Origin of the sequence: Celerinatantimonas marina (assembly GCF_046054165.1) — a bacterium.
Lineage (GTDB): Bacteria > Pseudomonadota > Gammaproteobacteria > Enterobacterales > Celerinatantimonadaceae > Celerinatantimonas.
The window spans coordinates 114647-171837 of record NZ_JBFNXK010000006.1 but is presented as its reverse complement, the minus strand read 5'-3'; the positions used below and the strand labels follow the sequence as shown (position 1 = coordinate 171837).

Sequence of the window (57191 nt, the reverse complement as noted above, 5' to 3'; positions counted from 1 at the left end):
AATGTCAGTACTGCGACACAGTGCCATCAATGTGAAGATGCCCCATGTGCCAACGTTTGTCCTAACGGTGCCATCCGTCGTGAAAACGGCATTATTCACGTTCTTCAGGAACGTTGCATCGGTTGTAAAACATGCGTGGTTGCCTGCCCTTACGGTGCGATGGAAGTTGTGACCTTCCCCGTGGTTCGGGATACCGGTGCTGCTGTGAATGTGATTGTGGAAAAAGCACAGGCGAACAAATGTGATCTTTGTTATGACCGTAGTGAAGGTCCTGCTTGTGTGAGTGTTTGTCCGACTAAAGCACTCAAATGTATCGATCGCAACGATTTAGCCGCGATGAATGCTGAAAAACGCCGCCGTGCAGCGCTCGATGCCAGTGCGTCGCTTCTTTAAAGAATTACAGGGTAGAGAACAATGAAAAAAGTAACGACTGTTTGTCCTTATTGTGGGGCTGGCTGTAAATTAAAACTGGTAGTTGAGAACGGTAAAATTGTTCGGGCCGAAGGTGCTGACGGGGCGACTAACCAGGGTGAATTATGCCTGAAAGGCTATTATGGCTGGGATTTTTTGAACGATACTAAATTGCTGACGCCTCGTCTGACTCAGCCGATGATCCGCCGTGAAAAAGGCGGGCGTTTGGAAGGGGTTTCTTGGGATGAAGCGATTAAATTCGTTGCTAAACGCCTAAACGAAATCAAAGCGGAGTTTGGTCCTCGCTCTATCATGTGTACTGGTTCATCACGGGGTACCGGTAACGAAACCAACTTTGTGATGCAGAAATTTGCCCGTGCGGTGATCGGTTCTAACAACGTCGATTGTTGTGCCCGTGTGTGTCATGGTCCATCGGTAGCAGGTCTACAGGCCACCTTGGGTAATGGCGCGATGAGTAACTCCATTGAAGATTTGGAAAACTCAAAATGTTTGTTGGTGTTCGGTTATAACTGTGCCGATTCCCACCCTATCGTGGCGCGCCGCGTGATTAAAGCTCGTGAAAACGGCGCGAAAATCATTGTGTGTGATCCTCGTAAAATTGAAACAGCTCGGATTGCCGATCAACATCTGGCACTGCGGAACGGTTCGAATATGGCATTGGTGAATGCCTTCATCCACACATTGATCGAAGAAAATCTCTACGATAAAGACTTCGTGGCTAAATATACAGAAGGCTTCGATAAACTGTGGGATATCGTTAAAGATTACGCGCCTGAAAAAGTTGAAGAGATCACCGGTCTACGAGCTGAACAGATCCGTAAAGCGATGCGTACTTATGCCGCTGCACCAACAGCCACTATCATGTGGGGGATGGGTGTGACTCAGTTCGGTCAGGGGACCGACGTTGTGAAAGGCTTGGCTACACTGGCTCAGTTAACAGGTAACTTGGGTCGTGAAGGTGTAGGTGTGGCTCCTGTGCGTGGCCAGAATAACGTACAGGGTGGCTGTGATATGGGCGTATTGCCTAACCAGTTCCCAGGCTATCAGAAAGTGACCGATGCTGCGGTTCGTGAAAAATTTGCGAAAGCTTGGGGAATCGATCCTGAACAGATGGATAAAGAAGTCGGCGTTCATATTACTCAGGTGCCTCATCTGGCTCTGGAAGGTAAAGTGAAAGCTTACTACATCATGGGTGAAGATCCGCTGCAAACTGAAGCTGATTTGAGCTTGGTTCGTAAAGGGATTGAAGCGCTCGACTTGTTGATTGTGCAGGATATCTTCATGACGAAAACCGCTGAACAGGCGGATGTGATCCTGCCCGCAACTTCATGGGGCGAACATGGTGGTGTCTTTACCTGTGCCGACCGTGGTTTCCAACGCTTCGAAAAAGCTGTTGAACCGATGTACAACGTTAAACGTGACTGGGAAATCATTTCATTGATCGCCACTGAAATGGGTTACCCCATGCACTATGAAAACAACCAGGAAATCTGGGACGAACTGCGTGAATTGTGCCCACTGTTCTACGGCGCCACTTATGAAAAAATGGGCGAATTGGGACATGTTCAGTGGCCTTGTTTGACTTTAGAAGACCCGGGTACACCTTATCTGTACAAAGATTTTAAATTTGCAACGCCTACTGGTAAAGGCCAGTTGTTTGCAACGCCTTGGCGGGCACCTGCTGAAAAACCGGATGCAGAATATCCTTTGGTTTTATGTACAGTGCGTGAAGTCGGCCACTACTCTTGCCGGTCAATGACCGGGAACTGCGCCGCACTGACAACATTGGCAGATGAACCTGGATTTGTTCAAATGAATCCTGCGGATGCGAAAAAACTGGGGATTGGCGATCAGGACTTAGTTTGGGTTGCTTCTCGCCGTGGTAAAGTGATTACCCGAGCCAACTACAACGAACGTATCAACCAGGGTGCAGTTTATATGACCTATCAGTGGTGGATCGGAGCTTGTAACGAACTGACTCAGGATAACCTAGACCCGATTTCTAAAACACCAGAAACCAAATACTGTGTGGTTAATGTCTCAGCGATTGAAGATCAAAACTGGGCTGAAAATCATGCGGAAACCATCTACAGCGAAATGAAAGCGCGGCTGCGGGATGCGGTTGAAGGTGCAGAAGCTCACGCATAAGGTTTGACCTTATGGATCAGGCCGTTGCGATCCGGATCTGCGGAACGATTCAAGGGGTGGGCTTCCGCCCCTTTGTCTGGCGGCTAGCCCAGCGTTTTGCATGCGTCGGAGATGTTTGTAATGATGGCGAAGGGGTGCTGGTTCGCATTATCGGCCCTGATCTCCCGCTGCCATCATTTATTGAGGCTTTGCGCTCAGAAGCACCACCGTTGGCCCGGATCCAGCAGATTGATGTTCAATCGTTTGACTGGCCTGATCCTCCTTCTCAGTTTACTATTCGGGATAATGTTAACAGTAGCATGCAGACTCAGATCAGCCCGGATGCGGCAACTTGTCCTGACTGCCTGAATGAACTGTTTACACCGCATAATTCCCGTTATCGTTATCCCTTCATTAATTGTACCCATTGTGGTCCCCGTTTTACCCTGATTGAGGCCATGCCTTATCGGCGAGCGCTGACGACAATGGGCTCTTTTGCGCTGTGTTCGGACTGTGATCATGAATATCATGATCCGGCGGATCGGCGTTTTCATGCTCAGCCCAATGCTTGTCCGGTGTGTGGCCCGCAGTTGCACTGGTTTTCCGCCGATGCCGAGTATTGGGGGGAAGCGGCATTGCAACAGACGGTCAAGCAGTTGTCACAGGGACAGATCATCGCGGTCAAAGGGCTGGGTGGTTTTCACTTAGTTTGCGATGCCTTGGATCAGAACGCAGTGACGCAACTGCGGCTGCGTAAACATCGCCCGGATAAGCCACTGGCGGTGATGTTGCCGAATCGGCACTGGTTGGAACAGATTGTTCTGCCTGAATATGTAGAATCCACCGAACAGCTATTGCGTGATGTCGCAACCCCGATTGTGCTGGCACCGCTGCGTGCTGATTCTCCGCTAGCGCCTTCTATTGCCCCCGGGCTCAACGAAATCGGTGTGCTATATCCCGGGCATCCATTACAACATTTGTTAGCGCATGATCTGGATCGGCCGCTGGTGATGACCTCCGCCAATGTATCGCATAGAGCGCCGCCATTGGACGATCAACAGATTATTAAGCAGCTCGCCAGTGTGGTGGACGGCGTGCTGGGGCACAATCGAAACATTGTCAGCCGCGCTGATGATTCGGTATGGCGGCTGGCCGAACCGCCATTTGTGATCCGCCGGAGTCGGGGATATGTGCCTCGGCCGGTGAATGTCTCGCTGCCGAAGTCGCATCGGCATACGCTGGCGCTGGGAGGCGATCTAAAAAATACGTTTGCCCTGCTTCGGCAAGGTGAAGTCGTGCTGAGTACGCATTATGGGGATTTAGCGCAACTTTCTATTCAAAAACAATGGCAACAGGCGTTGCAGCATTACCAGCGTCTTTATCAGTTTAAAGTTGAACAGATCGTTGTGGATGCCCATCCCGGTTATTTTTCTCATCAGTTCGGTCAGCAATTGGCCCGTCAACTGGATATGCCGGTTTGCGAAGTCTATCACCACCATGCCCATGTGGTGGCCGCGTTGTCTGAATCCGGCTGGCCTTTGGATCGCCCGGTGATCGGCCTGTGTCTGGATGGGCTGGGATGGGGAGAAGGCCAACAGTTGTGGGGCGGTGAATGTCTGGTTGCCGATAGTCGTACTTTTCAGCGGGTCGGCGGACTTCCCCCGGTGGCGTTGCCCGGTGGCGATCTGTGTGCTAAACAGCCGTGGCGCAATTTATTGGCGCAGTGGCATGCTTTTGTTCCGGGCTGGTCGGACTTTTGGTCGCAGCAAATCGCAGCGATGCCCGCGAAACCCCTGATTCGAGCCATGGAGCAGGGGATCCAATCACCATTGGCCTCGTCGACCGGACGCTTGTTCGATGCTGTCGCGACAGCGCTGAATATTGCGCCATTACAATTGGGGTTTGAAGGGCAGGCCGCGATGTTGCTGGAGCAATTAGCGATGCAGGCCGGACCTTGCTCTCAGCGGCTGCATATCCCTCTTCAGCAAAATAACGATCAGTGGCAGCTGGATTTAGCCTCATTTTGGCAGCAGTGGCTCAGCTGTGATGCTCGCCCGGCGCAAAAAGCCTGGCTATTTCATGATGCACTTGCTGCTGGTTTTGCATTATTGGCTCGCAAAGCCGCAGAAAAATTCAATATTAGCTCTATTGTGATAAATGGTGGGGTGATGAATAATGACCTGATGCGCCAGCGTTTTCGTGAGCATTTGGCGGGTTTTGAGTTATTTATTCCACATCAATTTCCGGCCGGTGATGGCGCATTGGCTTTAGGGCAAGCGGTGATTGCGGCCAGTCGTTCGGTTCTTTAGCTTTGATTTATCACAGGAGAAAGCTATGCAGTTTTGGGGATCACCGGTTCAGAAGCGGGCCATTTTAATGCTTGGGGGCTTGTTTATCGCCAATCTGGTGGCCTGGGGATGGGCGTTCCATGCTTTTTATGGCCATGCGGCACTCATTGGAACAGCGCTGCTCGCCTGGAGTTATGGGTTGCGGCATGCGGTGGATGCCGACCATATTGCGGCCATCGATAATGTGACGCGTAAACTGATGCAACAAGATAAAAAGCCAGTGGCCGTGGGCGCTTTTTTCTCGCTAGGTCATTCTACGATTGTGATCCTGGCGTCGCTGGCCATCGCACTGGCAACCAGTCATCTTTCTGAGCGTTTCAGTTGGTTTCACGAAGTCGGTGGGGTGATAGGAACCAGTGTTTCGGCTATTTTCTTACTGGTTCTCGCACTGATTAACTTTAATATTCTCTGTTCGGTGTGGCGGCGTTTCAATCAGGTGAAAGCGACCGGAACTGTTGAAGATCACGGGCTGGATGAGATGATAGCTGGTGGTCTGATGAGCCGGATTTATCATCGATTATTTAAACTGATTACTCATAGCTGGCAGATGTATTTGGTTGGCTTTTTATTCGGTTTAGGTTTTGATACCGCCACCGAAATCGGGGTGTTGGGTATTTCTGCCGCCGGAGCTTCTCAGGGGATGTCGATCTGGTCGATCATGGTGTTCCCGGCGCTGTTTACCAGTGGTATGGCCTTGATCGATTCGTTAGATAACCTTGTCATGATCAAAGCTTATGGTTGGGCGTTTGAAAAGCCGCTTCGTAAGCTCTATTACAACCTGACCATTACCGCCACTTCGGTGGTGGTCGCGGCATTTATTGGTGGCGCGGAAGCGCTCGGCTTGCTGGTTGATAAGTTGTCACTGCATGGCTTGCTGTGGCATTGGGTTGAGACTCTCAATGATAATTTAGGCAATGCCGGATTTGTGGTGATCGGTTTAATGGTGCTCTGCTGGTTTGTCTCGTTAGTGAATTATCGTATGCGAGGTTATGATCGCATTTTAGAAGACCGTAGCTGATTGAATTGATTGATTATTGATATACCTTTTCGTTGATTTCTATCAACTTCCCGCCTGACCCAAGCTGTTCTAATGAACCGGTGAAAAAGTTAGAACAGCTGATTCTATTATTCAAATTGATACTTTATTTAATTGTTTTATAAGAACAATTTATGGACCTTGATCGCCATTCATTGCGTCAGGGCTGGACGACGGGGGCTTGTGCGGCTGCGGCGACATGGGCTGCTGTGTATCGGCTACTGACCGGACTTTGCCCAACGCACAGCGAGATCGTGTTGCCAAATGGGAATTCGGCCTGTTTTGCACTGGCTCGCGTCGAGCTATCTTCGCAAGGGGTATTGGCGGGGGTCGTGAAAGATGGCGGTGACGATCCTGATTGCACTCATGGTCTGGAGATCCAGTGTCTGGCCACACGCATTTCGAGTGGTGAGTTTCACCATCCCGTCATCGATCTTCGGGGGGGTGAAGGGGTGGCAACGGTGACCTTGCCCGGTTTGGAACTCCCGATAGGCGAAGCCGCGATTAATCCGGTGCCGCGTGCTCATATTCTGCAAATTGCTCGTGAATTGCTGGCCGAATATGGGGATGGATGCGGATTGCGTTTAGAGATCCGGGTGCCCGGGGGTGAACAAGCCGCCAAAGAAACCATTAGTGAACGGTTAGGGTTGATCGGGGGCATCTCGATTTTGGGAACCCGCGGGACGGTGCGACCCTATTCAACGTGTGCTTTTGCCGCTTCGGTCAAGCAGAGTGTGCAAGTGGCCCGCGCTGTCGGTTGGCAGGAAGTTGTGCTGACGACCGGGAGTCGTACCGAACGAGCCGCCCGGCAGCTGTTTACCCATCTGACCGGTAGCAGTGTGATCCAGGCGGGGGATTTTGTCGGCATGGGGCTTAGAGCTGCTCGGCATTTTGGGTGTCAACGGGTTCGGGTGGTCGCGATGATCGGCAAATTATGTAAATTAGCGACGGGGCAAATGATGACCCATGTCAGTGGTAAAGCCATTGATTTTGCGGCATTAGCTCTGCTGGCGGAAGAGCTGGGATTGAATGATTTTTCCGCCAAGGTCCAAGCTGCACACACCGGTCGGCACCTGTTGGAATTGAGCCAGAGCGATTTGGCGGAAGATGTGAGTCAGCGCTATTTGGCGCAGATCTGCGATGCGGCGGCCGAGCATGGCCGCAGTTATGTCGGTCATGCCTGTCAGGTCGATATCTATTTAGTGGATTTTAGTGGTCGGTGTCTGGCGCAAAGTAAGGAAATTCAATGACTGAAAATAAAGCTGCGATGGCGCAACAAACTCAGGCCGGACGAGCCATCGAGAGCCAGTCGTTTACCCTGATCGATGCTTTGATCGCCGAGCGAGGCGGCCATCATTATAGTGCGCTGCAATGGCCGATTGTGCGCCGGGCCATTCATACCAGTGGCGATCTGGAATTTTCTGAGCTGTTTGAATTTAGCCCGCAGGCCGTTGAATCCGGCATTACCGCGCTGCGCCGTGGTGCCTCGATTATCTGCGATGTCAGCATGATTGTCTCAGGGGTCAATCGCAAACGGCTCGACATCTATCAAAACACCCTGCACTGTTTTATCCAATCGGATGCCACAATCACCCGTGCGGCGCATCAACATACAACTCGCGCCGTTGCGGCGATGGATTATGCTGCCGAGCAAGGCCTGTTGGATGGCGCCATTGTCGCTATTGGCAATGCGCCGACCGCATTGCTGCGACTGTTAGAGTGGGTGCAAAGAGGGGCTCAACCGGCGCTGGTGATTGGGCTGCCGGTCGGTTTCGTGCAGGCCGCTGAATCCAAACAAGCATTGTGCGCTCAGCATTTATGTGAATTTATCAGTTGCCGGGGCTACAAAGGTGGCAGTCCGTTGGTGGTGGCGACGTTACATGCACTGCTGGGGCAAAGTGTATGAGTTATCCGCTTCACGTGATTGGGGTTGGTGAGGATGGCTGTTTGAGCTTATCCAGCCGTGCGGTCGATGCGGTGATGAGCGCACAGGTACTTGCTGGTAGTGAGCGTTTGCTGAGCTGGTTCCCTCAGTTTAGTGGGCGGCGGATGGCGCTTCATGGACCGGTCGATGTATTTTTAGCGGCACTGATCGAGCAGGCCGAGTCGACTCCGGTCGCGCTATTGTGCTCGGGTGATCCGCTCTTTTTTGGCCTAGGGCGACGTTTAACGCAGATGCGAGCGGCGGAGCAATTGCGTTTTATTCCGGCGCTGAGCTCGGTGCAACTTGCTTGTGCCCGGTTAGCATTGCCGTGGGATCGCTGCCTGATGATGTCGGTGCATGGCCGCAGCTTTGAGGCGCTTACCAGCCGTTTACAACAGACGGATTTAGCGGCGGTGTTAACCGATCCTCAGTTGAACCCTCAGGCACTGGCGCAGCATCTGCTGGATTATTCCGAATCGCATTGGCAGATCCACGTCTGCGAAAACTTAGCAGCGACCAATGAATCGATTCGCCGCTTTAGCGTAGCGGAATTAGCCACCGTTCGTGAGCCGTTCGCATCGCTGAGTTTAGTGATTTTGCAGCGCCAACGTGCTCAATTGTGGGGCGGGCAAGGCCTCTTTGCCAGTGATGAACAGTTTAGCAAGCGACCCGGATTAAACGGCCTGATCACCCGGGCCCCGGTGCGCCACTTAGCCATAGCGGCGCTACGGTTGAACCCGGATAGCTGCTGCTGGGATATCGGCGGCGGGAGTGGTTCGGTAGCGATTGAAGCCGCCAAACAGAGTTATCGAGGTTCCGTTTTTTGTATTGAAAGTGTCGCCGAGCGCCAGCATGATATTCTCGCCAATGCACAGGCGCATAGCACCGATAATGTCCAGATCGTGAAGGCGTTAGCCCCTGCCGGGCTGGATGCATTGCCCGCACCCGATGCCATTTTTATCGGGGGCAGTCGCGGTCAGCTGCGGGCCATTTTAGAGGTGTGCCGACGGCGTTTAAAAGCGGGGGGGCGGCTAGTCGTTTCGGCGGTGACTCTGGAGACGCTCACCGAACTATACCAATACAGCCGCGAAATCTGGCCCGCCAGTGTGCAGCTGGTGCAATGTTCGCATAGTGTCCCGGTCGCGAGTTACCAACGTTATCAGAGCGAAAATCCAATTCATCTTTTCTGTTTTCAACAACCTATTGATCAAGGAGCGGGCCGTGACTGAAACCGCATGGGGGTCATTATATGCGCTGGGCGTTGGTCCGGGGGATCCGGAACTGCTCACGCTCAAGGCGCTGCGGATTTTAACGCAGGTGGATGTGATTGCCGTCCCTGAAAAAACGCAGGGCAGCCAGAGTTCCTTTGCCTGGTCTATTGCTGCCGCTGCGCTGGCCGAGCAGCCGATTTCTGGTCGAGTGGAATTTTTATACTTTCCGATGACGCATCATAGTGAAGCCAACCAGCGGGCCTGGGATGATGCGGCTGCAACGGTTGCGGGGTGGCTGCGACAGGGATTATCAGTGGCATTTTTAACGGAAGGCGATCCGAGTGTTTTCTCGACGTGGGGCTATTTGCATGCGGAGCTTCATCTTATCGAACCGGCGATTAACGCGACGATTGTGCCGGGCGTGAGTTCGATCAATGCGGTGGCGGCACAAACTCAAATTCCGCTAGGGGATGGGCAGGAGCGCTTTTGCGTGGTGCCCGCGCTGTACGGTCTGGAACATCTCGAAAGTTTGATGAAGGCCTTCGACACTATCGTATTGATGAAAGCAGGGCGTTCGGTGCCGGCGCTGCGAGAGCGCTTGCAGCGGTTAGGCTTGGAGCATGCGGCCACATTGGTGTGTCATGCCAGTTGTCAGGCGCAGCAAATTTATCATGATTTGGCGCAGGCACCGCAACAGCTGCCTTATTTCTCGACGATTCAACTCTCGTTACGCCACCGCGCCGGTATTCTGGCCGGGAAAGTCAGGGCGAGCGGATGAGAGTTGCCATCTACGCCATTACCCAGCATGGGGCCGAGCAGGCACAACGATTGGCGCGAGCGCTGCCCTATGCGCAGCTGTTTGTCTCAGCGCGAGGACGAGATTGTTGCCTGCAGGCGCAGATTTTTGAAGGTTCGATTGGCGATCTGATCACGAGCCAGTTTCATCAGTTTGATCAGCATATTTGTATCTTTGCGGCGGGGATTGTAACGCGAACCATCGCACCGCTAATTGACGATAAGCGCCGTGACCCGGGCGTGATTTGCATTGATGAGCAGGGCCAGTTTGTCATCCCGTTATTAAGTGGTCACCGGGGCGGGGCCAATGCGATGGCGCAGCGCGTGGCTAACGTGTTGAAAGCCACGGCAGTTGTGACGACGGCTTCTGATGTGAGCCAAACGGTGGCGGTGGATCTTTTGGGCGCGCCTTTTGGTTGGCAACTGGATCCGAGTAGCGAAGCGGCGATAACGGCAGTCAGTGCGGCGGTCGTTAATGAGCAGCCTGTATTGATTGAGCAGGACGCCGGTGAGCTGAGTTGGTGGGGATTTGATAAGCCGATGCCCCGGCACCTGTGGTGTAGCGAGTTCGAAGGTGCCTTAAGTGCACAAAATTGGCAAGGGCGCATTGTGATTAGTGATCGTTCCGATGCGGGCCGCGAGCCGACATGGGCTGATCGTACGGTGATTTGGCATCCTCGTTCACTGGTGCTGGGGATTGGTTGTGATCGCAACACGCCCGCCGCGGTGATTGAAGCCGCGATCCGTCATTGTCTGGAGGTGCATGGATTGTGTCTGGCGAGTGTTTCGGCACTGGCGAGTATTGAGCTCAAAGCCGATGAAGCAGGTTTGCAACAACTGGCCGCACAATACCAGTGGCCGCTACATTTTTATCCGGCTGCCGCGCTAGCTGACGTCAAAGGGGTTGAGAATCCCTCCGAGGTGGTGTTTAAGGTCACCGGCTGTTACTCGGTCGCAGAAGCTGCGGCATTGAAAGAGAGCCAGAGCAGCGCGCTACTGGTGCCGAAATCTAAATTTGCGGCGCAGGGCTTTCATGTGACGGTTGCGGTGTGTCGACGCCATTATCGCTTGTCGCTCCCGGCTCAGCGACTGAAAAATAGCTGGCCTCCGCAGGAACAAACCAATGCGCATGGCAGCGTGGTGGTGCAAGGCTATCAGTGTAAACCGCGCGAGCCCAGTCGTGAGCGACCGATGCTGTATTATCGCCATCATCTGATCATTTGTGGGGGTGCTCGCTGCGCCAAAGCCAGCGGCCGTGCCGATTTAGCCGCTGAACTGCGGGGATTAGCGCGGGAGATGGGACTCAATCGCGGTGCTTCCCGAATTAAAATTTCCCGGAGCCACTGCGCTGGAAGCTGCCGTAATCAAGCGGTTGCGGTGCTCTATGAACATTTAGATACGGGCGAGTCGGCCGTCAATAATGGCCTCTGGCTGCGCCAGATTGATCAACTTTCTAAATCACAGTGGCAAACGATGTTTGAAGCGCTTCGGGAGCGCAAGTCGCTGCGCTCGGTTTTGGCACCGAGCGCGTTTGCTGCGATTGAAACGCAGACTGAAAAGGACCCATCATGTTAAAACGTTATCGCCATTATCAAAAAGGTCAGGCGATTGTGCTGAGCTGTTTTGGCTCTCTGGCCAGCTGCGAACGCTATATCAACCTCAAACAGCAGATCGCGGCGCGTTATCCGGATTGTGATGTGGTGCTCGCGCTCAGTTCCAAAACGGTCTTAAAACGCTTGAATCAGGAGGCGCATGGTCATCCGTGGTTGAATCTGCCTCAGCAATTGGCCCGGCTCGATCTGGAAGGTTATTCGCAGATTATCGTGATCCCTTGTTATCTCTATCCGACTGATGAATATCGTTCGGTGCGGCAGGTGGTGGATGGTTTTACGCAGTTTTCTCTGGCGACGATTTGGCTAACCCCGGCGATTATGCAAAAAAGTGCCGATAGCAACGCGATTTTAGGCGCGTTGTCAGCACATTTCAGCCGTGAGCCGGGGGTGAATCTGTTTATCTATCATGGTGCACCGCAGCTCAATGATGCCGGTCATCAGGCCCTGACCTATAGTATGCAACTGCTCACGCAGCTTTCGCCGCGCCATTTCAGTTGTTCGCTGGAAGGAGTGATGCCTTATCGGTTGCTGGCCGATGCGCTGGTGCGGCAGATCCGTGATTTGGGGCAGTGGCCGGTGCGATTGATCCCGATGTTGCTGGTTTCGGGCAATCATTTTCGCCATGATTTAACTGAAATTCAAGCGGATTTAGCCACTCGTCTGGGACGGGAAAGCGGCATCGAGGTGGCGGCCCCAATTGCGGGAGAGCAGTTTTGTCTGCTGGATTTTGCCCCCGTGACCGAGGTGATTTTTGCGCATATTGATGAAGCGCGTCGCTGCTTAACGTCGGAGTATTAACTATGGCTACGCTATTTTTAGTGGGCCTTGGCCCGGGAGCCAAGGCGCAGATGACCTATCAGGCGGCGGAGGCGATTGAACGCGCCGAGGTGATCGTCGGTTATGGACGTTACCTGTCGTTTATCGAGTCCTATCTGGTCGGTAAAACGATCATTGAAAGCGGCATGACGCGGGAGTGGCAACGAGCTCGGCAGGCGATTGAAGCGGCGGTGAGTCAGGATGTGGCGCTGGTTTGCTCTGGCGATAGTGGTGTGTATGCTATGGCACCGCTGGTGTTTGAACTGCTCAGCCAAAATCCGTCGATCCAGATTGAGGTCACGGTGGTTCCGGGGGTGACTGCGGCGGTTTCTTGTGCATCGCTGGTGGGAGCGCCGCTAGGCCATGATCACTGCTCGATTTCATTATCGGATCTGCTGACCCCGTGGCCGGTGATCTGTCAGCGGATTGAAGCCGTGGCGAGCAGTGATTTTGTAGTCGCCTTTTATAATCCTCGCTCGCGTAAACGTCAGCACCAGATTGAGCAGGCGCGGGATATTTTGCTGAAATACCGCAGCCCGGACACGCCGGTGGCGATTGTTGATCAAGCCTATCGAGCAGGGCAGCAAGTGATGCTGGCAACGTTGGCTGATTTTTGTGAGCGACCGTTTGCCATGGCGGCGACGGTGATTGTCGGTAATTCCAATAGTTATCGGTTTGGCGATTACATCATCACGCCGCGCGGCTATCAGCAAAAGTATTCGCTCTCTGATGGGGCATTGCGTCCGGGGCAGCGTCGCGGGCGAACATTGGTGGTTGATGATGACAGCATCGACTAAACCGTTGGAGCTGTATTTAATCCGCCACGGCCAAACGGAGTGGAATGTAGCCGATAAGATGCAAGGCTGGCTGGATAGCCCATTGACGGCGCGCGGTAAATCGCAGTTGGATCGCGTCTGCTGGCCTGCATTTGGCGCCATTTATTGCAGTGATTTAGGTCGGGCCATGGCCTCGGCCCGGCGGATCGCCCGCCGACAAAAAACGCTGATCATTGCCGATGCGCGGCTACGGGAACGCTATTTTGGCACATTACAGGGAAAAGCCATTCCAACCACAGCACACGGAGCGTTAGGTTGTGCTTATCAGCAGCGTGACTGGTTACAATTACATGCACTGGCACAGGTTGAGCCAGAGGCCACGTTATGGGCTCGGATCCAAAGTTGGCTGGGGAGCGCCCGGAAGCGGCATCGTTTCGATGACCGCCCCATCGCGGTGGTGACGCATGGCGAGTGGATCCACACGTTTTTGCAACATTATCAGCCAGCACGACAAGCGTCGCGCTTATTTGCCAACGGCCAGACATTGGCTCTGAATTTTAAGGAATAAACGATGCAAACGGCTGCTTTTGATCCTTCTCTCGTCTACTTTGTTGGCGCAGGCCCGGGCGATGAATCACTGATTACCCTCAAGGGCTATCAGTTGCTCAGTCAGGCGGATCGGGTGATTTTCGCCGGATCGTTGATTAATCCGAAATTGCTCGATTATTGCCGCGCCGAGTGTGAGTGTCACGATAGCGCCGCTTTAACGCTGGAGGATATTCTGGATCTGATGGTCTCGGGTGTGCGAGCCGGGAAGCTGGTGGTGCGCCTGCAAACCGGTGATCTCTCGCTGTATGGCTCAATTCGAGAGCAAGCGGAATGCCTGAAAAAAGAGGGGATTGGTTTTTTGAGTGTGCCGGGCGTGAGTGCCTTTTTAGGTGCGGCGGCCGAGTTAGGCGTCGAATACACCGTCCCTGAAATCAGCCAGAGTTTGGTGATTACCCGCATCGCCGGACGGACACCGGTGCCGGAGCTGGAATCGTTGCAATCATTTGCCGCGCATCGCTGCTCGATGGCGATTTACTTGTCGGCTGGGCATACGCGTGCGGTTGTCGCTGCGCTGCTCGAAGGCGGTTATCCGGCCGACACGCCTGCGGCCGTTGTCTATAAAGCGACCTGGCCGGAGTGCCAGATTATCCGAGCCCCTCTTTCTGAAATCGCAGTGCAAGCCCATCAGGCGGGTATTCGCAGCACTGCTTTAATTCTGGTGGGGGATTTTCTAGGCGAGTCATTTAACTATTCCAAGCTTTATGATGCCGCATTTAGCCACGCGTTTCGTAAAGCCAAAGGGTGATGGGTGTGTCAAAGGTATGAAGCTATAGAGAATCATAAATAATGGCTATTTTGGTCTTTGTTGTTTTATCTATGTTAGCCTTCAGCTTGCTCTGGGGGGCCAATCGCTTTCATCGCCATCGGCAGACGATTTACACTTGTGCACTGGCAAACCTATTGTCGATTACATTGTGTGGTATATATACATTTATTTCTGCCGGGGCAGGATATTTGATGCAAACGCCCCCTTTTATTCATCAGATGTTAACTAACGATTTCAATGCCCATATCTCGATAGCTTTGTTGCTGTAAAAACAATCACAAAAGGTCAACACCCCCTAAGCCGCCGTCGCTTTGTCTTTGGTGTTCGAGGAAGGCAACAAAAAAGAAAGCCGCGTTTTTAAAGCGGCTTGATTTGGGGATGGTCTGGTGTGGTTATTCTTCTGGATAGTCGGCACCGATGGATACATCGCGCCACTGCTCAAAGTTGTGGCGCAGTTCATCAAGATGTGCCATCGCCGTATTGTAAGCGGCTTTGCCCAGTAACAAACGCAATGGCGGCTGTTCTAAACGAGCGATATCAATGACCGCTTGAGCGGCGCGGACGGGATCGCCGGCTTGATGGCCTGAGCCCGCTCGCAGTGCATCTCGGCGTGCCCCTGCTGTTTCTTTATAATCATCAATGGTGGTTTTCGATTCAATGACGGAACGACCGGCCCAGTCAGTCCGAAAGCCACTGGGTTCGACAATAGAAACATGGATCCCCAGTGGCTGGACTTCTTTATACAGCGCTTCGGAGATCGCTTCTACGGCAAATTTGCTGGCATTGTAATAGCCTAATGCCGGGAAGGCGACCAGCCCACCAATGGATGAAAAGTTAATGATATGCCCAGCTTTTTTGGCTCGCATGTGGGGGAGAACTTCGCGAATCAGTGCACTCAATCCAAAAACATTGGTTTCGAATTGGCGGCGGATCTGATCGTCCTCACCTTCTTCAATCGCTGAGAAATACCCATAACCGGCATTGTTCACTAATACATCAATCTGACCAAAATGCTGGATGGCTTGGGCAACGGCTTGTTGGATCACCGCCTGATCGTTGACGTCGAGTGCAAGTGGTAGCGTATGCGTTTCATGACCTACGGTTAAATCGGCGAGACTATCTGGATTTCGGGCTGTGATCACAACATTCCAACCTAAGGCAATCACTTGCTTTGCGAGTTCTCGACCAAAACCGGTCGAACAGCCGGTAATAAACCAAACAGGATTTGTTGAATTCATTTTTTCACCTTCAAAGATGTGTGCTTCGGGGGAATTGATTACTCTGTTAGTCTAGGATGTATGGGTCATGCTTGCATTCCCGATCAGCTCAAAAACGTGCCTAATCCTAGGGGTTGTTGATCATTTGTGATTATTTTTACAGCAATTCAATCATGAAAAACTAACAGTTTTTAGAGTGAACGGTGCTTCACTCTGGCTCCGTGGTCTCGATAAATGACCGACGATTTCGGTTGCTTTTTTGGGGAGCTTTAAGCCGTGTTTTCGGTTGTGGTATCCGATCAACTCTTATGGGATTGTCGAAAGGTGGTTCTGTCGTGTTGCTCTAATACTCGTGATTGAGCTGGCGTGAAAGGAGAATCGTCGTTAGATAAAATACGACGATTCTAGGTCAGAGCCGATGCCGTGATGGGTACGGCATCGTTTGGATTTAGATAAATCAAACTCAGCTACCTCCTTTTGGAGCGGGAATGGAGCCAACACGTTTTAATGATTGTCACGACCCACGCCGAATTTGTCATGTAAAGCAACTTGAGCTTCACTAAAGTGACCGGCTTGCTGAGCAACAGGGGCTGCGTTGTCAGCAGATGTTTCAGCAGCGCTGGCGATATTGCTTAACAGACCTAAAGTAGCGGTGATAACGGCAGCGGCTGCGATTTTAGTGATTGTGTTCATGGTGTTCTCCTCAAATTTGGTTTTAGTTAAGTTCAAAAGTGTTAGTGGTTGTCACGACCCACGCCGAATTTGTCATGTAAAGCAGCCTGAGCTTCGCTAAAGTGACCGGCTTGCTGCGCAACAGGGGCCGCGTTGTCAGCAGATGTTTCAGCAGCGCTGGCGACGTTGCTTAACAGACCTAAAGTAGCGGTGATAACGGCAGCGGCTGCGATTTTAGTGATTGTGTTCGTGGTGTTCTCCTCAAATTTGGTTTTAGTTAAGTTCAAAAGTGTTAGTGGTTGTCACGGCCGACGCCGAATTTGTCATGTAAAGCGACCTGAGCTTCGCTAAAGTGACCGGCTTGCTGAGCAACAGGGGCCGCGTTGTCAGCAGATGTTTCAGCAGCGCTGGCGACATTGCTTAACAGACCTAAAGTAGCGGTGATAACAGCAGCGGCTGCGATTTTAGTCATAGTGTTCATGGTGTTCTCCTCAAATTTAGTTAAGTTCAAAAGTCTTAGTGGTTGTCGCGGCCCACGCCGAATTTGTTATTTAGAGCAGCCTGAGCTTCGCTAAAGTGACCGGCTTGCTGAGCGACAGGGGCCGCGTTGTCGGCAGATGCTTCAGCGGCGCTAGCGACATTGCTTAACAGACCTAAAGTAGTGGCGATAACAGTAGCAGTTGCGATTTTAGTGATTGTGTTCATGGTGTTCTCCTCAAATTTGGTTTTAGTTCAGTTCAAAAGTCTTAGTGGTTGTCACGGCCGACGCCGAATTTGTCATGTAAAGCAACTTGAGCTTCACTAAAGTGACCGGCTTGCTGCGCAACAGGGGCCGCGTTGTCAGCAGATGTTTCAGCAGCGCTGGCGACATTGCTTAACAGACCTAAAGTAGTGGCGATAACAGTAGCAGTTGCGATTTTAGTCATAGTGTTCATGGTGTTCTCCTCAAATTTGGTTTTAGTTAAGTTCAAAAGTCTTAGTGGTTGTCACGGCCGACGCCGAATTTGTTATTTAGAGCAGCCTGAGCTTCGCTAAAGTGACCGGCTTGCTGAGCGACAGGGGCCGCGTTGTCGGCAGATGCTTCAGCGGCGCTAGCGGCATTACTCAAAAAACCGATTGAAGTTGCGATAGCAAGGGCGGCAGTGAATTTAGTGAAAGTGTTCATCATTTGTTCCTTCTTGTTGAGCTGGGTGATTGTTGAGGCGATTCGTTGTTCGCTCTCGATGGTGTTAATTAAAAACCATATTCATGTGTTTGTCTGTCAAATAAAATTGAACACATCTTTCATAGATGGCAACAGGGGCCTGGTCAAAATTGGCAGGAAATATGACGGAGTTGAACGTGGGATGATTGAGGTTCACGAATTCGTCATCGACATGTCATTTGCAGTTCATATCGACTCTCTACTTTGAGGCCATTATTGCCTGAAAGGACACATGATGCGTTTGGCCCATTTAAGTGATATGCATTTTTGTGCAGCGGGAGAGAAGCTGTTCGATAGTCTCGATGTCAATGCCCAAAATGCGGATATTATTCACCAACTCAATCAGTTAGATGATCCAGTCGATGCGATTATTATTACCGGAGATGTGGTAAATGATGGTCATCCGGAGCAATACCGGCAGGCTGCTAAAATTTTGCAATATGCCAATTGTCCGGTTTACCTGATTAATGGAAATCACGATGAGCGCGATGCTTTTTGCGAAGCGTTTCGTCTGCTTTGTCCGCTGATTGAGGTCGGTCGTCCAATCCGTTATACCCTGGAATATGGCGGGCATCAGTTGTTGCTTGTGGATTCGACCATCCCTGGGGAGACTCATGGGGCGATTGATGATGAGTTAGCCAACTGGATTGAGCAACACTTGAAGGCTTCTGAGTTGCCAACCGTGCTGTTCATGCATCATCCGCCGTTATCGATGAATAATGCCCATATGGATCCGCTGCGCTGTATCAATGGTTCCCGGCTGTTGGCTCTGGCGGATCGTTATCCTCAGTTTCGTGGGATTTACTGTGGGCATAATCATCGCTTTAGTGTCAGCCAGTATCGTCAGTTAGTTGTTGTAGTTGCTCCGGCCACATCGGTGCAGATCCCCTGCTATCGTGAGCGTTCGACGCCACTTTACAACATGGAACCCCCTTCTTGTTTAATCCATTCGATCACCAGTGAAGGGCGCTGGGTAAGCCATCAACATTTGTTGAGTCGTTTAAATGGCGAGCGGCATTTCCCATGGGTGAAAGGGATGTCATGAGTCAGATTCGAATCGATAACTTATCCAAACAATTTGCTCAAACTCAAGTTCTTAAACAACTATCACTGACCATTGAGAATGGTGAATTTTTGGTATTGGTGGGGGCTTCGGGCTGCGGTAAATCAACATTACTGCGGATCTTGGCCGGTTTGGAACAGCCAAGTTGTGGTGCTCTTTACTGTGATGGTGAAGACATTGCACGTCAATCTCCTCGTGAACGTAATTTTTCAATGATCTTTCAAAGCTATGCCTTATTTCCGCACATGAGTGTGGCTGAGAACATTCGCTTCGGGATGAAAATTCGCGGGGAAAAACAGCGGGATCATCAAGCCATTTTTGATGAAACGGTGGCAATGCTACGTTTGACGCCTCTACTAAATCGTCGTCCGAAAGCCCTTTCGGGAGGACAACGGCAACGGGTTGCTATGGCGCGGGCGATTGTGCGTAGACCGCGACTGTTTTTGATGGATGAACCGCTTTCGAACCTGGATGCCAAACTGCGTGGTGATGTTCGAGATGCCATTATGGCGCTGCATCAAAAACTAAAAACGACCACGGTTTATGTCACGCATGATCAGATTGAAGCGATGACAATGGCGGATCGGATCGTGGTGCTTGATCAAGGGGTGATCCAGCAGGTGGGGACTCCCGAATGGCTTTATCAAACTCCGGCAAATTTGTTTGTCGCCCGTTTTATCGGCTCGCCGACAATCAATACCTTTAAGATTGCTTCGCAAAATGGCTGGGTTTGTCTGGCTGGATGTCGTTGGGAGTTTAAGCAGGATGAACCGGAATCAATGGTCTGGGTTGGGTTGCGTCCGGAGCATATTCGGGTCGGGGTTGGACCCCGAGGATCGGGGCAGTTTCCGGCTCGGCTTCGTCGTCAGGAATTGCTCGGTCATGTCCGTTTGCTGCATTTGGAATCAGGCTATGGCCCACTACAGATTTTTCATGACACTCAATCCCAACCGCTGAGGGACGGGGATGAGTTCAATTGTTATTTTATGCCGGAGCAGATCCATTTGTTTTCGGCGACCACGACGCAAAGGCTGACGATCAAGGAATCGCTATGAAATTAAATAAGCTCATCATTGGATTATGGATGGCAGGAATGACTTTCTCGGCGCTGGCGACAACACCGATCGACCTGATGTTTCCAGCACCGGTCGATGGTAAGTTGACGATGAAGATGAACCAACTGGTGAAGCAATTTAATCAGCAAAACCCAGAGATTAAAGTGCGGGCTATTTTCACCGGGAGTTACGATACCACTAAGCAAAAAGCCGAAGCGGCTGCACAGGCGGGGCATCCTCCGGCACTGGTGGTGATGTCGGCTAATTATACGGTTGATCTGGCGATTAGTGATGAAATTCTACCGATGAGCGAGTTGTTTCAGTACGGCAATGACGGGAATGCAACCGATTTCTTAAAAGCGAATTTCTGGCCCGCTGTGCAGAAAAATGCGCTGTATCAAGGGCAGGCGTATGCGATGCCATTTCATAATTCAACGCCCGTGCTTTACTACAATAAAAATTTATTTAAGCAGGTGGGGATCACTCAAGCCCCTGCTACCTGGCAGCAACTACGCGCCGATGCCAAGAAGCTGACCGATGCCAGTAAAGGACAGTGGGGCATTATGTTGCCATCGACCAACAACGATTACGGCGGTTGGGTGCTCTCTTCACTGGTACATGCTAATGGTGGCAGTTTTAACAATCCGGATTATCCCGGCGAAGTTTATTATAACGATCCGACGACCATCGGGGCTCTTACATTGTGGCAGGGGCTGATTTTTAAAGACAAGGTCATGCCGCAAGGGGTACTGGATGCCAAACAGATCGATGCGCAGTTCCTCTCCGGTAAATTGGGAATGACGATCCTCTCGACTGGTTCTCTGGGCTTTTTGCGCAGCCATGCCAAGTCATTCGATTTAGGAGTGGCGATGTTGCCCGCACATGTTCGCCGAGGGGTGATCATCGGTGGTGCTTCATTAGTGTCATTCAAAGGGATTGACGATGCCCAGAAAAAAGCGGCCTACAAGTTAATGCAGTATTTGATTAGCCCGCAAATCAATGGCGAGTGGTCGCGCTTTACCGGTTACTTTGCACCGCGCAAAGCAGCTTACAATACTCCAGAGATGATCCAATATTTGCAAAAAGATCCCCGTGCAAAAGTTGCATTTGAGCAGCTGCAATATGCTTATCCGTGGTATGCAACTTATGAAACGGTTGCGGTTCGTCAGGCCATGGAAAATCAGTTGGCGGCCATGGTTTCTGATGCATCGGTCACTCCTTCTCAGGCGGCCCAACAGGCGCAAGCTAAGGCGGATCAGTTGATGGCTCCATATCAGAAACAGACCGTTTATAACCTTCAGTAATTTCTATCGGGGCCTTGGCTTTAGGCCCCATTTTCGAATGGATCAATTATGCGATTAGTGCGTTGGCGTCCCTACCTGCTGATGGCTCCGGTGTTGGCTTGTCTGGCTCTTTTTACTTATGTACCGCTGCTGCGCTCGTTATACGATAGTTTGTTTGATACGCGTATGGCGGATACGATGCCATTCGTCGGCTGGGCGAATTACCAACGGTTGTTTGCCGATCCGGTGTTCTGGCAAGCCTGTTGGAATAATCTGCTGTATATCGCTATGACGGTGGCTCCGAGTTTGGTTCTGGCGCTGGGCTTGGCCGTATGGCTTAAGCAAAATACCCGGATTAATCAGGCGATGCGAGCGGTGATCTTTATGCCGATGGTGCTGCCGCTGGTCAGTGTTGCGACGTTGTTTTTGTTTGTGTATTTACCGTCGATGGGGCTTTTGGATTATTACTTGAGCCAGTTGTTTGGCTTTATGAATCATAATTTTCTGGGGATGAAAAGCAGTGTGCTGGTAGCGCTGGCTGCATTAGGGATCTGGAAATTCACCGGTTACTACATGCTATTTTTCTTAGCCGGTTTACAGGCGATTCCAAGTGACGTTCAGGAAGCCGCTAAGATGGAAGGGGCTTCGCGCTGGCAGATCTTTCGTTATATCACGTGGCCGATGCTGCGTCCGACCATCAACTTTGTGGTCACGGTTGCGGTCATTTATGCCATTACCCAGATTGACCATGTGGCGGTGATGACGGAAGGTGGCCCGGCTCACGCATCAACGACCTTACTGTTTTATATTCAGCGACTGGCGACGCAGACCCATGACTACGGGAAAGCATCGGCAGCTACATTGGTGATGTTGGTAGTACTGGTTACTCTTACGATTGTGAATTTGAAATATCTCGAACGAGGCACCCATTATGAACATCAGTAAAGCACCACTTAAATTATGGGTGATCGCGGTTTTTATGCTGGCTTTGGCGATTGTATGGTTATCGCCGCTATTGTGGATGCTCAAGTCGGCTTTTGGGGAAACGGTGTTTGGTGGGGAAATGGCCTCGATCTGGCCACACGGCCCGATTATCTTCGACCAGTTTAGTGAGGCGTGGCAAAGTGCCAACTGGTTACGGCTGTATCTGAACACGTTAATCTTCACTCTGGGGACCTTGCTGGTGCAGTTGGTCTCGATCACCATTGTGGGGTATGTGTTTGCTTATTATCAGTTTCGCGGTAGAGCACTGCTCTTTTATGGCTTTTTAGTGCAGATGATGATTATGCCGGTGATGGTGATGGTTCCGAATCTGCTGACGCTGCAATCACTGGGGCTGCTTGATACGCTTACCGGCGCCATGTTGCCCTATTTTGCTTCCGGGATTGGGGTGTTTTTGATGCGCCAGACTTTTTTAAATATTCCCAATGAGCTTGAGGATGCGGCATTGATGGAAGGAGCGCACTGGTGGCAATTGCTCTGGTATGTGCTGCTGCCAATGGCACGTCCGGCGATGCTGGCATTTGCCGTGGTGAGTGTGACCTATCACTGGAATGAATATCTGTGGCCGCTGATGGTACTGAGCGATCCAGACAAACAGCTGCTGACGATTGGCTTAGTCTCGTTTGCCATGGGCGCTGAGTCCGGCGGCGAGTGGGGGTTGGTGAGTGCGGGGACACTGATGGTGTGTGCCCCGCTAGTGATTGCGTTTTTACTTTTTCAAAAGCAGTTTATGCGCAGTTTTGGATTTTCCGGGATTAAATAGCCCTTACTCGGCACTTACCGGTTGATCATCAACTTTGACATTTTGTACATGGTGAAAATGCCACGGTTGGTTGCTTCCTTTGAGCGCAGAAAAGCTAATGTGATTAAAGTGGCTATCACTTAGATCTTCAATATAGGTAGCGGGCACTTTGCGCAATGTCATATTTTGTAAGTTGATGTTGTTGTACCAGGTTTGATGCTGACTTTCCCCTTTGATATTAATGGAAGCAGAACTACCGGTAATGGTATCGACACTGACATCACTCATGTTGATGTCGTGAATTGCAACTTTGTCGGTGGCAACCGGGTAGTCGATCGAGGCATTGGGATCGCTGTATTTTAAGGTAACGATCAGGGCATTTTTGGCAATGTTTTTTAGGGCGATATTCCGAAACACGACATTGTCGACTGAGCCGCCGATAATGGTGCTGCTTTTAATGCGAAGGCCAATATCTGAACCGTCAGCGACACTATTTTCAGCCACAATATCATGCATCCCAGCACCGGTATGACTCCCCATCACAACGGCACCGTGACCATGGTGGAAAAAGTTATTAAATAAACGTACATGTTCGACGCGAGGTTCTTTTTTAGCCAGCGCGCCGGTACCAGCGGCAAAGTTGATGCTGTCATCCCCGGTATCAAAATAGCTGTTAAACACCATCGCTTGCTGAGTGTTGCCTAATTCGACGCCATCACCATTATTGGCATCGAATGTTTGCGCTTTAATGCCATTGATGGCGACGTTTTTACTGGTGAGCACCATTAGGCCATGATAGGCCGGGTTACGAATGGTGACTCCGCTGATGTAGAGATTTTCTACACCGCGCAGTGTGATCAGACTGGAGCGCATTTGGCCGTAAGAGAGATGAAGCGTCTTACCGCTAGCTACAGCGCGATCGACCTGATTTTTCGCTAGAATGCCATCTTGGGCATAGCGAGTATTATTACTGGCAAGATAGTGGGGCTGATGTTGGCCGAGCGTATCGCTGTAGCTGTCAGTGGTTTGCTTCCAGCCGTTCCCGTCAATGACCCCCTGACCGACGATTCGGATATTTTTAAAGGTGCCGGCATCACGCTCGCCTCGTTTTATCGCGTTAATCAGTGAGGCGGGACGGAGTGTTTGTGAATAGGGGTAAAGTTTGTAGCCGTCTGGATATTCTTCTGGATTGCTGGAGCCCAGCAGTACAGCATTTTTTTCCAGATCGAGGGTCATGTCACTTTTTAAAAAGAGTGCCCCTGTGACAAACGTTCCGGCGGGAACCACCAGTTTACAATGGATGGGACAGGCGTTAATTGCGTTTTGTAGTGATTGGGTGTTGAGTGTTTGTCCATCACCAACAGCACCATAATCGAGTACGGAAATAGTGGTTGGGGTTGTCGTCGTTTTCACGGCGATGGGGGCGCTGGGTGCGGAGAGTGAACCATCTTTACCGACGGTACGTACTTGGAATTGATAGTGTTGATTGGGTGCTAAATGGGTCAAAGTGGCGCTTTGCCAAATGATCTTCTGAGCGAATCCATCGCTATTTTTGGTATAAAAATTCTCGATATATGGCGCACTTGGGGAAAATTGGCGATTATTGGCTTGGGCTGTGGCAATGACTTTGCCATTTTCCAGTACTTGATAATCACTAATTTGGCTGATGTCAGCAGGCGCTTGCCAGGTGATCACTGCGCTATGGTCATCAACGCTCAATGTGGGAATTTCAACCTGAGTTGGTGCTTGTAAAGCCGCGAATGCAGCACCTGGCAACAGCCCCGCCAGAGTAAGTGCCATCAAGCTGATATGAGTAGAGAGGTGTTCTGTTGTCATATTTATTCCATGATATTAATTATAATTAAAAAGCCGTTTTAATATTAATGGATAATGCTTTTAATATATGTTTTATCGATCACAGACTGATGGAATGACCCGATATTTAGGTTCTAAAACGATGGGGGATCCGGTTCGATGATGGCGGGAATGTGTGAAATGATTTCATAGTTGGCACTTATCGATTGCGAAAATGACGAGAAATAAAATAAGTATTGATTGGAATAGCGTTCTGTTGAATGAAATTATAGGGCTTCTATCCCTTTGTTTTCTCTGAGCGGTTGGCCAGAATAATGCCGATGACCACCAGTGCCAATGCAATGAGCACGTAGTTATGCAACGGCTCGTGCAGTACCAAAGCTGAGAGCGTTACACCGAAGATCGGAATTAGAAATAGAAAGATCGAAATCTCCCCAACCTGATTATGAGCCATCAGGGTATTCCAGATGAGAAAAGCAAATGCGGAAATGGCGCTTAAATAGATAAAAATAAGCGTGGCTGATACGCTCCATTGAAAAGGCGCTAAACCGACCTGACTGGCACCTATGGTGATAAGACAAATCCCTCCCAAGAACATCTGCCACGCGGTTAGCATGAGTACGGGCAAGTGGGTACTGATATTGCGTTTACTTAAGATATTCCCATAGGCGCCAAAAAACATGGCGATGAGCATCAACGCCTCACCCGTTCCTAAATGTAATCTCCAGCCATGAGCCATGACGTGATAAAAGGCGATCCCACAAAACCCGATGAGGGCACTGCCTATTGTTCGTCGATTTAAGCGATCATCACTGAATAAAAAGTGGGCAATAATCAGCTGAAAAAAAGTAGATGAGCTGGAAACAATAGCACTGGAAATTCCAGTGGTCAGCGCGAGTCCGAGGTAGAAAAAAATATATTGTAGTAGTGTTTGAAAGCTACCGACTTTAATAATCCGGATGAGTTTATCACGACTAAAATGCCAAGTCTGGCGTTGCCAGATCGTGCTTAAAATCAGTAAGAAAGCCCCAGCACAGCTAAATCGGTAACCCGCAAACAACAGTTCCCGGAAGGTTTGGCTGTGATCAATGGCTAATGCTTGATAACCCATTTTGACCATTGGAAACGCGCTGCCCCAAAGCAACGTGGCAACAAGGCCTAGGATGATGCGAACGGCTGGATAAGTGAATCGGCTGTAGACTGAGATTTCAGCCTCAGATGTAGTGGTTAAATGCGGCATAGCAGAACGACCACGGGCTTAAAGTGGACTATGTTAACGCATCATAGCTAGGTTGTAATTGAAAAAGGAGCGTTATGGATGGGGACTTCTGTGTCCAAGCTCTGTTTGTTAAATCTTCGGCAATCAATGGTAATGATTGATCAAAATCATTAACTGATAAATTCCGTAATAAACTTGTCATAATTTCTTTGACAGATTTTTTGAATCGTGAGATAGATCGCTATATAAAAAAATATACAACGAAAAATTATAATTGTGCTATGAGTGATTGGCTGTGTGTCTATGGATTGTGATGCGCATCGACTGACTGTACTTCTCTACTTCAACAAAGTTCTCTGTTCAACGATCTCTCTGAGATGCAATCCTTTTATCAGTTTTGCGCATTTTTGATTCGTTTAGAAGATCTCAGAAGATATTCTTTTCAAATGGTGGTATTTACATGGATAAGTATAGTGCTTATTTCCCGATCGTAGCGGGTGTTGTTGGTTTAGGAACGCTTTGTAGTCCAGCAGTACATGCAGCGGATGTTTCAGATTCATCATCAGTTTCTTCAATGCCCGAAATGGTGGTCGAGGGGCAGCAGACTCAGGAGAGTGCCTATCAGCCTAAAAGTGCAACTTTTGGTCCATTAGGCTCGCAATCGCTGCAAGATATGCCTTTTTCAACGACGGTTTTAAATCAAGAGTTACTCAATGATCGTCAGGTCAGTAGTCTCGGTGAAGCGCTGCAATATGATCCATCCACGCAGATAGAAGCGCGAGGCGGGATGGATGTCGGACGGCCCCAAAGCCGTGGTATGGAAGGTAGTGTCGTAGACAATTTTCATATCGATGGCATGAATGCCGTCGCTACCACAGCGCAACCCATCGAGCTCTATCAACGTGTGGAAGTGATCCATAGCTTGACCGGAGCCTTGTATGGTCCGGCTTCTCCGGCTGGGGATTTCAATTTAGAACTCAAACGGCCTACTAAAAATTATTTTAATTCGGTACGGGCGAGTGTGACCGGTGATGGCACCCGATTGCTGCATGTGGATGTCGGTGGAACACCGATCAAATATGCGGGATATCGGTTTAATGTCCTCAAGGAACAGGGTGAAGGTTATGTGTCTGATTCTTGGGTGAATCGCAAATTGTTCGGTGGTGCGATTGATTTGCACTTAACCGATAGTACGACCTTGGAGCTGAATGGGAGTTATTATCGGTTTATTCGGATGGGTTTCCCCGGTGGATTTAGTTATAGCCCTACTTCGGGATTACCCCATGCTCTGGATGCCGGGAAAAAAGGTTATGGTCAGAGCTGGGCCGGAAACTCGCTGGAAACCACCATGGAAAGTGCCAAGCTGAAGCAGCAGTTTGGTAAAAACTGGAACTTGACCGCAGGGATCCTCCATCAGATCGCTCGGCGGACCATGCGTAGTGTCGGGAATACCTTCAATAATGATGGCACCACAATGGATACCAGTTTCAACGTGAATGGCGCGACGACGGTTCACTTTTCAATTACCAGTAATGTGGCGCGAGTCAATGGAACATTCTATACCGGCGATATTCAGCATGATGTAGTCGCGGGAACATCCGGTTATATTTGGAATGTCTACAATGCGGCGGGGGGCCGTAGTTATGTCGGTCTGGGCTCCTCCCCGATTGATCATCCTCAGAGTTATTCAGAAGTTGCCGGAAATGGCAGCCTTCCCCTGTATTTGGCGAGCCACAACCGAGCTCAGGCCGGGATCTTAGGCGATACCATTACCTGGAACCGTTATTTTTCAACGTTGTTGATGGGCAGTTATAACTACTTTTCATCCGAAGGATATAACGCTGGGGGAGCGCATACCGGGCATTATGTCGACAATGGTTTTAGCTCAAACGTCGCATTCATGTATAAACCGATATCGAATGTGACGACTTACATCGCTCATGGCGATACCTTGGAGCAGGGCGGTACGGCTCCGGATACAGCGTTAAATTCGGGCACAAGTCTATCACCGGTGCGTAGTCGCCAGACTGAAATCGGTGTAAAAGCCCAGCTCGGTGGCGTTTTCACGCGTTTCGCGGTGTTCCATATCACCCGGCCAATGGCCTTTACCGGGGAGGATCATTACTATCGCGAACAAGGGAAACAGCGCAATAACGGGGCCGAGCTGAATGTGCAGGGTGCTGTAACTTCACAACTTGATGTGATGGGCGGTGTGACCTACCTTGATGCCACTTTAAAAGACGGATATAGACACAATGTATCGAATAAACGTGTCGTAGGTATCCCGCGTTATCAGGCGAATGTTCTGGCCAATTATAAATTTATGGCACTGCCTGGATTCTCTGTAAATACCAATGTGCATTATGTCAGCAAACGTGCCGCCGATGCGACTAACGAAGTTTGGGCCGGCAGTTATACCACCTTAGATTTAGGGGCTAAATACGTCACCAATAAAATTTATGGCAAGAAACTCACGGTCCGTTTGAATGCGACCAATTTATTCGATCGTAAATATTGGGCTGCATTTTTCCCGCGTAATGAATATGGATCGTCTGCGACTAATACCGCTTTTCTGGGGGAACCCCGGCAGCTGCGGTTAAGTGGAACGATTGAGTTTTAGCGCATAGACCCCCTAACGGCAGTTTCTTCTGCCGTTAGGGGCTGGAGAAGAATATGAAATGGATTCTAAATTTCAAAAGCCATCGATATTGGCTTTTGTTCGTATTATCGCTGGTGCTGGGAAATGCGCAGGCACAGTTGCGTTCATCTTTTCCGGCCACCACCTCGGACGCTCCACGGCGAGTGGTTCGTTATGATGGGATCCAGGTGTCCGTTCCTGAGCATATTCAGCGGGTGGCCAGTGCCTGGGAAGCTCAAAATTCAGTATTGGTGATGTTAGGCGCGGGTTCCAAAATTGTGGCGACGACCCGTTATGCGCAGCAGATGAAAGCTTTTCGGCAAATTGTTCCCTCGATAAAAGATGCGGCACTAGCGACGTTAGGGCATTCGGCCGATGTGAATGTAGAAGGCTTAATTGCTCTGCATCCGGATATTTTATTTGTTTCGGAAGGTTTTCCGGCAGAAAAACAGCGGCAGCTAGAACGGGCGGGCATTGCCGTCGCTGGATTTCATGCCAATTCAATACAGAAGTTGGTTGAACGAGTCGGTATTACCGGAGAACTCCTTGGTGGGGATGCGATAGTGAAGGCTCAAGCTTATCAACGCTACTTTGAGCATAATCGACAGTTGGTTGCTGAACGATTAAAAGGTTTGGATGTTCGTCTGCGTAAGCATGTTTATATCGCCTCGGGAATGGCGCGACTGACTTCCGGACGCCCGTCGCTGAATCAGGATTGGATCGATCTCGCGGGAGGGATCAATGTAGCAGAACAGTGGCATCTTGGGCCGGCGCATTATGGCAGTGCTAATGTCGATTTGGAATCGATCATGGCTGCGGATCCAGATGTGATTATTGCCATGCGATCCAATGATGCCCGGAAAATCGCCATTGCGCCTAAATGGCATTTGATTCGGGCGGTGCAACAGCACCGTGTCTACGCCAATCCTCGTGGTCTGTTTTGGTGGTGTCGGGAAACATCCGAAGAAGCTTTGCAATTTCTATGGTTGGCTAAGGTGCTGTATCCGGATCGGTTTTCCGATATTGATATGACTAAACAAACAGCGGATTTTTATCAGCGTTTTTATGGAACCCGCTTTAGCGATATTGAGATCCGGGAATTTTTACATCCGAAAGGGTGAGGAAGTGAATGATGGCTATCTCGATATTGGCAAAAGCGGCTCCGGAAGAAATGTTGTCGGCCCGACAGGTCGTTTTCGGATATGGAGCGCATCCGGTGTTAAAAGGGGTGAGTGTGTCTCTAAAACGGGGAGAGATCTTGGCCCTATTGGGGGCCAATGGGTGTGGTAAAAGCACGTTGTTACAACTGCTGCTTGGATTAGCGAAGCCGCAGCAAGGGCAAGTCTGGCTGTGCGGTAAGCCATTAGCGGATTATTCGCGTAAAGCACTTTCGAAATTGATGGCTTATGTGCCACAGCATCATGTCTGTCCATTCCCTTATCGGGTTCGGGAAGTCGTTGCCATGGGGCAGTTTAGTCAAAATGGACTGTTTGGGCACTCATCTAGTGAACAGCGGCAACAGATCGAAGCTTTGCTGGAGCGATTTCATATTGAGCATCTGGCAAATCGGCCTTACACCGAAATTTCAGGCGGAGAGCGGCAAATGGTGCTGTTATGCCGAGCTATTTTGCAAGGAGCAAGTTTGCTGATACTGGATGAGCCCGCATCTGCATTGGATTTTGGTCATCAGGCGCGATTACTCAGTCAGCTGAAAGAGCTTTCTTTGCAAGGGTATTCGGTAGTGATGACGACCCATCACCCACAGCATGCTCAAGTGGTTGCGGATCGGGTGGTATTGATGAAGCAGGGGGAGGTATTGTGCCAGGGACATCCGAGCCAAGTGCTCAGTGAGCGTCAGCTCGCTACTTTGTATGACTTGAGTTTAAACGAATTGAGGTTGGTGACGGCTCCCGCGATGGAGTGCCAGTATGGATAGGTTTCTATGTTGGCGTTTTTATAGTGGTATTGGGTTATTGGCGGTACTGTTGCTGGCTCTGGTTTTATTTGCTCTGTCGATCGGAAATTATCCGGTGAGTGCCCTCGATATTTATCATTTTATAGGCCATCAGCTGGGGGTTTATCGATTACCAGCACCGAAGTTATTACTGCTCAATGATATTTTATTGCACGTGCGCTTACCCCGGGTGATGGCTGCGGTTTTGGTCGGGATGGCACTGTCGACTGCCGGTTCCGCGTTCCAGGCGATCTTCCGTAATCCTTTGGTGTCTCCGGGCATTTTGGGGGTGCTATCCGGTGCAGCCTTTGGCGCGGCGTTAGGTATGCTCCTTCATCAATCGCAGCAAATGTTGGAAGTGTGGGCCTTTGGTTTCGGTATTCTGGCCGTTTTTGTTGGGGTGGGGATTGGGCAGTTATTCGGCACCGGCTCGTTGGTGATGCTGATTTTAGGCGGCATGATTAGCTCAGCATTATTTAGTGCGATGCTCTCAATGGTTAAATATCTCGCGGATCCTCAGGATCAACTACCCAATATTGTCTATTGGCTGATGGGAAGTTTGAGTATGAGTACGTTGTCACAGAACCTGATGATTGCGATTCCGATTGGGATCACAACGGTCATTTTATGGTTTCTGGGACGTGTGATGGACATCATGTCGATGGGGGATGCGGAGGCGCAGTCGCTGGGCGTGCCGGTCGTGCCACTGCGTTATTTGATTATTGCGCTGGCAACGCTGGCTTCGGCTATGTCAGTCTCTATTGCTGGGATGATCGGTTGGATTGGATTACTAGCACCCCATGTGGCGCGATTGTTGTTTGGACCGGTGAATAGCCGGTTATTACCTGCCAGTACTTTACTGGGAGGTTGTTTTTTAGTGATCGCTGATTGCTTATCGCGATCACTGGCATCTGTTGAGATCCCGGTTGGGGTCGTGACGGAATGTCTCGGATTACCAATTTTTTTACTGGTGTTATACCGGGTGAAAAAAGGCTGGAGTTAGCTCATTTTGGGGCCGATTCCGTGATGGTATCGGATTGGTTCTAATTAGTGATATGGGGTATCTCCTCAACAATAATTTACAGCGAATATAGGCAGGTAAATAATTATGCATTCGGCAGAAATTACTGAAAAAGGTACACGACGTCAGCGACGACCGAAAGCGTTTAGCCAGGCGGAGCTACGGCTACTGATTTTACATCTGCTACGGCTTCATCCGAATCATGGATACGGACTGATGAAAGCGCTACGGGATTTTTCGCAAGATGTTTACCAGCCCAGTCCTGGGGTGATTTATCCGATTTTGACGCAGCTGCATGAGCAGCAGCTCATCGAACAATACTCAGGTGATAATGGTAAAAAAGTATTTGCCATTAATCTTCGGGGCACGGCGTTGTTAACGGAGAATGACTCGTTAGTACAACGAAGCATTGAAAAAATGCAGCGACTGATCTCGAAAACAAAAGCCCAGCGCCACCCTAAAATTGAGCTGGCTTTTGATCAGTTAAAAATGAGTATTTATGAGCAACTTTTGACGGATGGCAAACAGAGCGATGAAACGGCATCGAGGATCAGCCGGGTTATCGAACAAGCCGCCCGACAGATTGCGGAATTGCCCGTATCATCAGCGCCTCATTGATCTTCTGCTGTGTTTAAACATAGAGGCCCATCCGAGATAAAATGATCATCTGCATTTGATGATTGTCTCTGGTGATGGCTTTTCATATCCGATGGCATCATCGTTGTGGTGGAGCCATCCGGAGTCTTTTGTCTGCATAAAACTTAAGCCCCTGTGTTTTCAGTATGACTGAATTTTGGTCTCTTCCCGATCCTTTGAGTTGATTCTCATGGATACCATAGTGTTTGCATGTTTATCGAAATGAAGCCCCATGCGGTGATCTTGATCGAGGTCCGATGGGCTCACGCATAGTCGCTGCTATTGTGGGATTAAATGTGCTACCTTATTGAAGATATAGTTGTAGGGGGTGTTGACCTTTCATGATTATTTTTGCAGCCATTTAAGTCAGAAGGTTTCATTTAGACATCTTCTGAATTTTGTTGTGCCCGGTTTGCTTTATTCATGAAGTCTCATTGGTTGTACTGCGTTTCACGTGGGGTGAACTTAATATTTAACCCTGAAAGGTCAACAGTCCCCAGGTTCATTCGATATAGGATTATTCCGGTGAGAGATGCGGCCGATTTTTCTGAAAATACGCTGATTCATGCGGTGGCCGATCTATTGCTTGCCATTGATCACGATCTGTTTATCGATAAATTGATTTACATTTTGCGAATGGCGATTAGTTTTGATGACTATGTCGTTCTGGTTTATCACCCGGTTGAAAAGCCGGTGGTACTGGGCTCATCATTGGCGAGTGATGAGCTAGTCGCTTGGGAACGCTACCTGGAAGGGGCTTACCTGCTGAGTCCGTTTTATGATTTTTGTATGCAAGGCGGCGAAGGTTTGGTCTCTTTGGATGAGATTGCTCCGGATGATTTTTATCAGAGTGCTTACCATGATGAATATTTTCGTTTTTCCGGATTGGTCGATGAAGTCTGTTTTGTGATCCAGTCCGATCATGATCTGTGTTATCTGATTTCGTTGGGACGGACTCAGACCTTGTCTAAATTTAATCATCGGGTGCTGAATAAATGCCGCGCCTATTATCCTTTGATCCGTTCGGCGGTCTTGATGCATGACCGGCAGAATGCTCCGGTCTCCAGAGGATCTCACGAACCGATTAAGACGGCCTTACTCAATTTCGGCGAAGGAAGTCTAACCCCACGGGAAAAAGAGGTGATGCAGCTGTTGATCCGTGGGCATTCCAGTAAAGAATCGGCCCGTAAACTGGATATGTCCTATGAAACTGAGCGCGTCCACCGGAAAAACATTTATGTTAAATTAGGTGTGAACTCGCAAAAAGAGTTGTTGGGTAAGCTTTTTGATCAAATTCTTAATCCGAACCATTGACCTTAACTTTGGCTGCGAATGCACGATTGCGCGTCTTTTTCTTATTTATAATCCACTTAGATTAACCTACCTCAACTGAGGGATACCCAATATTTGCCTTAGTCGTTAGATTGATTCCATCGATAATGACTAAGGGACTTTGCCAAATGACAGATTTGGTCATCAATTCATCCCGTTTAAATCAATTCATTGAGCAAATGGCGCAGATTGGCGCGACGGCTGCAGGGGGTTGTAATCGTCAGGCGCTAACGGCGCTGGATGCTCAGGGTCGGGCGCTGTTTTTAGAATGGTGTGCACAAATAGGCGGTAAACCTCGCCGCGATCAGATGGGCAATTTGTTTGTTCGCTTTGAGGGATCTCGTCCCGATTTAAAACCGATTTTGCTGGGTTCTCATTTGGATACTCAGCCGACCGGTGGCCGTTTTGATGGTGTGTATGGGGTGCTGGCTGCGTTAGAAGTGATGATGACGTTACACCAGCAGCAAACTGTGTTCCAGCATCCGGTGGATTTAGCCGTCTGGACCAATGAGGAAGGGGCTCGCTTTGCACCCGCCATGATGGGATCCGGCGTGTTTGCTGGGGTGTTTGAGCAAGATGCGATGGAACAGGTCACCGATAGTGACGGTGTCAGTGTGAGCGAAGCTTTAACTCAAACCGGTGAACGCGGTGAGCTGCCTTGTCAGGCCTTCGCATTTCATGGTTCGCTGGAACTGCACATTGAGCAGGGACCGGTACTCGAAAAAGCTCAGCTGGCCATAGGTCAGGTGACGGGCGTTCAGGGGATGAACTGGTTTACCGTGACCCTTGAAGGTCAGTCAGTACACGCCGGACCAACGCCCATGTCCATGCGTATCGATCCGGTTCAAGCCTTCATGAAACTGTTACCCAAGCTTTATCAGTTGGTAGCGGATGATGAGCAAGCACGGCTGACGATTGGTCGAATTGATACCTATCCGAGAGCTCCGAATACGGTCCCGGAACAGGTTCAGTTTACCGTAGATCTTCGTCATCCTCAGCAGGAACAGCTCGATCAACTCTCGGCACAATTGATTGCCCTTTGCGAATTTAATCGTGATGGATTTCAGGGTCGGATCGAACCTTTATGGCAGTCGAACGCTGTCGCATTTGATCCGCTTTGTATTGAGGCCGTGGGCACTGCCTGTGAGCAATTAGGGTATGACTATCAACCGATAGTCTCCGGTGCGGGCCATGACTCGGTCTATCTTTCTCAAGTCGGTCGCTGCGGGATGATCTTTATCCCTTGCCGCGACGGTATTTCTCATAATGAACAGGAATATGCCAGCCCTTCGCATGTAGCCCAAGGCGCAAACGTCCTGTTGCATGCTTTTCTTCAACTTGATCAAAAGGAATCGTAATGACTTATTCTTGGAAACGGCGGCTAGATAACGGGAGTACGCCAGAACTTAGCGATTGGGGCATGAGCAGTGAAACCGATCTGCTGGAAAAAGTATTGGTCGGTCCTATCGACCATTACAGCTGGTTAGGAGGTAACTCAACCTCACGTCGTCATCTTAAAAATGGCGAACCTTACGATATTAATGTCGCAAAAGTTCAGTATCAGGAGATGCTGGATGCTTATCGTCAGGCGGATATCGAAGTTCACTTTTTACAGGCGCGTCCGGAACAACCTTATGGAGTTTTTGCCCGTGATAACTCCGTGATGACTCCGTGGGGACCGATTGCTTGCCAGATGTATAGCCCGTGGCGGCGCAGCGAGTGGCTGACTGTGGCTGAATTTTATCAGGCTCACGATGTGCCATTTTATGATGTGGTGACCGCCGGTACATTTGAAGGGGGCGATTTCATGCTGGTGGAACCTGGCGTTGCCATTTGTGGCTGCTCGGGGGAACGCACGAGCGAAGCCGGTGTCAATCAGGTGAAATCGTGGTTTGAGAAAGAAGGTTGGGAATTCGAGATCGTGCCGTTTGATCCGCATTTCTTACACTTGGATGTGCAGTTTATTTTGGTGGCCGAACGGTTAGCGGCTGTATGTACCGCAGTTGTGCCGGATAGTTTGCTGAAATGGCTCAAAGCTAAGCAGTTCGACATCATCGACGTACCTTATAAAGAGGCGATGGAATTGGGCTGTAATATTATGGCTTTGGGTAAAGAACGGGTGTTGTTACCTAAGGAGAGTTTGTCGTTAAAACAGCAGTGTTTAGCGCGCGGTCTGACGGTGCTTGATCCGGATATCAGTATGATTACCAAAGGTGGTGGTGGGGTACATTGTATGTGTCAGCCGCTGAAACGTTCACGTAGTTAGTTAATGACCATTAAATTAGGGAAATAAAATAATGTTAAAGCGAATGATAATAGGATGTTGCGCAGCTCTGAGCCTCACGGCTGGCTTGGCTCAGGCCAAACCACTGACGGACGGCGTGTTGACCATTGGGATGGAAGTTGCTTATCCTCCTTTTGAATCTTATCAGAATAAACAACCGGTTGGATTTGATGTCGAGTTAGTGCATGCCTTGGCTAAAGAGATGGGCCTTAAACCGGACATTAAAGATACCCCTTTCCCTAGTTTAATTTTGGGAATTAAAGCGCACCGTTTCGATATGGTTATTTCGGGCATGTATATCGTTGAAAAACGTTTAAAACAGGCCGATGCACTGCCTTATATCACGACGGGTACATCGATTATGGTTCGCAAAAACGCTGACTTTTTACCTAAAGCCCCGGAAGATTTATGTGGGCGTACGATTGCCATTCAAAAAGGGACCGTTTGGTTGAGTAAACTGCAGGGTGTGTCCAATGGCTATTGTGCCAGTCACAATTTAGGGGCGATTCAGATCAATGAATATCCTACCACGGCTGAATGTACTCAGGCATTGTTATCTAACCATGCGGATGCACAGTTACAGATGGCTGCCGCTTCTCAGCAGATTTTGGAAAAACTGCCGAATCGGGTGCAAATCTCCAGTGAAAAACAGTTCTATCCTCAGACGATGGGCATGTATTTCCCGAAAGGGGATACCTGGATGAAACAGCAATTGAGTGAAGCTTTGGCTAAAGTTAAAGCAAGCGGTGAGTTTCAGAAGCTTTTGGATAAATACCATTTGAACGCACAATTTTAAGAGGTCCACATGAGTTTTGACGTGGCATATTTTCTCTCATTGTTGCATGACGCCCAGTTGTGGGCGTCTTGTTGGCTGGTATTAAAACTGAGTATTGCAACCTGGGGATTGGGGATTATTCTGGGATTGTTTGTGGCACTTGGTAAACAATCGACGAATCCCTTGATCCGTACTGTGGTCAATGGCTATATCTGGTTTTTCCGCTCGATCCCGCTGCTCGTGTTGGTTATTTTTGTTTATAACTTGCCGCAGATGATCCCGAGTACCAGTGTCTTTTTGTCAAACCCATTTTTTGCTGGATTGCTGGCGATGGTGCTGACAGAAGGGGCATTTATTGCCGAGATCCATCGTGGTGGTTTGTTGTCTGTTCCAAAAGGTCAGCATGAAGCCGCTAAGATGCTGGGATTTTCGGTGTTCCAGAAATATAGCCGGATCATTGTCCCTCAGGCGCTGCGTATCGAGTTACCGGCATTAACCAATGAACTGATTACCATCGTCAAGCTCACGTCATTGATTTCGGTGATTTCGTTGCCCGACATTTTGTTTGTGGGTCAGCGGATGTATTCCCAAAACTTCTTAGTGATGGAAACACTGGCGGCCACCGGCGTTTACTATGTCGGTATGGTGACCGTGCTGAGTTGGTTTTTAAGCCAGTTGGAAAAACGTCTTGATCTGGGTGCGAAAAAAGTCGGTTCGATGAGCCAAGCGCAGTGTGAGCAGATCCGTCAGAGTTGGTCACAGGTTGTTCCTACGCAGCATGTAGCGACCCTCCATAAATCGGGTGAGCCTCAGGCCCTGAATTTGCGTCAGGTAGATAAAAGTTATGGTAATCATCAGGTGCTCAAATCGATCCAGTTACAGGTACCTCAGGGGGAAGTGATTGCGGTCATCGGTCCATCCGGATCGGGTAAAACCTCACTGATCCGTTGTATTAGCCATTTGGAAAGTTTATCGGGTGGTGAAATTCAACTCTTTGGCGAGTCCTACATTGATGCCAGCGGTGGGGTGGCTAGCGCTACGACACGTCAAGGTTTGAAACGTATCGGGATGGTTTTTCAGCAGTTTAACTTATTTCCGCATCGTACCATTTTAGATAATGTGATGATCGGACCGGCACTTGCCAAGTTGGAACGTGATAAATCAGTGTTGCAGATGCGTGCTTATCAATTGCTGGATCGGGTGGGATTATTAGAACATGCACATAAATATCCACATCAACTCTCCGGTGGGCAGCAGCAGCGAGTAGCGATTGCCCGGACACTGGCGATGGATCCGGATATTTTACTGTTTGATGAACCCACCAGTGCCCTAGATCCGGAATTAGTTGGTGAAGTCCTGGGCGTGATCCAGCAACTAGCTAAGTCGGGAATGACCTTAATGATCGTGACCCACGAGATGCAGTTTGCGCAGTCGATCTCTGATCGGATTCTATTTATGGAAAATGGTCAGATTGAATATGATCTTAAAGCCGATGAACTTACCGCTCATCCAGATGCTCGCTTGCGTGATTTTATGGGATTGGAGGCTGTCGCATAACGCGGATGGCTATCAGATCAAGATGGGCCGGTTGAGAATAGAGCGTAAAAGAATACGGTCATAAGAGTCTATCCTTGACGATTATGACCGTTGAGGGGGGGATCAGGTCTCGGTGCCCTGCCACCTTGATAGGCCCCGCTTACATTTTGGAAGAAAGAGCGGCAACGGCTCCGATAATCAGAAGCGCCGGGCTCTGTACGGTTGCCGCGATTTGAGGAAGCGCGCTGAGTTGGCCCTGAATGACACGTTGATCCTCCCGGGTTCCATGTTCAACCAAGGCAATCGGCATGCTGTCGGACATGCCTTCGCTGAGCAGTTGCTGGCGAATGAGTGTCGCCTGAGAAATTCCCATATAAAAAACCAGTGTCTGCTGGGGTTGCGCCAGACCATGCCAGTTGAGTTGTCCTCCGGGTTGGGGATGGCCTGTGACCAGTGTGACTCTCTGTGCAAAATCTCGATGGGTTAAAGGGATCCCGGCCGTTGCTGCACATCCTAGTGCAGCGGTAATTCCGGGAACCACATGGACAGTGATCCCGGCTTGTTGCAGAGCCTGCATCTCTTCTCCTCCTCGTCCGAAAACAAACGGATCGCCTCCTTTGAGACGGACGACCCGCTTCTGAGCAGAGGCCTGTTGCTTCAACCATGCAATAATCACCGATTGTTCGATACAATGAGCCCCAGATTTTTTCCCGACGAAAATGGGTTGAGCACTCTGGGGAAGTAATGCGATGATTTCATCGGAGACCAGTCGGTCGTAGAACACCACATCCGCCTGTTGTAAATAGTGCATGGCCTTCAGCGTCAGTAATTCTGGATCTCCGGGGCCGGCACCGACCAGAGCGACTTCTCCCGGTGCCAGTAATGTTTTAGATTTGGCCTGGGTCATCATTTCCTCAATAGGCTGGCTTAACATGGGTATTGGCAACATATTCATCTTCAGCCCAGTACATGCGCTGTGCGACAAATGCTTCCGGATTGAGCGTTACATCCTGTAATACCCGTTCTTTAAAGCGTAGGTAACCGCCGGTATCGATCAGGTGTCCCATATGTAGATAGATTGGTTTGCCGCCGAGCATCTCTTTTTCAAAGGCAAAAATATTGGGAATAATCTGAGTAATGACCTCTTCAGTAACCCAGTTTAAGAATATTTTACCCACACGAGGTGTTTTCTTGCTGGTTCGACCGCCCAGTCTGACCTGATAGAGCTGTTGGGGTTTGCGTTGCCAGGCTAAAGTTGGGCAGGCGAGTACGCATTCCCCACAGCCGATACATGAGCCACTTTCTTTGACGGCTTTGCCATTTTTTAGATCCAAACAGCCGACCGCATGGTGCCGACAACTTTGAACGCATGCGCCGCAGCCAATACAGCGATCGGCATTAAACTGGATTTTTGCCACACCAATGATGCCTATATCGGTCATAGATGCTTTCGCACAGTCATTGGGACATCCGGCCAGTACGACCTTCAGATGGTAAGGGCTTGGATAGATAAGTTTTTCCAGACGTCGGGCCATTCCTGTGGTATCAGTATTGCCTTTTTGACAGATTCGGTTGCCCTGACAGGCGACGATGTTACGTCCCCCGATGGCCTGATAGCCTGCTTTAGGATCTGCAACCTCAACATCACAGAGATCCATTTCGATTTCACGTAAAAATGGCTCTAATTCAGCATTCACTTTATCCATATCTTCATAGTGAATACCGGGCATTGCCAGTTTCTGGCGAGTCGTCAGGTGGATTTGGCCATTGCCGTAAGTCTCGGCAATATGTTGTGCTACCGAGAGCAGGTGGGCGGGTAAAATCCCGCCAGGGATCCGTACGCTGACCATCGCTTCGCCCCGGACTTTGGATAACCGGTATTCGTTTTGGGCTCGCGCTTTAATAATGTCAACATCAACACTCATAGCTGCTCTCCTTAATCGATAAAGTTCTGGGCTTGGGCATAATTGAATACGGGCCCATCGACACACACATAGATATTTCCCATCCGGCAATGACCGCATTTCCCGGTGGAGCAGGCCATGCGCCGTTCGTAGTCCACCCAAATCTGTTCGGCTTTAAACCCTTTGTCTTGCAGCATCTGAACCACGAATTTGATCATGATCGGGGGGCCGACCACAATGGCCCGGGTTGCATGGATATCACGGATATCCAGTTCTTGAAGGGGCTCGGTGACTCGTCCGATCCGATAGGGACCGTCGCTCTGACCTTCATCTAAGGTCACGGTTAAATGGTGTGTTTCCCTCCAGAGCGGCATTTCCCGTTTATAGAGCACACTTTCCTGATTCTTATAGCCGAGGATCATATCTAACTGTTCGATCTCTTCAGGGTGCTCACTAAAATAGCGGAGCAGCCCTTTGACAGGAGCAACACCAGTCCCTCCGGCCACGATGAGTAGTTTTTGATAGCGAAAGGTGTCTATCGGATAGCCATGGCCATAACTGCCGCGTAGCCAGATGGTTTCTCCGGGATGTTTAGCAAACAGCGCGCTGGTCACTTTGCCGACATTACGGATCAATAGATCCATCCAGCCGTCACCACAGTCAGATACTGAAATGGGCGCTTCTCCGACCAAAGGGAGTGATACTTCGACAAACTGGCCTAATTGAGCCGGAAGATCGGTTTGTACCCGAAAGGTCCACTCTAAAGGGGTATGTTTTTCGATGGTCATAATTGAGTATGGTGCGGGCATTAGATCGTGTTCACTAGTGTGACATTGACATGCATGACTCATCACAATTTCTCCTGCGCTAAGGCCTGTTGAACCGCCAAGGTCATCTTATTGATAATATTTGGAAATTTAATGTATTGCGGGCAGCGGTCATCACAGCGACCACAGCCGACACACATCTGTTCGATACCGAAGCGATCTTTGAAATCGTTGACTTTGTGTAGGGCTCGGTAGCGTAGCCGTGCCCCAGCTTTTTCTCGGAAGCCATGTCCTCCGGCCATATCGGCAAATCCGGGAACCATGCAACTGGCCCACTGACGGCGGCGTTCCCCGAGTTGGGGATTTTCAGCGTAAGGCACGTCAAAAATGCTATAACAGGTACAGGTGGGGCAACCGGTACTACAGCGACCACAGCTGATGCAGCGACGGTCATATTCAGCCCAGAGCGGATGATCTTGGAGAATGTCACGAATTTTTTGTGGATCGTCACAGACCTGTTCCGGTAGGGTGACCTGTTGCTGATTTTGGGTTACGAAGGTCGGGGTGAAATCACATGGTTGTCCGATCCCTTCAAAAAATGCTGCCAGAGCCGCCTCTTTAATCATGATGCGGGCTCCTTCATCACTGAATCGTATTGCGGCGGCATAATCATCCGTGCGATTCGTTCCCATTGAAACACAAAAGCAGTTTTCAAAAGATTGTGCGCATTCCATCAGTACAAAATGGATATTGCTTCGGATCTTCTGATAGCTGTAGTCGGCTTGGGGTCCATTGTGCAGATACATCGCATCCAGACGGGACATTGCGTTAATATCACAAGCGCGGGCGAAAATTAGCATCGGTCGGGTATCAACCTGCGCGATTTGGATTGTGTCATGATCAAAATGGAAAAGAGTTTCGGTGATTGGCGTAATCACCGTATTAGGGGACATATGGGATTTTTCTTGCCAAACGATTTCCGGCCAGGAACTGACCGGTTGATACACGATATTATCGGTATCCGCAAAACGTCCACCGCGATATTCAGCCTTTGGAGCATAAATACGCCAATTTGGAAGTAACCTTGTTAATACCTGAGTGAATTCATCAGGATTTAGTTGAATAGCCATGATCAATACTCATTTAAAACAGTTATGAATATCCTAGGCCTTCTTTAATTATCAATATAATTAATAATGATGATAAACAGTATCATTGTTTTCAATATAACCTTACAAAAAGTAGTGAATTATAGAAGGTCAGCGCGTTTGAGGCGGGTATTGGCGGCATTTTGTGAATGGTTCGATGTCAGCGTGTCGTCAGCATCCCTTAGGGAATGAGCTGATATTGTTTGTCCTATCTGTGATCTAGATCATTCGGGCAACTTTTGGCCCGCTGAGCAACTTTTGGCCCGGATCGAGCAAGAAATTGCTCAGCTCAATTTCGTTAAAAATATAAAAAATAAAAAACTATTTAAAATCATTCAGTTATAAAAAAATAAAAACTGGCACAAAGATTGATTTATTTCTGATGAATTTGTAACTAACATTATTAGAAAGGAATAGTCATGCCAACTCCTTGTTATATCTCTATCGAAGGTAAAACTCAGGGCAATATCACATCCGGTGCATTCACCGCTGATTCTGTCGGTAACATTTACGTCGAAGGTCACGAAGACGAAATGCTGGTGCAGGAATTTAAACATATTGTTACTGTCCCTACTGACCCTCAATCAGGTCAGCCTTCAGGTCAGCGTGTTCACAAACCCTTTAAATTCACCGTGGCGTTAAATAAAGCGGTTCCCTTGTTATATAACGCCTTGGCTTCTGGTGAAATGCTCCCCAAAGTGACCTTAAACTGGTATCGCACTTCTGTTGAAGGGAAACAGGAACACTTCTTTACCACCACTTTGACTGACTCAACTATCGTGAATATCGATGCGCAGATGCCACATTGTCAAGATCCGGCTAAATCTGATTTCACTCAGCTGATCGAAGTCTCATTGGCTTACCGCAAAATCGATTGGTCACACGATATCGCCGGAACTTCGGGTTCGGATGACTGGCGTGCACCGCTGGAAGCTTAATGCTTTTAGTGGTTATTGCCTGTTTTGTCGTGTCACAAGGGCCTCTTGGATAAGAGACCCTTGTGCTAATTTTATCGGTTGCATACAGGAGCTCTCAGAATGGCTGAAAAGTCAGGTTTACAATTTTCGGTTACTGTCGATGGACTGGCGAGTACAGATCTGATCGTGGTGGAATTTAGCGGTCAGGAATCCATTTCATCCCCTTATGTATATCAGCTGGAACTCGCCAGCCGCCGGGAAGATCTCAGCGCCGAGCAGATTGTGGACCACACTGTGGAGCTTGACCTATGGCAGGATGGTGAAATCCAGCAGCGGATCCATGGGATTGTCAGCCAGTTCAGTAAAGGGGACACCGGGTATCATTTTACTCGCTATGCGCTGACGATGGTTCCTGCGCTTTCCCGGTTATCCCTACGTCAGAATAGCCGCATTTTTCAGGAACAAACCATCGAGCAGATTATCAAGACTCTGCTGGATGAGATGAAGATCGATGATTATGTTTTCTCCGTTTCTAAGCCACTTAAACCTCGTGAATACTGCGTCCAGTACCGGGAGAGTGATTTAGCGTTCATCGAACGGTTGGCCGCCGAAGAAGGCATCATTTACAGTTTTAGTCATGAAAAAGGCAAGCATACGGTTCTGTTTAGTGATGATCCACAGAGCCTGCCTAAAGCTAGTGCTGCACTCACGTATAATGCCACGGCCGGAGGCTATCCAGGGCAGACGTTTGTCCGGAAATGGAAAATGCAGAGTTCGCTGCGTCCGTCATCGGTTCAGCTTAAAGATTACAGTTTTAAAAAACCGGCTTATAGCTTTTTACAAGATGCTCAAGGGACTCAGCTGGAATTTCAGCAGAGTATCTATGAGCATTATGATTATCCGGGGCGTTATAAAGATGACGCCTGCGGCAAATCGTTTACAAAATCCCGCATGGAATACCTGCGTCGGGATGCCTTGCTGGCGCATGGTGAAAGTAACGTCATGGCGTTGAACGCCGGGTTACTCTTTAACTTAGACGATCATTTAGATGAGACGATGAATCGCCAGTGGCTGCTGATTTCTATGACCTGTAAAGGGACTCAGCCGCAAGCGCTTGAGGAAGAAGGTGGCGAAGGTGCCACGAGTTATAACAACGCGTTCGACTCGATTCCCGGAAATCGTCGGTGGCAAGCGGTTCCAGTGATTAAACCAATGGTCACCGGTCCCCAGATCGCCACCGTGGTTGGTCCTGCGGGTGAAGAGATTTATTGTGATGAATTTGGCCGGGTTAAAGTCCAGTTTCCATGGGATCGCTATGGTAAAAGTGATGATAAATCCAGTTGTTGGGTGCGTGTGGCTCAGGGTTGGGCGGGGGCTCAATATGGCTTTTTAGCCATTCCGCGCATTGGTCATGAAGTCATCATCAGTTTTTTAGAGGGCGATCCGGATCAGCCGATTATTACCGGTCGCACTTATCATGCGACCAATGTGACCCCTTATATTCTGCCGAACCATAAAACGCGTACGGTACTGAAAACCGATACGCATAAAGGGAGCGGTTTTAACGAATTGCGGTTTGAAGATGAAGCGTCGCGCGAGCAAATTTATATACACGGTCAAAAAGATCGCGATGTAGTAATCAACAATATCAGCCGTGAATTTGTCGGTATGGATGAGCACCATAAAGTCGGTCGGAACTATCTGCAAATGGTGACGGATCATGTCCATCGCTTAGTCGGGAAAAGTGTGACCGAAGAGTTCGGTCAGGACCATCATTATAAAGTTGGTGGCGGGCTGGTTCAGCGGGTGATGGGAGCTGTTAACCGGTGGTTCTCCGGTGGCGTAATCACCAAGGTTGATGGTGGGGATACACGTCAGATCTCCGGTTCCGAGGACAAAGATATCGGAGCTAATCAGCGTATATCCGTAGCGAATGAAAGCTATTTAAAAGCGGCTAATATCATACTGGAAGCCGGGCAGGCTTTGACGATTAAAGGCCCTGGTGGATTTATCAAGATTGATAGCGGTGGGATTACCATCTCTGGGAATAAGGTTAAGATCAACGAAGGTGGCTCGCCAGGGAAAGGAACCGCGCCATCAATCGTTGCACCTCAGGAGCCGGATAAACCTCAGCAACCCGATGATCCGGATGAGAGGAAGTAACCGATGCCAAAAGCAGCTCGCTTAGCGGATAGTTGTGCCGGGCATGGGTGTTTCCCGGCGACGCCAATTATTGCTGGTAGTGGTGATGTATCGATTAACGGCAAGCCAGCAGCACGTAAAGGCGATGCAGTGTTACTGCATGCCTGTCCTTGCCCTAATATGCCGCATGGGATCCACGCTCGCTCGATTTCGGCGGGTTCGTCAAATGTATCGATCAATGGCAAACCCGCGGCTCGAGTCGGTGATGCGATTGGCTGTGGTGGTTCCGTCGCAGCCGGAAGTGGTGATGTATTGATTGGTGATACCCCCTATCAATCGCCGTCACATGAGTGCGGTAAAGCGGGCGTTTTAGCCAATTCACCCTTTTTAAAAATTAGCCCGATGGCAGAGCCAACCGAGGCGGTGTGGTCTGAAGCGCAGGTGATGGTTGATGAGCTAGCCGCTAAATCAGAGCAACAGAAAAAAGCGCCGCCAACTAGCACTGTAGTTGAAAAGTTTGCCGATAATGAAGCGGTTTGGACGCTTGATGAGAAAGGTCGGCCTTTATCGGTGGAAGCGACGTTAAAAAGTGTACAAAAAACTGAGCGTTCTAAAGAGGAAATTAAGGCTCAGGGTTCTGTCGGAGGATCGTCACGGCTTGAGGATGATGACGGTGGACACTTGATCGGACATCGGTTCATGTCGGACCAAGGATTAAAGAATCTATTTCCACAAAATGCTAACTTAAATCGCAGCGCCTACAAGAAAATGGAAAATGAGCTAGCCGATTGGACCAAAGAAGGCTGCCAGGTTAAGTTAAAAGTTGTGTTATCTCCACCGGGAGCAGAACGCCCAAAGGAAATTACTGCTTATTATGAGGCCAAAAATCCTGATACAGGAAAGATTGTTTTTAGAAGACGCCATAATTTTAATAATATGTCTGGTGAGTCATTTGAACGAGTCAAACGCAAAGATATGAAATATTACAAAGGATAAATAATGCAAATTGATAATAAATTAATATTAGAAATAGGTCAGTTATTGTTAGCTAGCGATTGTGCCCAAGAAGATGCTTGGGATTTCTTATCTGTGGTGTTTGATGTTTCCGAAGGCCATATAGCGAATAGTGGTTTTTTATATGCAGGTAGTGAAACGGAGCCTTTTAGCACTGGAATAGATGATTCAGCAATGAGTCTTGATCATAAGATTCAATTTCTTAGGGAACAAATCTATCAACAAACTGGTTCTAAATTTAAACAGTTGTTAGTTCAGATGAAAAAAGCAACTGGCCAGATCAAGATCCAATTTGAGTTCGATGATCCACAGCGTTGGAGCTTTTCACCTAAAAATCTGGCAACGATTAAAGAAGTGCTGCGGCCAGATTTCAGCTGATCTATGATGAAAATAAATATTGAGAATAAATTAATGCGGGTTGTAGTCGGACTTGTTTTAAAATCTGATGATTTAAAAGAAAACAGCGATTGGCAATCATTATCTCTGGTTCTTACTTTTAGTGATGGATACTTTGCTGATTCAGGGTTTCTATATCAACAAGAAACTATTCAACCTTTCTCCGCTTATGCTGATGACGAGGATCCGTTTATTTTATGAGATAAGGCTCAAGAACTTAAGAATGAGCTTGAAAAATCGGCTGATGATGAATTAAAGCAAATGCTTGTTCAGATCGATCGGGATGGCCGAATGAAAATGCAGTTTGAATTTGATGACCCAGAACGCTGGAGTATCACGCCATCAAATATAAACTATATAAAAGAGTTGTTGCGGCCTGATTTTAGCAGAGGATAAAAATAATAGGCCATTCACCTTATGAGGTCTGTAATCACGCGGATTTGGTGAAAATCGACTTACTTTATTGATTTGAATATTAATATAATCATTGAGGTTTAAAGTAGCGTGTTGGAGTTATGGTAAACCCGCATTTTTAGCCAATTCACCCTTTTTAAAATTTAGCCCGATGGCAGATCCAACCGAGGCGGTGTGGTCTGAAGCACAGGTGATGGTTGATGAGCTAGTTTCGAAAACTCAAAATGCAGAAAAAGTAGTTCATTTGACTACAAATAAGTCTGCAACGTTTGGTAAGGCTGATAATTCTGACTATAAAAATACGTTTTTTAGTAAAAATCCAAGATTGAAAACGAAGGTAATTGTTCATCATGCAGTAGAACAACAAGTTAGTAAGCGTTATCACTGAATTAGTGAGTGATTCAGAAATGCACTCAATAGAGAACTTGAGAGGTATACCTAAAGAAATTAACTCTAGAGTGTATTTAAGTCAAATTAGAAAAGAGTGAATAAGTTTTATCGAACGAATCCAAAGCCATCTAAGCAGGATTTGTTAGATAAGGCTACAGAAATAGATGATAAATATGGGCACTTATTCAAGCCCCCTGTGAGAGATTAATAAATGAGCTTGTTTTTTGTAATTGAACCAGAAGTTAGTGGTGGGCTAGGAACTAACACGGTTATAGATACATCAATACATCCTCCTAAAGTAACGCACTTAAATTATGAATTTGATGATTGGTTGGGAGATGATTTGGTCGAGTCTTTTCCTTGTTTCGTCATAACTTCTTTGTTAGCCAAAGGGTTGAATGAAAAAAATTTTTCTGGTTTTGAACTTGATTCAGTAGAAATTTCGGTTTCAGATGTATTTTACGATGTTCATTCCGCTTTTAAATTGCCAGATTTTAAATGGCTAAAAGTGGTTGGTAAGGCTGGAATTGATGATTTTGGTTTATCGGATGATTATCGATTAGTGGTATCTGAAAATGTTATGGCATTATTTAAAAATTTTAAATTTTTAAACGCGGATATAGAAAAATATAATGTTTAAATGAGGGGGCAGATGATGTTTCGTAAGAATAAGCAGCGGGGGTTAAGACTCCATTTGAGTTTGATGATCCCTTGCGCTGGAGTATCACGCCATCAAATATAAACTATATAAAAGAGTTGTTGCGGCCTGATTTTAGCAGAGGATAAAAATAATAGGACATTCACCTTATGAGGTCTGTAATCACGCGGATTTGGTGAAAATCGACTTACTTTATTGATTTGAATATTAATATAATCATTGAGGTTTAAAGTAGCGTGTTGGAGTTATGGTAAACCCGCATTTTTAGCCAATTTGCCTCTTTTTTAAATTAGCCCGATGGCAGAGCCAACCGAGGCGGTGTGGTCTGAAGCGCAGGTGATGGTTGATGAGCTAGCCGCTAAATCAGAGCAACAGAAAAAAGCGCCGCCAACTAGCACTGTAGTTGAAAAGTTTGCCGATAATGAAGCGGTTTGGACGCTTGATGAGAAAGGTCGGCCTTTATCGGTGGAAGCGACGTTAAAAAGTGTACAAAAAACTGAGCGTTCTAAAGACGAGGTCAAGGCGCAAGGTTCTGTCGGTGGAGCATCACGGCTTGAGAATGATGATGGTGGACACTTGATCGGACATCGGTTTATGTCGGATCAAGGATTAAAGAATCTATTTCCACAAAATGCTAACTTAAATCGCAGCGCCTATAAGAAAATGGAAAATGAGTTAGCTGATTGGACCAAAGAAGGCTGCCAGGTTAAGTTGAAAGTGACGCTGTTACCTCCGGGCTCTGAACGACCAGAGGATATTAGAGCCCGATATTCAGTTATAGATGCTGATTCAGGTAAGACTTTATTTAGGCGTGAGCACAAATTTAATAATATATCTGGCGGGACGTTTGAACGAGTGAAACGTAAAGATATGAAATATTATAAAGGATAACAATAATGAAAATTGATAATCAGACCATTATTGAGATAGGTCAATCAGTCTTACTTTGCCAAGACGTTATTGAGAATGACTGGGATTTGTTAGCAGTTGTTTTTGATGTGGCAGAAGGACATACCGCGAATAGTGGTTTTTTATATAAAGGCGATGATGTTGAGCCCATTGCTGCTTGTATCGAAGATGATATGCAGCGTTTAGATCATCAAATAGAATTGTTACGAGAGGAGATCTATCAACAAACAGGTTATAAATTTAAACAGCTGTTAGTTCAGATGAAAAAAGAAACCGGCCAGATCAAGATCCAATTTGAGTTCGATGATCCACAGCGTTGGAGTTTTTCACCTAAAAATCTAGCAACGATTAAAGAAGAGTTGCGGCCTGATTTTAGCTGATGACGGAACTGTTGTGACTAAATAAATGATGCAAATTGATAATCAGAAGATCATTGAAATAGCAGAGTCTATTTTATGTAGCGAGGATCTAGTTGATCATGAGTGGGATGTAATGGCAGCAGTCTTTGATGTTAGTGATAGTCATACTGCTAATAGTGGATTTTTATATTATAACGACGATTCTTTACCCATAAGTGTAGGGATCGAAGATGATCCAATTAGGTTAAGCAATCAAGTAAAGGAACTTCGAGAACAAATTTATCAACAAACTGGTTCTAAATTTAAACAGTTGTTAGTTCAGATGAAAAAAGAAACTGGCCAGATCAAGATCCAATTTGAGTTTGATGATCCACAGCGTTGGAGTTTTTCACCTAAAAATCTAGCAACGATTAAAGAAGAGCTGCGGCCTGACTTTAGCTGATGACGGATCTGTTGTGACTAAAGAAATGATGCAAATAGATAACCAGATAATTATAGAGATTGGAAAATCCATATTGCGTTGTAAAAAAGTAGTTGAAAATGAATGGGATCTGTTAGCAGTTGTTTTTGATGTGGTCGAAGGGCATACAGCGAATAGTGGATTTTTATATAAGGGAAATGAAGTCCGGCCGATGACCGCCAGAATCGCCGATGATATGTTGAGGCTAGATAACCAAATTGAATCTTTAAGAGAGGATATTTATCAACAAACTGGTTCTAAATTTAAACAGCTGTTAGTTCAGATGCAAAAAGAAACTGGCCAGATCAAGATCCAATTTGAGTTCGATGATCTACAGCGTTGGAGCTTTTCCCCCAGAAATCTGCCAACGATTAAAGAAGCGCTGCGACCTGATTTTAGTTAATTGTACTGTGATGATCCCAAATTAAGTGGTCAATTTTATAGTTGATAAATTATTAAGTGATGTTATGTATCGATTGATCAGAATAAAGAAAGAACGAAAAGCTCTTGAGATGATGTTGCTGAATAAACAGGGGAGCCTTGCGGCCTATGAACTGTATCAGGCGTTACGTCCTTATTTTGATAAAATTGATCAGATGACCCATTATTACCCGATTGGTCGGGTGCGGTTGGCACGCTTATTTTTAGAGAGTGATTTAAGTGATGATCAAGCGTTATTCTCTTGTTATGGGCGGTTTGAAAATTTAGTTGAAGGTGTTGATGTGTCCTCGTAGCAAGGTCATCATGGCTCAAGTATTAAAACAGTCAGGAAATTAGCCGTGGTGCAGCCAGATCCTCCGGTCTCAGTGACAACTGGTGATCCGGCATCGCTGTTTGAGGTGATGTCACAGACTACAGATTCATTATATATATTGGTTGATCGAATTCTGATCCCTGAATTTGATGAATTTTGGCATTCATTTTCTTCCCGGCCAGACTGGTTGTGGCAGCATTTGTACCGGGGCCGCAGTTTGGGAAATTTTAAAGCCGGTTCGCCGCTGGTGGTTCCCGTGAGTCAAGGCTCTCCGGGGGAAACGCTGTATTACTGGCTGCTCGAACAACTGGATTATCGGCAGCGCTTTGGCTTAGTGATTTGCTCATCGTTGTCTCTGACTGAACTCACTGAACACCTGCGGCACTGGGCGCTGATCCTGTTTCCGGATGGCGAACAGGCGCTGTTTCGGTTTTTTGATCCGAGTGTTTTAAGACAGGCATGGCCGGTATTCACCCCCATGCAGCAAACCCAGTTCATGCAGCCTATTTCGTCGATTTATCTGCCGGATAGTGGCATTGCCGAGCAGCCTTTAATTCGTTTAACTGCTGCCCAGTTCGATGAGTCTTTGTCAGATGAGTGTGCTGTTTTGCAGCTAACACAAGGCCAATATGACCGGTTGTTTTATGATGAACGTTTAGAAGGTATTATTCGGGTGTTAACGCAAAAACTGCGCGAGTCTAGACACTGTCATATTCCGTTGGAGCAGGTGAGAGTTCAGTTTATGGCCGGGCTTGAGCAAGGGCAGATTCGTTATCCCAATCAGCCATCGTTGGCATATGAAACCTATGCGCTGTATCGTTTTTATCTAGCGGGTGATTTTGACCAGCATCCAGAGTTTCAGCGGCTTTTGAAATTTAATGAGTTACGAGCTGCAATTGGTCGTTTTTATCACCAGTTTGGTCATCAGAGTCGTGCATTAGCTGATTATCATCCGATCCAATTTGAACCGCCTCAAAATGAGGAGTTGTAGTGATCATGTCTTCCTTTAAATTACTTAAACCTGAGAATGAACCGGTTGCGGCTCTGCAGCCCCGGAAGGCCGGTGAAGGTCTATTTGTACTGGCCGAGGCTGCCATCAATGATGATGTGCGCTCTTTGGGTGATAACATGTCGTTTGAAAGCATTCTCTATTGGGATGAGATGGGGCGACAGCATGCATCTATCAGTCCTTATTTACTCTCCTGGCCAGGCTGGGACGAGTTTGCGGAAACAGTCGGGTTTCAGCCCAACTGGGGGATTTTTATTGAGCTACAATCGGAATTTGTCAATTTGCCGGAAGATCGGCAAAGTCAGCTGTTAATGGCTCATTTGCGTGAATGGTCGTTGATTGACGACCAGTCTGAGTCCGGTGAGTCGACTTTACTCCGTCTCTCTGATTGGCAGGTGTGGCAACGGTTGCTGTCTGCCAGTTCAGCACAACAGCAACTGATCCTATTTGGGCCGGTTGCGCGTTTCGGTTACTGGCTGCCACAAAGTGAACAATTACAATGGATTGAGCGGCCAGCACTGTTATCGACTCAACCTGTTGAACATGTATTTCCGCAGCGGCTAACCACGGCTCAATGGCAGGCACTGATCCAAATGAGTGATCGCTATTATCAGCAGCGTTATTGTGAACATCTTCGGGCTTATCATCAGGTGTTAGCTGACTGGGATGATGAAAAATTAGCGGATTATGTCGAAACGCAGGTGATCCAGGCGAACCAGTATGCGTTTACCTCTGAACTGGATATAGTGCGCTATTTAAGTTTAACGCTTGCGGTGGGCGTTGATTTTATACAATCCCCCTGGGCGCAGCAGGTGATGAAAGCGCGTGCTTTTGAAGGTACGAAAAGCCGGATGGACCGGCTCATGGATAAAGCATTAGCGCTGTTGGATCAAGAGAATGCGCCGACCTGATAGGGCCCTAAAAGGCGGCGTTGCAATGATGTTTTTATCTGAATAAAAACTGATAGCCTAATGAGCACATTAGCAATGCCAGTGACAGCGATATGACGCGCTTAATCATGACTGGACCATATTTCATCGCCGAGTTACTGCCGATGTAGTTGCCGAGAATATTACAGATGACTAAGGGAATAGCCAGCATGAATAAAATATTTCCAGAGATCAGAAAGGCGATCAGAGCACCGACATTGGATGAGAAGTTAAACAGCTTTGAGGTTGCCGATGCGGCCACCAAATCAAATCGCAACAGGTAATGTAATGCCAGAATCAAAAAACTACCGGTTCCGGGTCCAAAAAAACCATCATAAAAACTGATGATGAAGATCGTCAGCGGAATCCCCACCCAAAGTACCATGTTGTTGACGTGAAGGGGGCTGGTTGTAGATGAATCGGTTTTATTTTTCTTAGGGATAAATGACAGTAATATCCCGACAGGTAACATCAACAAAATAATTTTGCCAATAGTTTCTGGGTTAAAGTAAAGGATGGCTTTGGCTCCCAGATAGGAACCTAATAATCCAAATGGAATCCCGGTTAGAATAGCCCCCCAGACAACTCGTTTATTCCTTATGAAATTATAAATGGCGGCGATTGTTCCAATCGTGCTGACCATTTTTTCCTGACCCAGTGCCAATTGGGGTGGGAGCCCGGCCAGAATAAACGACGGAACTAAGATGAGTCCGCCGCCACCGGCGACGCTGTCGATAAATCCGGCAGCGAGTGCTGAGATCATGAGTGCCATTAAGATCCATAGTGTAATGTCATTTCCTAGACAGGCCATTTGCGTCTCCTATAGCCGTGTGTGAAGTGGGTGATTGTGATGAATTTAAGAATCTAAGCGGCTAGCGTGCAGGCTTTGATGAGAGCGGAGGTATCCATTCGCCCTAATCCTTGAGCTTGCAATGACTGATAACGTGTATAAACTGCATCGGTCATGGGGAGTTGCAACTGGTGTTTTTGGGCTTCATGCCGGCATATATTGAGATCTTTAAGCATCCAGTCGATAGCAAATCCAAAATCAAATGAATCTTGGGTCATTGTTTGGGCCCGGTTTTCCATCTGCCATGAACCGGCGGCTCCCAGCTTCAGTGTATGGATAACTTGGGTGATATCTAATTCTGATTTCTGGGCCAGCAGCAGTGCTTCGCTGAGCCCTTGTAAGATGCCAGCAATACAGATTTGATTGATCATCTTGCAGCGCTGGCCTTGACCGGCGGTCCCAAGATAGGAAATCTGTTGGCCATAGCAGGATAAAATGGGACGAATGGCATCGATAATGGTCTGCTCTCCGCCACACATAATGGTTAACGTTCCTTGCTCGGCACCGGATTGGCCCCCAGAAACGGGGGCATCAATAAAGTGGATCTGTTGGCGTTGGCAGGCTGCATTGAGTTCTATTGCCAGCTCAGCGGAAGTGGTGGTGTGATCGATGAGGATACTTCCCGGTTTCATGGTGGCTAGAACACCATTGCGACCATAAACCACTTCTCTGACATCCTGATCGTTGCCCACACACAGAGCAACGATATCACTACCGATGGCCGCTTGGCTGGGTGCGGTACAAATTTGACCGGGATAAATTGCCTTCCACTGCGCCATTTTAGTGGGAGTTCGGTTATAGACTCGGGTTGGATAGCCGGCAGTGGCAACGTGGCCTGACATCGGGTAGCCCATAACGCCTAATCCAATAAAGGCATAACTTTTGAGTGTCATCTTATTTCCTCTGCGTTTATTCACAATTCAACGGTTTTTTAGTGGTTCATGAGTTACAGGGCGATGTCTGGGGCATCATTGAGTAACTCAATTGAGTTCAATTTGTTATCTCGCTATGATTGGCATGGTTATAAAAGCAATTTAACCTAGCTTATAAATCCAAAAAATTGATAATGACATATGTCATATTGTTAATATGAGTATTTTGGCTCGACACAGATATCCTTTGCTACCGGCTATTATGGGAATTAATCATGCACCTGATGCGTTAATTCCCTGTAAAAACGGCTACAACAGAGCCGTATGTGCGAGGTCATAGACGAATTTTATTTGATTCGCGAAATGACATATGTCAATTAAGTGGTTCGAGTCTAATTGGTATATCTATCATATGTCAATCATTTTGCTGTCTTGGCTGAACATTGACATAAGTAAAAGAGGTGGGGCCTTTATGAAAGAGATAAAATTTAAAAAAATCGCAGAGATTATTGAGACTCGGATCTTCAATGGCACATACTCGCCCAATAGCCAGCTACCGCCCCACCGGGTCTTGGCTCAGGAGCTTGCCACAACACCGGTGACCATCGCCAAAGCCTACCAATTATTAGCCGATAAACAGCTAGTTGAATCCTATGTCGGCAAAGGTACTTTTGTTTGTGGCCATTCTCATTTAGATGAGGTCATTAAGGCTCCGGATGATGAGGCTGAATATAATTTTTCAATTTTACAGCCCTGTCTGCCTTTGAATGTGTCGGCGTTGCAAACTGCAATGCAGAGAGTAAGTCAGCGATTACAGTCGGATCTGATTGGATACACGGAATATTCAGGCCATGAAATCCATCGTCAGGCGGGGGTTGAATGGGCCCGACATTATGGATTAACCGGCGGTCATGCTCAAAATACGCTGCTGACTGATGGGGCTCAGCATGCGTTATCATTAGTGATTGAGGCGCTGACTCGGCCGGGAGATACGATTGCGGTGGAGTCATTAACTTATCCGGGGATTATTGCATTAGCTCACCAGACCGGGCGACAAATTGTTGCTGTACCATCGGATGCTCAGGGAATGTCGGTGCAGGGATTGGAAACCGTGATTGAACAGGCACAACCGAAGCTGGTGATTGTGATCCCATCGCACCAAAATCCAACCGGGATCACTATGCCCAAAGTCAGGCGAGAACAAATCGCTGCCGTGATCCGCAAAGCCCATCTCTGGCTGATCGAAGATGATATCTATAGCTTTCTTAATGCGGCGATCATTGCACCGATTAGCAATTTAGTACCGGAGTATGCGTTTCATATTTCCAGTCTTTCAAAGGCCATTAGTCCGGCGATGCGTTGCGGCTATCTGAAAGTGCCGGAATCTCAAATTGCGGTGATCCAAAGCCATATTCGAACCAGTATCTGGCTGGCTTCTCCGTTAAATTTTGCCATTGCGAGCGCGCTGATCCAGTCGGGAGAAGCATTTAAGATGTCTGAAAATCAGCGGCAGTTGGCCTTAACACGGCAGGAGATGGCAAGCCAAATTTTGGCTGATTTGGAATATACGGCTTCCGGATACCATCTATGGCTGAAATTGCCTCATCGCTGGAGTCCTGAGCGGTTTGTGATGGAAGCGAAAAATCGGAATATTATTGTCAGTAGTGGTAGTTATTTTGATGTCTCCAATCAAGGCGTTGAAGCGATCCGTTTGTCATTAATGGCGATTGCTGATGAAACGCGTTTGCAGCAAGGGTTAGAGATGATTAGAACGCTGATACTTTGCGATATGAATACGATATTTCCATTTTGAGTGTGACGTTTACTGATGATAAAGCCCGGTAGGATATTATCCCCGGGCTTTTATGATTTTGGCGATAGTGAATCGTCGTTGGGCTCATGAATGGAGCAGAGACAACTGGGAGTATGTCGCCTCTGCTTATTCAAGCTTATATCTGGCTGCGGCTCTGGGCCAGATTAACGACTTCACTGGAACGAGTCATCAGTAACTGATAGCTGACCGCCGCAATAATGCCGCTGATAAAAATAGAGAAATTGGCTAGCTCAGTAAAGACAAACGAAGTGAGAACTGACGCTGCCCCGGCGATGATAAGTGCTAAAATAGCCCGTTTATTAAATCCGCCTTCATACCAGTAGCACCCTTTTGGCGATTCACTATAGAGTGCCTGAACATCAATTTTCTGGCGTTTTATTTTGAAATAATCTGTTAATACAATGCCATATAGAGGACCGATTAAGGCTGCCAGAAGATCCACGGTGTAGTGGATCATGTCCGGGTTGTTGAATAGGTTCCACGGAGTGATGAGCAGCGCGCCGATAGCTGCGATAAATCCACCTGTTTTAAAGCCAATTTTTTGCGGTGAAACGTTCGAAAAATCAAAAGCCGGAGAGACGAAATTCGCTACGATATTAATCCCGATAGTAGCCAAAATAAAAGTCAGCGCCCCCAAAACCGTAATTAAGCCGGAGTCGAGGCGATGCACGGTTTCAATTGGATCCGTAATCATCTGTCCAAACAAAGGGACGGATGCGGCTACGATGACGACGCTGAAAACAGAGAATATGATAAAGTTTAGTGGTAATCCCAACACGTTGCCAAGACGCATTTGTTTGGGACTTTTACAGTAACGGGCAAAGTCGCTAAAGTTGAGCGTGGGCCCGGCAAAATAACCGGCGACGAGGGCAATGGCGATCACCATCTCTTTAAGAGCACCCCAACCAGAAAGTGTTTTGGTTCCCAAGTCAAAGTTGAGGGCTGACCATCCAGTACGATAGATCATGTAAGCGCATAATGCGAACATGGCGACATAAATAGCGGGCCCACTATAGTCGATCACTTTGCGGATCATGCGCATGCCAAACATAAATACAAAGGCTTGAGCAATCCACATAAATAGGAAACCCATCCAACCGAGTGCCGATAATCCAAGGAAACTCACGGATTCTAAACTTTGCAACTGTGGAAAAAAGTAAAGTGCCAAAATAATGAAAGAGCTGGAGGCCAGATAAGTTTGGATCCCATACCAAACCACGGCGATGAGGCCTCGGATAATCGCTGGGATATTGGCACCTTTGATCCCAAAAGAAAGTCGACAGACTACGGGAAATGGAATTCCAGCTTTTTGCCCGGGGGTTCCCATCAGATTGGCAAATAGGTAAACGATCATAATCCCCGCCAATAGGCAGACAAATACTTGCCATCCGGCTAAGCCAAGGGCAAATAAACTAGCTGCAAAGACATAACCGCCTACGCTGTGGACGTCCGACATCCAAAACGCAAAAATACTATACCAGCTCCAGTTCTGATTTTTTTCCGGGGCTAAATCACGGTTACTTAAGTTGGGACTCAATGGGAGTTGCGTGTCACTCATGATCCA

General features: G+C 48.2%; 59 protein-coding genes and 1 pseudogene (1 of these 60 cut by a window edge). 45 read left to right on the top strand and 15 right to left on the bottom strand.

The genetic code is table 11. From position 1 onward, the window contains the following. The 14 genes from hydN to ABUE20_RS08610 all read left to right on the top strand — a co-directional run. Positions 1-393: the 3' portion of an electron transport protein HydN gene (gene hydN / locus ABUE20_RS08675; RefSeq protein WP_408619496.1), read on the top strand. 150 nt of this gene lie to the left of the window's left edge; 393 of the gene's 543 nt are visible here — the last part of the coding sequence; the start codon falls outside the window, past its left edge; it ends in the stop codon at positions 391-393. Between the two features lie 21 nt (positions 394-414). Then, on the top strand, positions 415-2580 hold the full coding sequence (fdhF, locus tag ABUE20_RS08670; RefSeq protein WP_408619495.1) for a formate dehydrogenase subunit alpha: 2166 nt from the start codon (positions 415-417) through the stop codon (positions 2578-2580). Between the two features lie 11 nt (positions 2581-2591). After that, the gene (hypF, locus tag ABUE20_RS08665; protein WP_408619494.1) at positions 2592-4868 is read left to right on the top strand and encodes a carbamoyltransferase HypF; all 2277 of its coding nucleotides are present in this window, start codon (positions 2592-2594) and stop codon (positions 4866-4868) included. A 25-nt stretch (positions 4869-4893) separates the two neighbouring features. Then, positions 4894-5925, top strand: coding sequence for a HoxN/HupN/NixA family nickel/cobalt transporter (locus ABUE20_RS08660; protein ID WP_408619493.1), 1032 nt, complete (start codon positions 4894-4896; stop codon positions 5923-5925). 152 nt (positions 5926-6077) lie between these two features. Beyond that, on the top strand, positions 6078-7193 hold the full coding sequence (locus tag ABUE20_RS08655; RefSeq protein WP_408619492.1) for a cobalt-precorrin-5B (C(1))-methyltransferase: 1116 nt from the start codon (positions 6078-6080) through the stop codon (positions 7191-7193). After that, entirely contained in the window at positions 7190-7849 is a 660-nt protein-coding gene (locus ABUE20_RS08650; protein WP_408619491.1) for a precorrin-8X methylmutase, read from the top strand. The genes ABUE20_RS08655 and ABUE20_RS08650 overlap by 4 nt, the downstream gene beginning before the upstream one ends. Further along, positions 7846-9096, top strand: a complete 1251-nt coding sequence (gene cbiE, locus ABUE20_RS08645) for a precorrin-6y C5,15-methyltransferase (decarboxylating) subunit CbiE (RefSeq protein ID WP_408619490.1) — start codon at positions 7846-7848, stop codon at positions 9094-9096. The genes ABUE20_RS08650 and cbiE overlap by 4 nt, the downstream gene beginning before the upstream one ends. Further along, positions 9089-9856: a precorrin-2 C(20)-methyltransferase gene (gene cobI, locus ABUE20_RS08640; protein ID WP_408619489.1), complete on the top strand. Its 768-nt coding sequence runs from the start codon at positions 9089-9091 to the stop codon at positions 9854-9856. The genes cbiE and cobI overlap by 8 nt, the downstream gene beginning before the upstream one ends. Then, positions 9853-11448 carry a cobalamin biosynthesis protein gene (locus ABUE20_RS08635; protein WP_408619488.1) on the top strand — a complete coding sequence of 532 codons (1596 nt, stop codon included), beginning with the start codon at positions 9853-9855 and terminating at the stop codon, positions 11446-11448. The genes cobI and ABUE20_RS08635 overlap by 4 nt, the downstream gene beginning before the upstream one ends. After that, positions 11442-12284, top strand: a complete 843-nt coding sequence (locus ABUE20_RS08630) for a sirohydrochlorin cobaltochelatase (RefSeq protein WP_408619487.1) — start codon at positions 11442-11444, stop codon at positions 12282-12284. Before ABUE20_RS08635 ends, ABUE20_RS08630 begins: the two co-directional genes overlap by 7 nt. Positions 12285-12286: 2 nt before the next feature. Further along, positions 12287-13099 carry a precorrin-3B C(17)-methyltransferase gene (gene cobJ / locus ABUE20_RS08625; protein WP_408619486.1) on the top strand — a complete coding sequence of 271 codons (813 nt, stop codon included), beginning with the start codon at positions 12287-12289 and terminating at the stop codon, positions 13097-13099. Continuing rightward, positions 13080-13646 (top strand): histidine phosphatase family protein, encoded by a 567-nt coding sequence (locus ABUE20_RS08620; RefSeq protein ID WP_408619485.1) that lies wholly within the window; start codon positions 13080-13082, stop codon positions 13644-13646. The genes cobJ and ABUE20_RS08620 overlap by 20 nt, the downstream gene beginning before the upstream one ends. 3 nt (positions 13647-13649) lie before the next feature. Next, positions 13650-14432: a cobalt-precorrin-4 methyltransferase gene (locus tag ABUE20_RS08615; protein ID WP_408619484.1), complete on the top strand. Its 783-nt coding sequence runs from the start codon at positions 13650-13652 to the stop codon at positions 14430-14432. Positions 14433-14473: 41 nt separating this feature from the next. Next, positions 14474-14722: a hypothetical protein gene (locus ABUE20_RS08610; RefSeq protein WP_408619483.1), complete on the top strand. Its 249-nt coding sequence runs from the start codon at positions 14474-14476 to the stop codon at positions 14720-14722. Between the two features lie 123 nt (positions 14723-14845). Here ABUE20_RS08610 and ABUE20_RS08605 read toward each other — a convergent pair whose 3' ends face one another. From ABUE20_RS08605 to ABUE20_RS08580, 6 genes are all read right to left on the bottom strand, one after another. Continuing rightward, positions 14846-15691: an oxidoreductase gene (locus ABUE20_RS08605; protein WP_408619482.1), complete on the bottom strand. Its 846-nt coding sequence runs from the start codon at positions 15689-15691 to the stop codon at positions 14846-14848. Between the two features lie 483 nt (positions 15692-16174). Then, entirely contained in the window at positions 16175-16363 is a 189-nt protein-coding gene (locus ABUE20_RS08600; RefSeq protein ID WP_408619481.1) for a hypothetical protein, read from the bottom strand. A gap of 271 nt (positions 16364-16634) precedes the next feature. Beyond that, entirely contained in the window at positions 16635-16823 is a 189-nt protein-coding gene (locus ABUE20_RS08595; protein WP_408619480.1) for a hypothetical protein, read from the bottom strand. 35 nt (positions 16824-16858) lie between these two features. After that, complete coding sequence (locus ABUE20_RS08590; RefSeq protein WP_408619479.1) at positions 16859-17047, bottom strand: hypothetical protein; 189 nt, start codon at positions 17045-17047, stop codon at positions 16859-16861. A 41-nt stretch (positions 17048-17088) separates the two neighbouring features. Next, entirely contained in the window at positions 17089-17277 is a 189-nt protein-coding gene (locus tag ABUE20_RS08585; RefSeq protein WP_408619478.1) for a hypothetical protein, read from the bottom strand. 41 nt (positions 17278-17318) lie between these two features. Beyond that, a complete protein-coding gene (locus ABUE20_RS08580) occupies positions 17319-17510 on the bottom strand; it encodes a hypothetical protein (protein WP_408619477.1) in 192 nt (63 codons plus the stop codon). 268 nt (positions 17511-17778) lie between these two features. Between ABUE20_RS08580 and ABUE20_RS08575 the strand changes: the two genes are divergently transcribed. The 5 genes from ABUE20_RS08575 to ABUE20_RS08555 are packed head-to-tail and all read left to right on the top strand — an operon-like array spanning position 17779 to position 22712. Continuing rightward, entirely contained in the window at positions 17779-18591 is an 813-nt protein-coding gene (locus ABUE20_RS08575) for a phosphodiesterase (RefSeq protein ID WP_408619476.1), read from the top strand. Further along, positions 18588-19664, top strand: a complete 1077-nt coding sequence (locus tag ABUE20_RS08570) for an ABC transporter ATP-binding protein (protein WP_408619475.1) — start codon at positions 18588-18590, stop codon at positions 19662-19664. The genes ABUE20_RS08575 and ABUE20_RS08570 overlap by 4 nt, the downstream gene beginning before the upstream one ends. Continuing rightward, positions 19655-20968: an ABC transporter substrate-binding protein gene (locus tag ABUE20_RS08565; protein ID WP_408619586.1), complete on the top strand. Its 1314-nt coding sequence runs from the start codon at positions 19655-19657 to the stop codon at positions 20966-20968. The genes ABUE20_RS08570 and ABUE20_RS08565 overlap by 10 nt, the downstream gene beginning before the upstream one ends. 48 nt (positions 20969-21016) lie before the next feature. Continuing rightward, complete coding sequence (locus ABUE20_RS08560; protein WP_408619474.1) at positions 21017-21892, top strand: carbohydrate ABC transporter permease; 876 nt, start codon at positions 21017-21019, stop codon at positions 21890-21892. 34 nt (positions 21893-21926) lie between these two features. After that, positions 21927-22712, top strand: a complete 786-nt coding sequence (locus ABUE20_RS08555) for a carbohydrate ABC transporter permease (protein WP_408619585.1) — start codon at positions 21927-21929, stop codon at positions 22710-22712. Positions 22713-22715: 3 nt separating this feature from the next. Here ABUE20_RS08555 and ABUE20_RS08550 read toward each other — a convergent pair whose 3' ends face one another. Both ABUE20_RS08550 and ABUE20_RS08545 read right to left on the bottom strand, forming a co-directional pair. Continuing rightward, a complete protein-coding gene (locus tag ABUE20_RS08550) occupies positions 22716-24527 on the bottom strand; it encodes a glycosyl hydrolase family 28 protein (RefSeq protein WP_408619473.1) in 1812 nt (603 codons plus the stop codon). A 256-nt stretch (positions 24528-24783) separates the two neighbouring features. Further along, on the bottom strand, positions 24784-25746 hold the full coding sequence (locus ABUE20_RS08545; RefSeq protein WP_408619472.1) for a DMT family transporter: 963 nt from the start codon (positions 25744-25746) through the stop codon (positions 24784-24786). Between the two features lie 439 nt (positions 25747-26185). Between ABUE20_RS08545 and ABUE20_RS08540 the strand changes: the two genes are divergently transcribed. From ABUE20_RS08540 to ABUE20_RS08495, 10 genes are all read left to right on the top strand, one after another. Then, complete coding sequence (locus tag ABUE20_RS08540; RefSeq protein WP_408619471.1) at positions 26186-28345, top strand: TonB-dependent receptor; 2160 nt, start codon at positions 26186-26188, stop codon at positions 28343-28345. 53 nt (positions 28346-28398) lie between these two features. Beyond that, positions 28399-29484, top strand: a complete 1086-nt coding sequence (locus ABUE20_RS08535; protein ID WP_408619470.1) for an ABC transporter substrate-binding protein — start codon at positions 28399-28401, stop codon at positions 29482-29484. An 8-nt stretch (positions 29485-29492) separates the two neighbouring features. Next, positions 29493-30299 (top strand): ABC transporter ATP-binding protein, encoded by an 807-nt coding sequence (locus ABUE20_RS08530; RefSeq protein ID WP_408619469.1) that lies wholly within the window; start codon positions 29493-29495, stop codon positions 30297-30299. Further along, positions 30292-31320: a FecCD family ABC transporter permease gene (locus ABUE20_RS08525; protein ID WP_408619468.1), complete on the top strand. Its 1029-nt coding sequence runs from the start codon at positions 30292-30294 to the stop codon at positions 31318-31320. The genes ABUE20_RS08530 and ABUE20_RS08525 overlap by 8 nt, the downstream gene beginning before the upstream one ends. Positions 31321-31425: 105 nt before the next feature. Further along, complete coding sequence (locus ABUE20_RS08520) at positions 31426-31956, top strand: PadR family transcriptional regulator (protein WP_408619467.1); 531 nt, start codon at positions 31426-31428, stop codon at positions 31954-31956. A gap of 543 nt (positions 31957-32499) precedes the next feature. Further along, the gene (locus tag ABUE20_RS08515) at positions 32500-33288 is read left to right on the top strand and encodes a helix-turn-helix domain-containing protein (protein WP_408619466.1); all 789 of its coding nucleotides are present in this window, start codon (positions 32500-32502) and stop codon (positions 33286-33288) included. 146 nt (positions 33289-33434) lie between these two features. Further along, positions 33435-34664: a Zn-dependent hydrolase gene (locus ABUE20_RS08510; RefSeq protein ID WP_408619465.1), complete on the top strand. Its 1230-nt coding sequence runs from the start codon at positions 33435-33437 to the stop codon at positions 34662-34664. After that, positions 34664-35572: a dimethylarginine dimethylaminohydrolase family protein gene (locus ABUE20_RS08505; RefSeq protein WP_408619464.1), complete on the top strand. Its 909-nt coding sequence runs from the start codon at positions 34664-34666 to the stop codon at positions 35570-35572. Before ABUE20_RS08510 ends, ABUE20_RS08505 begins: the two co-directional genes overlap by 1 nt. A 31-nt stretch (positions 35573-35603) precedes the next feature. Next, positions 35604-36386, top strand: coding sequence for an ABC transporter substrate-binding protein (locus ABUE20_RS08500; RefSeq protein WP_408619463.1), 783 nt, complete (start codon positions 35604-35606; stop codon positions 36384-36386). Positions 36387-36395: 9 nt separating this feature from the next. Then, positions 36396-37922: an amino acid ABC transporter permease/ATP-binding protein gene (locus ABUE20_RS08495; RefSeq protein ID WP_408619462.1), complete on the top strand. Its 1527-nt coding sequence runs from the start codon at positions 36396-36398 to the stop codon at positions 37920-37922. A gap of 139 nt (positions 37923-38061) precedes the next feature. On the opposite strand, the gene cobA is transcribed toward ABUE20_RS08495, so the two are convergent. Genes cobA through asrA form a run of 4 tightly spaced genes read right to left on the bottom strand, consistent with a single transcriptional unit; the run spans position 38062 to position 41702 of the window. Then, complete coding sequence (gene cobA / locus ABUE20_RS08490) at positions 38062-38850, bottom strand: uroporphyrinogen-III C-methyltransferase (RefSeq protein WP_408619461.1); 789 nt, start codon at positions 38848-38850, stop codon at positions 38062-38064. Next, entirely contained in the window at positions 38816-39826 is a 1011-nt protein-coding gene (asrC, locus tag ABUE20_RS08485) for a sulfite reductase subunit C (protein WP_408619460.1), read from the bottom strand. Before asrC ends, cobA begins: the two co-directional genes overlap by 35 nt. Positions 39827-39837: 11 nt before the next feature. Beyond that, complete coding sequence (asrB, locus tag ABUE20_RS08480; RefSeq protein WP_408619459.1) at positions 39838-40656, bottom strand: anaerobic sulfite reductase subunit AsrB; 819 nt, start codon at positions 40654-40656, stop codon at positions 39838-39840. Next, entirely contained in the window at positions 40656-41702 is a 1047-nt protein-coding gene (gene asrA / locus ABUE20_RS08475; RefSeq protein WP_408619458.1) for an anaerobic sulfite reductase subunit AsrA, read from the bottom strand. The genes asrB and asrA overlap by 1 nt, the downstream gene beginning before the upstream one ends. 437 nt (positions 41703-42139) lie before the next feature. On the opposite strand from asrA, the gene ABUE20_RS08470 reads away from it, so the two are divergent. The 15 genes and pseudogenes from ABUE20_RS08470 (at position 42140) to ABUE20_RS08400 (ending at position 52053) form a co-directional block, all read left to right on the top strand. Then, positions 42140-42658, top strand: coding sequence for an Hcp family type VI secretion system effector (locus ABUE20_RS08470; RefSeq protein ID WP_408619457.1), 519 nt, complete (start codon positions 42140-42142; stop codon positions 42656-42658). 99 nt (positions 42659-42757) lie between these two features. After that, complete coding sequence (locus ABUE20_RS08465) at positions 42758-44800, top strand: type VI secretion system Vgr family protein (protein ID WP_408619456.1); 2043 nt, start codon at positions 42758-42760, stop codon at positions 44798-44800. Positions 44801-44803: 3 nt separating this feature from the next. After that, positions 44804-45128, top strand: a pseudogene (locus ABUE20_RS08460) (PAAR domain-containing protein); the annotation flags it as partial. 53 nt (positions 45129-45181) lie between these two features. After that, the gene (locus ABUE20_RS08455; protein ID WP_408619584.1) at positions 45182-45775 is read left to right on the top strand and encodes a DNA/RNA non-specific endonuclease; all 594 of its coding nucleotides are present in this window, start codon (positions 45182-45184) and stop codon (positions 45773-45775) included. A 3-nt stretch (positions 45776-45778) separates the two neighbouring features. Beyond that, positions 45779-46171, top strand: coding sequence for a hypothetical protein (locus ABUE20_RS08450; protein WP_408619455.1), 393 nt, complete (start codon positions 45779-45781; stop codon positions 46169-46171). Between the two features lie 3 nt (positions 46172-46174). Continuing rightward, positions 46175-46390: a hypothetical protein gene (locus ABUE20_RS08445; RefSeq protein WP_408619454.1), complete on the top strand. Its 216-nt coding sequence runs from the start codon at positions 46175-46177 to the stop codon at positions 46388-46390. A gap of 364 nt (positions 46391-46754) precedes the next feature. Beyond that, entirely contained in the window at positions 46755-46991 is a 237-nt protein-coding gene (locus ABUE20_RS08440) for a hypothetical protein (protein ID WP_408619453.1), read from the top strand. A gap of 213 nt (positions 46992-47204) precedes the next feature. Further along, complete coding sequence (locus ABUE20_RS08435) at positions 47205-47633, top strand: hypothetical protein (RefSeq protein ID WP_408619452.1); 429 nt, start codon at positions 47205-47207, stop codon at positions 47631-47633. A gap of 315 nt (positions 47634-47948) precedes the next feature. Then, positions 47949-48542 (top strand): DNA/RNA non-specific endonuclease, encoded by a 594-nt coding sequence (locus tag ABUE20_RS08430; protein ID WP_408619451.1) that lies wholly within the window; start codon positions 47949-47951, stop codon positions 48540-48542. A 5-nt stretch (positions 48543-48547) separates the two neighbouring features. Further along, positions 48548-48940, top strand: coding sequence for a hypothetical protein (locus ABUE20_RS08425; RefSeq protein WP_408619450.1), 393 nt, complete (start codon positions 48548-48550; stop codon positions 48938-48940). A gap of 25 nt (positions 48941-48965) precedes the next feature. Next, positions 48966-49361 (top strand): hypothetical protein, encoded by a 396-nt coding sequence (locus ABUE20_RS08420; protein WP_408619449.1) that lies wholly within the window; start codon positions 48966-48968, stop codon positions 49359-49361. Between the two features lie 13 nt (positions 49362-49374). Beyond that, on the top strand, positions 49375-49782 hold the full coding sequence (locus ABUE20_RS08415; protein ID WP_408619448.1) for a hypothetical protein: 408 nt from the start codon (positions 49375-49377) through the stop codon (positions 49780-49782). Between the two features lie 64 nt (positions 49783-49846). Next, a complete protein-coding gene (locus tag ABUE20_RS08410; RefSeq protein ID WP_408619447.1) occupies positions 49847-50113 on the top strand; it encodes a hypothetical protein in 267 nt (88 codons plus the stop codon). A 45-nt stretch (positions 50114-50158) separates the two neighbouring features. Further along, positions 50159-51124 carry a DUF4123 domain-containing protein gene (locus ABUE20_RS08405; RefSeq protein WP_408619446.1) on the top strand — a complete coding sequence of 322 codons (966 nt, stop codon included), beginning with the start codon at positions 50159-50161 and terminating at the stop codon, positions 51122-51124. 5 nt (positions 51125-51129) lie between these two features. Beyond that, entirely contained in the window at positions 51130-52053 is a 924-nt protein-coding gene (locus tag ABUE20_RS08400) for a DUF4123 domain-containing protein (RefSeq protein ID WP_408619445.1), read from the top strand. A gap of 34 nt (positions 52054-52087) precedes the next feature. On the opposite strand, the gene ABUE20_RS08395 is transcribed toward ABUE20_RS08400, so the two are convergent. Then, on the bottom strand, positions 52088-52882 hold the full coding sequence (locus tag ABUE20_RS08395) for a sulfite exporter TauE/SafE family protein (RefSeq protein ID WP_408619444.1): 795 nt from the start codon (positions 52880-52882) through the stop codon (positions 52088-52090). Between the two features lie 53 nt (positions 52883-52935). Next, entirely contained in the window at positions 52936-53814 is an 879-nt protein-coding gene (locus ABUE20_RS08390; RefSeq protein ID WP_408619443.1) for an NAD(P)-dependent oxidoreductase, read from the bottom strand. A gap of 451 nt (positions 53815-54265) precedes the next feature. On the opposite strand from ABUE20_RS08390, the gene ABUE20_RS08385 reads away from it, so the two are divergent. After that, positions 54266-55606, top strand: coding sequence for an aminotransferase-like domain-containing protein (locus ABUE20_RS08385; RefSeq protein WP_408619441.1), 1341 nt, complete (start codon positions 54266-54268; stop codon positions 55604-55606). A 136-nt stretch (positions 55607-55742) separates the two neighbouring features. Here ABUE20_RS08385 and ABUE20_RS08380 read toward each other — a convergent pair whose 3' ends face one another. Beyond that, positions 55743-57185, bottom strand: a complete 1443-nt coding sequence (locus tag ABUE20_RS08380) for an NCS1 family nucleobase:cation symporter-1 (protein WP_408619440.1) — start codon at positions 57183-57185, stop codon at positions 55743-55745. Between the last annotated feature and the right edge of the window lie 6 nt (positions 57186-57191).

What these genes read in the sequence shown, in the direction of transcription:
- fdhF (WP_408619495.1), top strand. Translation starts at nt 415, where the DNA reads ATGAAAAAAGTAACGACTGTTTGTCCTTATTGTGGGGCTGGCTGTAAA.
- hypF (WP_408619494.1), top strand. Translation starts at nt 2,592, where the DNA reads ATGGATCAGGCCGTTGCGATCCGGATCTGCGGAACGATTCAAGGGGTG.
- ABUE20_RS08660 (WP_408619493.1), top strand. Translation starts at nt 4,894, where the DNA reads ATGCAGTTTTGGGGATCACCGGTTCAGAAGCGGGCCATTTTAATGCTT.
- ABUE20_RS08655 (WP_408619492.1), top strand. Translation starts at nt 6,078, where the DNA reads ATGGACCTTGATCGCCATTCATTGCGTCAGGGCTGGACGACGGGGGCT.
- ABUE20_RS08650 (WP_408619491.1), top strand. Translation starts at nt 7,190, where the DNA reads ATGACTGAAAATAAAGCTGCGATGGCGCAACAAACTCAGGCCGGACGA.
- cbiE (WP_408619490.1), top strand. Translation starts at nt 7,846, where the DNA reads ATGAGTTATCCGCTTCACGTGATTGGGGTTGGTGAGGATGGCTGTTTG.
- ABUE20_RS08635 (WP_408619488.1), top strand. Translation starts at nt 9,853, where the DNA reads ATGAGAGTTGCCATCTACGCCATTACCCAGCATGGGGCCGAGCAGGCA.
- ABUE20_RS08630 (WP_408619487.1), top strand. Translation starts at nt 11,442, where the DNA reads ATGTTAAAACGTTATCGCCATTATCAAAAAGGTCAGGCGATTGTGCTG.
- cobJ (WP_408619486.1), top strand. Translation starts at nt 12,287, where the DNA reads ATGGCTACGCTATTTTTAGTGGGCCTTGGCCCGGGAGCCAAGGCGCAG.
- ABUE20_RS08620 (WP_408619485.1), top strand. Translation starts at nt 13,080, where the DNA reads ATGATGACAGCATCGACTAAACCGTTGGAGCTGTATTTAATCCGCCAC.
- ABUE20_RS08615 (WP_408619484.1), top strand. Translation starts at nt 13,650, where the DNA reads ATGCAAACGGCTGCTTTTGATCCTTCTCTCGTCTACTTTGTTGGCGCA.
- ABUE20_RS08610 (WP_408619483.1), top strand. Translation starts at nt 14,474, where the DNA reads ATGGCTATTTTGGTCTTTGTTGTTTTATCTATGTTAGCCTTCAGCTTG.
- ABUE20_RS08605 (WP_408619482.1), bottom strand. Translation starts at nt 15,691, where the DNA reads ATGAATTCAACAAATCCTGTTTGGTTTATTACCGGCTGTTCGACCGGT.
- ABUE20_RS08600 (WP_408619481.1), bottom strand. Translation starts at nt 16,363, where the DNA reads ATGAACACAATCACTAAAATCGCAGCCGCTGCCGTTATCACCGCTACT.
- ABUE20_RS08595 (WP_408619480.1), bottom strand. Translation starts at nt 16,823, where the DNA reads ATGAACACTATGACTAAAATCGCAGCCGCTGCTGTTATCACCGCTACT.
- ABUE20_RS08590 (WP_408619479.1), bottom strand. Translation starts at nt 17,047, where the DNA reads ATGAACACAATCACTAAAATCGCAACTGCTACTGTTATCGCCACTACT.
- ABUE20_RS08585 (WP_408619478.1), bottom strand. Translation starts at nt 17,277, where the DNA reads ATGAACACTATGACTAAAATCGCAACTGCTACTGTTATCGCCACTACT.
- ABUE20_RS08580 (WP_408619477.1), bottom strand. Translation starts at nt 17,510, where the DNA reads ATGATGAACACTTTCACTAAATTCACTGCCGCCCTTGCTATCGCAACT.
- ABUE20_RS08575 (WP_408619476.1), top strand. Translation starts at nt 17,779, where the DNA reads ATGATGCGTTTGGCCCATTTAAGTGATATGCATTTTTGTGCAGCGGGA.
- ABUE20_RS08570 (WP_408619475.1), top strand. Translation starts at nt 18,588, where the DNA reads ATGAGTCAGATTCGAATCGATAACTTATCCAAACAATTTGCTCAAACT.
- ABUE20_RS08560 (WP_408619474.1), top strand. Translation starts at nt 21,017, where the DNA reads ATGCGATTAGTGCGTTGGCGTCCCTACCTGCTGATGGCTCCGGTGTTG.
- ABUE20_RS08555 (WP_408619585.1), top strand. Translation starts at nt 21,927, where the DNA reads ATGCTGGCTTTGGCGATTGTATGGTTATCGCCGCTATTGTGGATGCTC.
- ABUE20_RS08550 (WP_408619473.1), bottom strand. Translation starts at nt 24,527, where the DNA reads ATGACAACAGAACACCTCTCTACTCATATCAGCTTGATGGCACTTACT.
- ABUE20_RS08545 (WP_408619472.1), bottom strand. Translation starts at nt 25,746, where the DNA reads ATGCCGCATTTAACCACTACATCTGAGGCTGAAATCTCAGTCTACAGC.
- ABUE20_RS08540 (WP_408619471.1), top strand. Translation starts at nt 26,186, where the DNA reads ATGGATAAGTATAGTGCTTATTTCCCGATCGTAGCGGGTGTTGTTGGT.
- ABUE20_RS08535 (WP_408619470.1), top strand. Translation starts at nt 28,399, where the DNA reads ATGAAATGGATTCTAAATTTCAAAAGCCATCGATATTGGCTTTTGTTC.
- ABUE20_RS08530 (WP_408619469.1), top strand. Translation starts at nt 29,493, where the DNA reads ATGATGGCTATCTCGATATTGGCAAAAGCGGCTCCGGAAGAAATGTTG.
- ABUE20_RS08525 (WP_408619468.1), top strand. Translation starts at nt 30,292, where the DNA reads ATGGATAGGTTTCTATGTTGGCGTTTTTATAGTGGTATTGGGTTATTG.
- ABUE20_RS08520 (WP_408619467.1), top strand. Translation starts at nt 31,426, where the DNA reads ATGCATTCGGCAGAAATTACTGAAAAAGGTACACGACGTCAGCGACGA.
- ABUE20_RS08510 (WP_408619465.1), top strand. Translation starts at nt 33,435, where the DNA reads ATGACAGATTTGGTCATCAATTCATCCCGTTTAAATCAATTCATTGAG.
- ABUE20_RS08505 (WP_408619464.1), top strand. Translation starts at nt 34,664, where the DNA reads ATGACTTATTCTTGGAAACGGCGGCTAGATAACGGGAGTACGCCAGAA.
- ABUE20_RS08500 (WP_408619463.1), top strand. Translation starts at nt 35,604, where the DNA reads ATGTTAAAGCGAATGATAATAGGATGTTGCGCAGCTCTGAGCCTCACG.
- ABUE20_RS08495 (WP_408619462.1), top strand. Translation starts at nt 36,396, where the DNA reads ATGAGTTTTGACGTGGCATATTTTCTCTCATTGTTGCATGACGCCCAG.
- cobA (WP_408619461.1), bottom strand. Translation starts at nt 38,850, where the DNA reads ATGTTGCCAATACCCATGTTAAGCCAGCCTATTGAGGAAATGATGACC.
- asrC (WP_408619460.1), bottom strand. Translation starts at nt 39,826, where the DNA reads ATGAGTGTTGATGTTGACATTATTAAAGCGCGAGCCCAAAACGAATAC.
- asrB (WP_408619459.1), bottom strand. Translation starts at nt 40,656, where the DNA reads ATGAGTCATGCATGTCAATGTCACACTAGTGAACACGATCTAATGCCC.
- asrA (WP_408619458.1), bottom strand. Translation starts at nt 41,702, where the DNA reads ATGGCTATTCAACTAAATCCTGATGAATTCACTCAGGTATTAACAAGG.
- ABUE20_RS08470 (WP_408619457.1), top strand. Translation starts at nt 42,140, where the DNA reads ATGCCAACTCCTTGTTATATCTCTATCGAAGGTAAAACTCAGGGCAAT.
- ABUE20_RS08465 (WP_408619456.1), top strand. Translation starts at nt 42,758, where the DNA reads ATGGCTGAAAAGTCAGGTTTACAATTTTCGGTTACTGTCGATGGACTG.
- ABUE20_RS08455 (WP_408619584.1), top strand. Translation starts at nt 45,182, where the DNA reads ATGGCAGAGCCAACCGAGGCGGTGTGGTCTGAAGCGCAGGTGATGGTT.
- ABUE20_RS08450 (WP_408619455.1), top strand. Translation starts at nt 45,779, where the DNA reads ATGCAAATTGATAATAAATTAATATTAGAAATAGGTCAGTTATTGTTA.
- ABUE20_RS08445 (WP_408619454.1), top strand. Translation starts at nt 46,175, where the DNA reads ATGATGAAAATAAATATTGAGAATAAATTAATGCGGGTTGTAGTCGGA.
- ABUE20_RS08440 (WP_408619453.1), top strand. Translation starts at nt 46,755, where the DNA reads ATGGCAGATCCAACCGAGGCGGTGTGGTCTGAAGCACAGGTGATGGTT.
- ABUE20_RS08435 (WP_408619452.1), top strand. Translation starts at nt 47,205, where the DNA reads ATGAGCTTGTTTTTTGTAATTGAACCAGAAGTTAGTGGTGGGCTAGGA.
- ABUE20_RS08430 (WP_408619451.1), top strand. Translation starts at nt 47,949, where the DNA reads ATGGCAGAGCCAACCGAGGCGGTGTGGTCTGAAGCGCAGGTGATGGTT.
- ABUE20_RS08425 (WP_408619450.1), top strand. Translation starts at nt 48,548, where the DNA reads ATGAAAATTGATAATCAGACCATTATTGAGATAGGTCAATCAGTCTTA.
- ABUE20_RS08420 (WP_408619449.1), top strand. Translation starts at nt 48,966, where the DNA reads ATGATGCAAATTGATAATCAGAAGATCATTGAAATAGCAGAGTCTATT.
- ABUE20_RS08410 (WP_408619447.1), top strand. Translation starts at nt 49,847, where the DNA reads ATGTATCGATTGATCAGAATAAAGAAAGAACGAAAAGCTCTTGAGATG.
- ABUE20_RS08400 (WP_408619445.1), top strand. Translation starts at nt 51,130, where the DNA reads ATGTCTTCCTTTAAATTACTTAAACCTGAGAATGAACCGGTTGCGGCT.
- ABUE20_RS08395 (WP_408619444.1), bottom strand. Translation starts at nt 52,882, where the DNA reads ATGGCCTGTCTAGGAAATGACATTACACTATGGATCTTAATGGCACTC.
- ABUE20_RS08390 (WP_408619443.1), bottom strand. Translation starts at nt 53,814, where the DNA reads ATGACACTCAAAAGTTATGCCTTTATTGGATTAGGCGTTATGGGCTAC.
- ABUE20_RS08385 (WP_408619441.1), top strand. Translation starts at nt 54,266, where the DNA reads ATGAAAGAGATAAAATTTAAAAAAATCGCAGAGATTATTGAGACTCGG.
- ABUE20_RS08380 (WP_408619440.1), bottom strand. Translation starts at nt 57,185, where the DNA reads ATGAGTGACACGCAACTCCCATTGAGTCCCAACTTAAGTAACCGTGAT.